The sequence below is a fragment of the Caballeronia temeraria genome (assembly GCF_001544795.2).
Taxonomy (GTDB): Bacteria; Pseudomonadota; Gammaproteobacteria; order Burkholderiales; family Burkholderiaceae; genus Caballeronia; species Caballeronia temeraria.
In genome coordinates, this window is sequence record NZ_FCOI02000005.1 from 113,487 (window position 1) to 169,746 (window position 56,260).

The 56,260-nt window shown below is 62.6% G+C and carries 54 protein-coding genes and 2 pseudogenes (1 of these 56 running past the window's edge); 26 read left to right on the forward strand and 30 right to left on the reverse strand.

What is annotated here, in order from left to right; genetic code table 11:
• Positions 1–291: 291 nt before the first annotated feature.
• Positions 292–714 (reverse strand): hypothetical protein, encoded by a 423-nt coding sequence (locus tag AWB76_RS09800; RefSeq protein WP_061159957.1) that lies wholly within the window; start codon positions 712–714, stop codon positions 292–294.
• Between the two features lie 302 nt (positions 715–1,016).
• Here AWB76_RS09800 and AWB76_RS09805 point away from each other — a divergent pair, with 302 nt between their 5' ends.
• Positions 1,017–2,237 carry an EAL domain-containing protein gene (locus tag AWB76_RS09805; RefSeq protein WP_244173292.1) on the forward strand — a complete coding sequence of 407 codons (1,221 nt, stop codon included), beginning with the start codon at positions 1,017–1,019 and terminating at the stop codon, positions 2,235–2,237.
• Between the two features lie 13 nt (positions 2,238–2,250).
• Here AWB76_RS09805 and pip read toward each other — a convergent pair whose 3' ends face one another.
• Positions 2,251–3,240, reverse strand: a complete 990-nt coding sequence (gene pip, locus AWB76_RS09810; protein WP_061159958.1) for a prolyl aminopeptidase — start codon at positions 3,238–3,240, stop codon at positions 2,251–2,253.
• A gap of 156 nt (positions 3,241–3,396) precedes the next feature.
• Between pip and AWB76_RS09815 the strand changes: the two genes are divergently transcribed.
• On the forward strand, positions 3,397–4,110 hold the full coding sequence (locus AWB76_RS09815; RefSeq protein ID WP_061160168.1) for a lysophospholipid acyltransferase family protein: 714 nt from the start codon (positions 3,397–3,399) through the stop codon (positions 4,108–4,110).
• Positions 4,111–4,117: 7 nt separating this feature from the next.
• Here AWB76_RS09815 and AWB76_RS09820 read toward each other — a convergent pair whose 3' ends face one another.
• Positions 4,118–4,585, reverse strand: a complete 468-nt coding sequence (locus AWB76_RS09820) for a response regulator transcription factor (RefSeq protein ID WP_061159959.1) — start codon at positions 4,583–4,585, stop codon at positions 4,118–4,120.
• 115 nt (positions 4,586–4,700) lie between these two features.
• Positions 4,701–5,639 (reverse strand): pca operon transcription factor PcaQ, encoded by a 939-nt coding sequence (gene pcaQ, locus AWB76_RS09825; RefSeq protein ID WP_061159960.1) that lies wholly within the window; start codon positions 5,637–5,639, stop codon positions 4,701–4,703.
• 115 nt (positions 5,640–5,754) lie between these two features.
• Here pcaQ and pcaH point away from each other — a divergent pair, with 115 nt between their 5' ends.
• The 3 genes from pcaH (at position 5,755) to AWB76_RS09840 (ending at position 7,463) form a co-directional block, all read left to right on the forward strand.
• Positions 5,755–6,456, forward strand: coding sequence for a protocatechuate 3,4-dioxygenase subunit beta (gene pcaH, locus AWB76_RS09830; protein WP_061159961.1), 702 nt, complete (start codon positions 5,755–5,757; stop codon positions 6,454–6,456).
• Positions 6,457–6,463: 7 nt separating this feature from the next.
• Positions 6,464–7,072 (forward strand): protocatechuate 3,4-dioxygenase subunit alpha, encoded by a 609-nt coding sequence (gene pcaG, locus AWB76_RS09835; RefSeq protein ID WP_061159962.1) that lies wholly within the window; start codon positions 6,464–6,466, stop codon positions 7,070–7,072.
• A gap of 85 nt (positions 7,073–7,157) precedes the next feature.
• Positions 7,158–7,463, forward strand: coding sequence for a DUF2288 domain-containing protein (locus tag AWB76_RS09840; RefSeq protein WP_061159963.1), 306 nt, complete (start codon positions 7,158–7,160; stop codon positions 7,461–7,463).
• A 10-nt stretch (positions 7,464–7,473) separates the two neighbouring features.
• Here the strand turns inward: AWB76_RS09840 and AWB76_RS09845 are convergent, their stop codons facing one another.
• Positions 7,474–8,562, reverse strand: coding sequence for an AI-2E family transporter (locus AWB76_RS09845; protein ID WP_061160169.1), 1,089 nt, complete (start codon positions 8,560–8,562; stop codon positions 7,474–7,476).
• Between the two features lie 176 nt (positions 8,563–8,738).
• Here AWB76_RS09845 and AWB76_RS09850 point away from each other — a divergent pair, with 176 nt between their 5' ends.
• On the forward strand, positions 8,739–9,266 hold the full coding sequence (locus AWB76_RS09850) for an OmpA family protein (RefSeq protein WP_061159964.1): 528 nt from the start codon (positions 8,739–8,741) through the stop codon (positions 9,264–9,266).
• Here the strand turns inward: AWB76_RS09850 and AWB76_RS09855 are convergent.
• Genes AWB76_RS09855 through AWB76_RS09865 form a run of 3 tightly spaced genes read right to left on the reverse strand, consistent with a single transcriptional unit; the run spans position 9,256 to position 14,076 of the window.
• On the reverse strand, positions 9,256–11,259 hold the full coding sequence (locus tag AWB76_RS09855) for an acetyl/propionyl/methylcrotonyl-CoA carboxylase subunit alpha (RefSeq protein WP_061159965.1): 2,004 nt from the start codon (positions 11,257–11,259) through the stop codon (positions 9,256–9,258). The genes AWB76_RS09850 and AWB76_RS09855 overlap by 11 nt on opposite strands.
• A gap of 17 nt (positions 11,260–11,276) precedes the next feature.
• Positions 11,277–12,884 carry a carboxyl transferase domain-containing protein gene (locus AWB76_RS09860; protein WP_061159966.1) on the reverse strand — a complete coding sequence of 536 codons (1,608 nt, stop codon included), beginning with the start codon at positions 12,882–12,884 and terminating at the stop codon, positions 11,277–11,279.
• Positions 12,885–12,894: 10 nt separating this feature from the next.
• Positions 12,895–14,076, reverse strand: coding sequence for an isovaleryl-CoA dehydrogenase (locus AWB76_RS09865; RefSeq protein WP_061159967.1), 1,182 nt, complete (start codon positions 14,074–14,076; stop codon positions 12,895–12,897).
• Between the two features lie 162 nt (positions 14,077–14,238).
• Between AWB76_RS09865 and AWB76_RS09870 the strand changes: the two genes are divergently transcribed.
• Complete coding sequence (locus tag AWB76_RS09870; protein ID WP_061159968.1) at positions 14,239–14,973, forward strand: TetR/AcrR family transcriptional regulator; 735 nt, start codon at positions 14,239–14,241, stop codon at positions 14,971–14,973.
• Here AWB76_RS09870 and AWB76_RS09875 read toward each other — a convergent pair.
• From AWB76_RS09875 to AWB76_RS09885, 3 genes are all read right to left on the reverse strand, one after another.
• Complete coding sequence (locus AWB76_RS09875) at positions 14,963–15,859, reverse strand: ferritin-like domain-containing protein (RefSeq protein ID WP_061159969.1); 897 nt, start codon at positions 15,857–15,859, stop codon at positions 14,963–14,965. The two genes, AWB76_RS09870 and AWB76_RS09875, sit on opposite strands and share 11 nt — an antisense overlap.
• 86 nt (positions 15,860–15,945) lie before the next feature.
• Positions 15,946–17,358, reverse strand: coding sequence for an MFS transporter (locus AWB76_RS09880; protein ID WP_061159970.1), 1,413 nt, complete (start codon positions 17,356–17,358; stop codon positions 15,946–15,948).
• A gap of 112 nt (positions 17,359–17,470) precedes the next feature.
• Positions 17,471–18,157, reverse strand: a complete 687-nt coding sequence (locus tag AWB76_RS09885) for a TetR/AcrR family transcriptional regulator (protein WP_061159971.1) — start codon at positions 18,155–18,157, stop codon at positions 17,471–17,473.
• A 144-nt stretch (positions 18,158–18,301) separates the two neighbouring features.
• On the opposite strand from AWB76_RS09885, the gene AWB76_RS09890 reads away from it, so the two are divergent.
• The 3 genes from AWB76_RS09890 (at position 18,302) to AWB76_RS09900 (ending at position 22,122) form a co-directional block, all read left to right on the forward strand.
• Positions 18,302–19,801, forward strand: a complete 1,500-nt coding sequence (locus AWB76_RS09890; protein WP_096031273.1) for an MDR family MFS transporter — start codon at positions 18,302–18,304, stop codon at positions 19,799–19,801.
• Positions 19,802–19,995: 194 nt separating this feature from the next.
• On the forward strand, positions 19,996–20,790 hold the full coding sequence (locus tag AWB76_RS09895) for an ABC transporter substrate-binding protein (protein WP_061159973.1): 795 nt from the start codon (positions 19,996–19,998) through the stop codon (positions 20,788–20,790).
• Positions 20,791–21,006: 216 nt separating this feature from the next.
• Positions 21,007–22,122, forward strand: coding sequence for a succinylglutamate desuccinylase/aspartoacylase family protein (locus AWB76_RS09900; protein WP_061159974.1), 1,116 nt, complete (start codon positions 21,007–21,009; stop codon positions 22,120–22,122).
• A 16-nt stretch (positions 22,123–22,138) separates the two neighbouring features.
• Here the strand turns inward: AWB76_RS09900 and AWB76_RS09905 are convergent, their stop codons facing one another.
• Positions 22,139–22,507 carry a nuclear transport factor 2 family protein gene (locus tag AWB76_RS09905; RefSeq protein ID WP_061159975.1) on the reverse strand — a complete coding sequence of 123 codons (369 nt, stop codon included), beginning with the start codon at positions 22,505–22,507 and terminating at the stop codon, positions 22,139–22,141.
• Positions 22,508–22,746: 239 nt separating this feature from the next.
• Here AWB76_RS09905 and AWB76_RS09910 point away from each other — a divergent pair, with 239 nt between their 5' ends.
• The gene (locus tag AWB76_RS09910) at positions 22,747–23,943 is read left to right on the forward strand and encodes a porin (RefSeq protein ID WP_061160170.1); all 1,197 of its coding nucleotides are present in this window, start codon (positions 22,747–22,749) and stop codon (positions 23,941–23,943) included.
• A gap of 69 nt (positions 23,944–24,012) precedes the next feature.
• Here AWB76_RS09910 and AWB76_RS09915 read toward each other — a convergent pair whose 3' ends face one another.
• From AWB76_RS09915 to AWB76_RS09930, 4 genes are all read right to left on the reverse strand, one after another.
• Positions 24,013–25,662: a bifunctional aspartate transaminase/aspartate 4-decarboxylase gene (locus tag AWB76_RS09915; RefSeq protein WP_061159976.1), complete on the reverse strand. Its 1,650-nt coding sequence runs from the start codon at positions 25,660–25,662 to the stop codon at positions 24,013–24,015.
• 49 nt (positions 25,663–25,711) lie between these two features.
• Positions 25,712–27,403 (reverse strand): aspartate-alanine antiporter, encoded by a 1,692-nt coding sequence (gene aspT / locus AWB76_RS09920; RefSeq protein WP_061159977.1) that lies wholly within the window; start codon positions 27,401–27,403, stop codon positions 25,712–25,714.
• Positions 27,404–27,580: 177 nt separating this feature from the next.
• Positions 27,581–28,642, reverse strand: a complete 1,062-nt coding sequence (locus AWB76_RS09925) for an alkene reductase (protein WP_061159978.1) — start codon at positions 28,640–28,642, stop codon at positions 27,581–27,583.
• Positions 28,643–28,696: 54 nt separating this feature from the next.
• Positions 28,697–29,002, reverse strand: coding sequence for an ArsR/SmtB family transcription factor (locus AWB76_RS09930; RefSeq protein ID WP_208606554.1), 306 nt, complete (start codon positions 29,000–29,002; stop codon positions 28,697–28,699).
• Between the two features lie 174 nt (positions 29,003–29,176).
• Between AWB76_RS09930 and AWB76_RS09935 the strand changes: the two genes are divergently transcribed.
• Both AWB76_RS09935 and AWB76_RS09940 read left to right on the forward strand, forming a co-directional pair.
• Positions 29,177–29,584, forward strand: a complete 408-nt coding sequence (locus AWB76_RS09935; RefSeq protein WP_061159979.1) for a DUF6232 family protein — start codon at positions 29,177–29,179, stop codon at positions 29,582–29,584.
• Between the two features lie 110 nt (positions 29,585–29,694).
• Positions 29,695–30,012 carry a hypothetical protein gene (locus AWB76_RS09940; RefSeq protein ID WP_061159980.1) on the forward strand — a complete coding sequence of 106 codons (318 nt, stop codon included), beginning with the start codon at positions 29,695–29,697 and terminating at the stop codon, positions 30,010–30,012.
• Positions 30,013–30,029: 17 nt separating this feature from the next.
• Here AWB76_RS09940 and AWB76_RS09945 read toward each other — a convergent pair whose 3' ends face one another.
• From AWB76_RS09945 to AWB76_RS40795, 6 genes are all read right to left on the reverse strand, one after another.
• Positions 30,030–32,483 (reverse strand): glycogen/starch/alpha-glucan phosphorylase, encoded by a 2,454-nt coding sequence (locus AWB76_RS09945; RefSeq protein ID WP_061160172.1) that lies wholly within the window; start codon positions 32,481–32,483, stop codon positions 30,030–30,032.
• Positions 32,484–32,728: 245 nt separating this feature from the next.
• Positions 32,729–33,547, reverse strand: coding sequence for a 2-aminoethylphosphonate ABC transport system, membrane component PhnV (phnV, locus tag AWB76_RS09950; protein WP_061159981.1), 819 nt, complete (start codon positions 33,545–33,547; stop codon positions 32,729–32,731).
• Between the two features lies 1 nt (position 33,548).
• Positions 33,549–34,478 (reverse strand): 2-aminoethylphosphonate ABC transporter permease subunit, encoded by a 930-nt coding sequence (locus AWB76_RS09955; protein WP_061159982.1) that lies wholly within the window; start codon positions 34,476–34,478, stop codon positions 33,549–33,551.
• Complete coding sequence (gene phnT / locus AWB76_RS09960) at positions 34,456–35,517, reverse strand: 2-aminoethylphosphonate ABC transport system ATP-binding subunit PhnT (protein WP_061159983.1); 1,062 nt, start codon at positions 35,515–35,517, stop codon at positions 34,456–34,458. Before phnT ends, AWB76_RS09955 begins: the two co-directional genes overlap by 23 nt.
• On the reverse strand, positions 35,517–36,590 hold the full coding sequence (gene phnS, locus AWB76_RS09965; protein WP_061159984.1) for a 2-aminoethylphosphonate ABC transporter substrate-binding protein: 1,074 nt from the start codon (positions 36,588–36,590) through the stop codon (positions 35,517–35,519). Before phnS ends, phnT begins: the two co-directional genes overlap by 1 nt.
• Positions 36,591–37,034: 444 nt before the next feature.
• Positions 37,035–37,703, reverse strand: a complete 669-nt coding sequence (locus AWB76_RS40795) for a hypothetical protein (RefSeq protein WP_157696088.1) — start codon at positions 37,701–37,703, stop codon at positions 37,035–37,037.
• Between the two features lie 554 nt (positions 37,704–38,257).
• Between AWB76_RS40795 and AWB76_RS39005 the strand changes: the two genes are divergently transcribed.
• The gene (locus tag AWB76_RS39005; protein WP_244173302.1) at positions 38,258–38,338 is read left to right on the forward strand and encodes a SymE family type I addiction module toxin; all 81 of its coding nucleotides are present in this window, start codon (positions 38,258–38,260) and stop codon (positions 38,336–38,338) included.
• 229 nt (positions 38,339–38,567) lie between these two features.
• Here AWB76_RS39005 and AWB76_RS43020 read toward each other — a convergent pair.
• The 6 genes and pseudogenes from AWB76_RS43020 to AWB76_RS09985 all read right to left on the reverse strand — a co-directional run.
• Positions 38,568–38,711: pseudogene (locus tag AWB76_RS43020) on the reverse strand (RHS repeat-associated core domain-containing protein); the annotation flags it as partial.
• Positions 38,712–39,026: a hypothetical protein gene (locus AWB76_RS42075; protein WP_096031274.1), complete on the reverse strand. Its 315-nt coding sequence runs from the start codon at positions 39,024–39,026 to the stop codon at positions 38,712–38,714.
• On the reverse strand, positions 39,013–39,255 hold the full coding sequence (locus AWB76_RS41550; protein WP_167357743.1) for a hypothetical protein: 243 nt from the start codon (positions 39,253–39,255) through the stop codon (positions 39,013–39,015). The genes AWB76_RS42075 and AWB76_RS41550 overlap by 14 nt, the downstream gene beginning before the upstream one ends.
• A 228-nt stretch (positions 39,256–39,483) precedes the next feature.
• Positions 39,484–39,837, reverse strand: coding sequence for a hypothetical protein (locus tag AWB76_RS09975; protein WP_061159986.1), 354 nt, complete (start codon positions 39,835–39,837; stop codon positions 39,484–39,486).
• Positions 39,834–40,772 carry an RHS repeat-associated core domain-containing protein gene (locus AWB76_RS42665; protein ID WP_061159987.1) on the reverse strand — a complete coding sequence of 313 codons (939 nt, stop codon included), beginning with the start codon at positions 40,770–40,772 and terminating at the stop codon, positions 39,834–39,836. Before AWB76_RS42665 ends, AWB76_RS09975 begins: the two co-directional genes overlap by 4 nt.
• Entirely contained in the window at positions 40,769–41,233 is a 465-nt protein-coding gene (locus tag AWB76_RS09985) for a TagK domain-containing protein (protein ID WP_096031281.1), read from the reverse strand. Before AWB76_RS09985 ends, AWB76_RS42665 begins: the two co-directional genes overlap by 4 nt.
• On the opposite strand from AWB76_RS09985, the pseudogene AWB76_RS09990 reads away from it, so the two are divergent.
• The 10 genes and pseudogenes from AWB76_RS09990 to tssM all read left to right on the forward strand — a co-directional run.
• A pseudogene (locus AWB76_RS09990) lies at positions 41,184–42,212 on the forward strand (AAA family ATPase); the annotation flags it as partial. The gene AWB76_RS09985 and the pseudogene AWB76_RS09990 sit on opposite strands and share 50 nt — an antisense overlap.
• A 25-nt stretch (positions 42,213–42,237) precedes the next feature.
• Complete coding sequence (gene tssB, locus AWB76_RS09995) at positions 42,238–42,792, forward strand: type VI secretion system contractile sheath small subunit (RefSeq protein ID WP_061159989.1); 555 nt, start codon at positions 42,238–42,240, stop codon at positions 42,790–42,792.
• Between the two features lie 65 nt (positions 42,793–42,857).
• Positions 42,858–44,360: a type VI secretion system contractile sheath large subunit gene (tssC, locus tag AWB76_RS10000; RefSeq protein WP_061159990.1), complete on the forward strand. Its 1,503-nt coding sequence runs from the start codon at positions 42,858–42,860 to the stop codon at positions 44,358–44,360.
• A 78-nt stretch (positions 44,361–44,438) separates the two neighbouring features.
• On the forward strand, positions 44,439–44,939 hold the full coding sequence (locus tag AWB76_RS10005; RefSeq protein WP_061159991.1) for a tlde1 domain-containing protein: 501 nt from the start codon (positions 44,439–44,441) through the stop codon (positions 44,937–44,939).
• A 31-nt stretch (positions 44,940–44,970) separates the two neighbouring features.
• Positions 44,971–45,300 carry a DUF2195 family protein gene (locus AWB76_RS10010; protein ID WP_157696089.1) on the forward strand — a complete coding sequence of 110 codons (330 nt, stop codon included), beginning with the start codon at positions 44,971–44,973 and terminating at the stop codon, positions 45,298–45,300.
• 85 nt (positions 45,301–45,385) lie between these two features.
• Positions 45,386–45,868 carry an Hcp family type VI secretion system effector gene (locus AWB76_RS10015; RefSeq protein WP_061159993.1) on the forward strand — a complete coding sequence of 161 codons (483 nt, stop codon included), beginning with the start codon at positions 45,386–45,388 and terminating at the stop codon, positions 45,866–45,868.
• 79 nt (positions 45,869–45,947) lie between these two features.
• Positions 45,948–46,463 carry a type VI secretion system lipoprotein TssJ gene (gene tssJ, locus AWB76_RS10020; RefSeq protein ID WP_061159994.1) on the forward strand — a complete coding sequence of 172 codons (516 nt, stop codon included), beginning with the start codon at positions 45,948–45,950 and terminating at the stop codon, positions 46,461–46,463.
• Positions 46,464–46,474: 11 nt separating this feature from the next.
• Positions 46,475–47,821, forward strand: coding sequence for a type VI secretion system baseplate subunit TssK (gene tssK / locus AWB76_RS10025; RefSeq protein ID WP_061159995.1), 1,347 nt, complete (start codon positions 46,475–46,477; stop codon positions 47,819–47,821).
• 79 nt (positions 47,822–47,900) lie between these two features.
• Positions 47,901–49,205 carry a type VI secretion system protein TssL, long form gene (gene tssL, locus AWB76_RS10030; protein WP_082864410.1) on the forward strand — a complete coding sequence of 435 codons (1,305 nt, stop codon included), beginning with the start codon at positions 47,901–47,903 and terminating at the stop codon, positions 49,203–49,205.
• Between the two features lie 33 nt (positions 49,206–49,238).
• Positions 49,239–53,264, forward strand: coding sequence for a type VI secretion system membrane subunit TssM (tssM, locus tag AWB76_RS10035; protein WP_061159996.1), 4,026 nt, complete (start codon positions 49,239–49,241; stop codon positions 53,262–53,264).
• A gap of 84 nt (positions 53,265–53,348) precedes the next feature.
• On the opposite strand, the gene AWB76_RS10040 is transcribed toward tssM, so the two are convergent.
• Positions 53,349–54,104, reverse strand: a complete 756-nt coding sequence (locus AWB76_RS10040) for a DeoR/GlpR family DNA-binding transcription regulator (protein WP_061159997.1) — start codon at positions 54,102–54,104, stop codon at positions 53,349–53,351.
• Positions 54,105–54,295: 191 nt separating this feature from the next.
• Between AWB76_RS10040 and AWB76_RS10045 the strand changes: the two genes are divergently transcribed.
• Both AWB76_RS10045 and AWB76_RS10050 read left to right on the forward strand, forming a co-directional pair.
• Positions 54,296–54,481: a hypothetical protein gene (locus tag AWB76_RS10045; protein ID WP_061159998.1), complete on the forward strand. Its 186-nt coding sequence runs from the start codon at positions 54,296–54,298 to the stop codon at positions 54,479–54,481.
• Positions 54,482–54,556: 75 nt separating this feature from the next.
• Positions 54,557–55,441, forward strand: a complete 885-nt coding sequence (locus AWB76_RS10050; RefSeq protein ID WP_061159999.1) for a DMT family transporter — start codon at positions 54,557–54,559, stop codon at positions 55,439–55,441.
• Between the two features lie 15 nt (positions 55,442–55,456).
• Here the strand turns inward: AWB76_RS10050 and AWB76_RS10055 are convergent, their stop codons facing one another.
• Positions 55,457–56,260: the 3' portion of a L,D-transpeptidase gene (locus AWB76_RS10055; protein ID WP_061160000.1), read on the reverse strand. Its footprint extends 375 nt past the window's final position; only the last 804 of its 1,179 coding nucleotides appear in the window; its start codon lies beyond the right edge, outside the window — the gene reads right to left on this strand; the stop codon is at positions 55,457–55,459.

Here is a 56,260-nt window from a genome sequence, read left to right on the forward strand (position 1 = left end):
ACGAGGGTAAGCAGCCACCGGTCGACAGGAGAGGCAATCAGGAGAATAGCGTTCGCGGAACCGTCGCGGAGCATCGCGTAAACGCTGGAAAACACTTTAAAAAGGGGCTCGGTAACGTTTGCTTACACTTTTTCTTCGCAGATTGTGCGAAGCGCCAAAAGCGCAAAGTTTGGGACGGGAAATAGCGGAAAGAAGCCGAATAAAAAAGCGGGCGACCTTCTTAAAGGACGCCCGCTCTATCACGACATAATCATGTCGACAGTATGAAACTCAACTGAACGAATTAAAAAATCAGTCGTCTTCGTCGAGCCAGGGAATATCGACATCGGTAATGAACGCGACCATCGCTAGTGGACGGCCTTCCTGCCGCCCGATATTGCCGTCGGCACGTTGCCATTCGCAGCGGAAAATGGTCGCCGGGGTATCGGCGAGCAGCATGATGGTGCGGATCTCGTCCGGATCGTTGTCCTCGACCGGGCCGTCGAGCGAAACGAGCAACTGCTGCGGCCACACGCCGTCGGCGGGATCGTAGATCTTGTCACCGTCGTGAATGACGACGTGCGCCTCGACGCCGATCGTCGCCGAGGCCTCGACGATCATCTTTCCGAGGGCGCGCAGCACCGCGGTGGCGCGGCCCGAGTTGGCCTGGCGGATCGCGAGATCGCCGCGCGTCAGCGCCTGCTCGAGTTTGGGATTGGTTTTTTGTTGCGCCATCTATCTCTCTCTAGGGGTTCGTTGCAACTTTCGACGAGCGCGGCCCGGTTTAAGTTGCAGGCGGATCGTAGCATCGCACCAACAAAGATAGGTCGCGCAAGCCCCGTCGGCAAACCGCGGACCGACAAAAGCCTGCTCGACGGATCGCTGAGCTCGCGCTCAAGTTTGCGTACGACCGGCCGATATTGCGTGCATCCCCACCGAAACGCGTGACCGCCGTGCCGTTCATCGACCTGACTGTCTCCTTGTGCGTTCGTCCGCCGGCGCCCGCTTTCCGTACGCCTTCGCCGGGCGCCTGAAACGTGCTCACCGGACACCCCGAAATCGTCGACGGCATCACGCTGCGCACGCATCTGCAACCGATCTACAGCCTGCCGCATCAGCGCGAGGTGGGCTACGAGGCGTTGCTGCGCGGCGAGGCGGAAGGCGGCGCGCTCGTCGGGCCGTTCGATCTCTTCGGGCGCGCGATCGTCGCGGGCACGCTCACCGAACTCGACCGGATGAGCCATCTCACGCATCTGCGCAATGCGGCGCCGATGCTGCCCGCCGCGCAGTGGCTCTTCATCAATATCAATCCGGCCACGTTCACCGATCCCGGTTACGCGGCGCGGCTCGCCTCGGCGACGCGCGAATCCGGTCTCGCACCCGAGCAACTCGTGATCGAAGTGCTCGAATCCGGCGGCACGGACGTCGCGGACATCGCGCGGGCGACGCATGCGTTTCGCGCGCAGGGCTTTCTCGTCGCCGTCGATGATTTCGGCGCGGGGCATTCCAACATCGACCGGCTGCTGACGCTGCGGCCGGATATCGTCAAGCTGGATCGCAGTCTCGTGCGCACGAAGAGCGCCCATATGCGCGATGCGCTGCTGCCGAAGCTCGTCGATCTGCTGCACGAATCGGGCATGTTCGTGGTCGCCGAAGGCATCGAGACGGGCGAGGATCTGATGCTCGCCGCGCGCTCGAACGTCGATTTCGTGCAGGGTTTTCTGCTCGGCATGCCGTCGGCGCAGCTTGCCGAGCGCGGCGCGGTCACGCCGCTCTTCGAAAACGTGTTCGACACGCTCGCGCAGATGCGCCGCACCGAGCGCCTCGCGGGCGATCTGCTGCTGCTGTCCTATCGCGCGGGACTCACGCAGGCGGCGCGGCGCTTCGCGTCGGGCGCGACGGCGGAAGCCTCCTGCGCCGATCTCCTCGCGCAGCCGTGCACGCTCAGTTGCTTCTTTCTCGATCAGGGCGGCCGCGAGTTCATGCCGGGTCTCGCGGGCGCGGCTGCGAAAGCGCCGACCGAGCGGTTCGCGCCGATCGCCGATCCGTCGACCGGGCGCTGGGACAATCGCGCCTATTTCGTCGATGCCAACGCGAAGCCGCAGCAAGTGGTCACGAGCGCGCCGTATCTCTCGGTGACGGGCACGTCCTTGTGCGTGACGCTGACGATCGCGACGCAGCGCGCCGCGAAGCCGGTCGTGATCGGCGCCGATCTCGACTGGCGCCGCCTGACCGAAGCGGCGTCCGCAATTTTCTGATTTTTTTCGCGCGTCAGGCGGTGGCGCTCCTCGATTGCGCGATCGCGCTCGCGAGCGCCGACGCGCCCGCGCGCAACGCTGCGAAATTGGCCGCCTCGAACGTCCAGTGCCCCGATGCATCCGTTACCGCGAGTTCCGCGCCCGGCCAGCGCGCCGCGAGATCGATCGCCTGATCGGCCGGGCACACCATGTCGAAGCGGCCGTGCACGATCCGGCAAGGCAAATGCGCGATGCGCGCGACGAGCGGCAAGAGCGGGATCGGCGGCAGTTCGTTCGCCATGTAGTGACGTTCGAGCAGCGCCATCGAAATAGCTGCCGCGTTCGCTTCCGCGGTCGGGCGCTTCTCCTCCTCGGCCGGCTGCTTCTCCGGCTTATTGACGACGGAAAGCGTCGTCTCGTACTGCGTCCACGCGCGAGCGAGCCGCGTGCCGGCATCGTCGAAACGCGCGAGCGGCGCCTCGGTCATTCGGAGGATGTCCTGCGCATTCGCGGGGCGCTTGCCGCACGCCGCCTCGATCGCATCGAGAAACGCGCGATGCGCTTCCGGGAACACACGCCGCACGTCCCACAGGAACCAGTCGATGTCCTCGCGCCGCGCAAGAAAAATCCCGCGCAGCAGGAAGCCCGTGCAGCGCTCCGGATGCGCGACGCCATACGCGAGCCCGAGCGTCGTGCCCCACGAGCCGCCGAAGATCGCCCATTGCTCGATCTGCAGCGCGACGCGCAGCGTTTCCATGTCGCCGACGAGCGCATCGATGCCGTTCGCCTCCAGCTTGCCGAACGGCGTGGACTTGCCGCAGCCGCGCTGATCGAAGAACACGACGCGCCATGCGTCCGGTTCCAGCACCTCGGCCCATTTCAGGTTCATCGCGCCGCCGGGGCCGCCGTGCACGACGAGCATCACGGGTGCGTCGCGCGGGCCTTGCGCGCGCCAGTAGATTGAATGACCGTCGCCTACGTCGAGCATGCCTTCGTCGAACTGCTCCGGCGATTGATTGTCCATTGCGATTTTTCCTTGCTGTGTGTTTCACCGGCGTCCATTGTTGCATCCGTTCGATGACGCCGCACGACGCGAAACGCCGGTCCGGCGCGTTTCGCCCGATACGCTATGCTTGCGGATTCCGCCTTCCGTCATCTACCCGTCATCTTCCGAATTCCGATGCGACGCACCCTCGTCAAGTGGCTCTTTGCGACCTATCTGCTCGGCAGCGGCACGCTCTGGTCGATTGTGATCCTGCCGCTCTTTCCGTTCGTCGGCCGCGACGGGCGCTACCGGCTCGCGAAGCTCTGGTGCCGCGCGATGGTCACGATGATGCGCGTCATCACCGGCGTCACGTGCTCGATCGAAGGACTCGAGCATCTGCCCGAGGGGCCGTGCATCATCCTGTCGCGTCACGAGTCGACGTGGGAAACGCTCTCGTTCATGGCGCTCTTTCCCCGCCGCATCAGCTTCGTGTTCAAGCACGAACTGATGAACATTCCGTTTTTCGGTTGGGTGCTGCGCGGCCTCGACATGGTGAGCCTCGATCGCGGCTCGATCCGTCAGGCGCACACCGCGGTCACGCGCGAATGCGCCGTGCGGCTCAAAAAAGGCGATTCGGTCGTGATTTTCCCGGAAGGCACGCGCGTCGCGCACGATGCGCCGCTCAAGCTCGCATCCGGCGGCGTGCGTCTCGCGTGCGCGACGAAGGTGCCGGTCGTGCCCGTCGTCCACGACGCGGGCAAGGTCTGGCCGGCGAAGGGCTGGCCGGATCGCGGGGGGCACATCCGCGTGATCGTCACACCGTGCCTGCCGCTCGATTGTCAGATTCCGCAGGAACTGAACCGCCTCGCGCAGTCGCAGATGGACGAAGCGCTGGCGGTGTTGCGCTAACCGGCGATCAATACAGAGGCCGCTTTTTGGCGGCGCACAGCCGGTTGACCGCGGCGATCAGCGTGCCCATGTCGACGGGCTTGCGCAAATAGCCGTCGTAGCTGACGAACGCGGGCGGATTCGGATGCCCCGAAATCATCAGGAAAGGAATGTGCGCGAGGGCGGCGTCGTTCTTCATCGTCTGGCAGAGCAGCGCGCCGCCCAGACCCGGCATCATCCAGTCCGATACGACGATGTCCACCCTCTGCTCGCTCAGTATCGTGAGCGCTCCGTTGCCGTCGAACGCGCATAAGACGTTGCAATCCTCACCTTGCATGCAGAGGGTCCAGGCTTCGATGGTGGCGGGGTCGTCGTCGACGAGCAGTACAGTCTTCATCTTGCGAACATGTTCGAGAGCGGCGCGTGCGTGCGGCGGGACGTCTAAGACAAAGGCTGCGCAAAGGCTGCGGATAACCCCGGATGTGACTGCGACCATCGGCGTTGGTTGCAGTCGCCTCGTACACAAAGCCTTTTGTCATAGTATTTCTTTCGCGCCAAATCTGCGCGGTAAATGCTGCTTCAGCAACTTGCGCGCCGCCGGGCGGCACCGGTCATTTGCTCCTGGCGCGGGAGCGGCCCGCTTCGCGCAGCGCGTCGACGAGCGTCTCCTCCACCGGCGTGCGCGCGGAGTCGTTGCGGCGGATCAGGCCGATGGGCTCGTCGGTGCCCGCGAACGGCATCGGCAGCGCGGCGAGCAGCCCGAGCCCGATGTCCTGCTCGACCGCGCCGGCCGGCACGAACCACACGGCGTCGTTGTTCATCGCGAGCGAGCGCCCGAGCGACACCGACAACGTCTCGACGAGCGCCGTCAGCGCGTGCGCGCCGAACGCGGTCAGCACGCTTTCCGCCGACTGCCGGATCAGCGTGCCGAACGGCGGCACGACGATCACGAAGCGCGCGAGCAGCGCGGGCGTGAGCGGCGTTTCGAGCGTGAGCGGATGCTCGCGGCGCACGACCACCGCAAGCGGCTCCCGATAAATCTGCTCGAACGACAGCCCGTGCATCGCTTCCGGCTCGGACAGCCGTCCTACGACGAGATCGACATCGCCCGCCTTCAGCTTTTCCAGCAGGAGCGCGTTGGAATCCGTCCAGACGGACAGCGACACCGCCGGCCACTGCTGCCGGAACGCGATCAGCGCGGGCGAAAGCAGCACCGGCGCGACCGTCGGCAGAATGCCCAGCGCCACTGATCCCGGCACGTCGCCGCGCTCGCGCAACAGCATGTCGACGCCCTCGCGCAAGGACGCCACGCACGCGCTCGCATGCGGCGCGAAGAGCCGCCCCTCGCGCGTGGGCACCGCGCCGCGCCGCCCGCGCTCGAAGAGCCGCACGCCTAGAATGGATTCGAGCTCGCCGATTGTTTTGGAAACCGCGGGCTGCGTGATCGACAGACTGTCGGCGGCGCGCTGCACGCTGCCGAGCTGCGTGACGGCCAGAAAACACTGCAGATGCCGGAACTTGACGCGGGTGTTGGTGAAGTCGGTATCCATGACGATCCGTTATGCAAGATGGCACAAAACATCATTTTCCATAACTTGCGTCGTTATATAAAGTAGCCGTCAGAAACATCCTATTCAACTTCCACAAATACAGGAGACAGTCGACATGACCTCCCCCATCCTCACGCCGCGTGACTGGGAATCCCATCCCGCGTATCTGTCGCCGGGCTACCGGTCGTCGATCCTGCGCAGCCCGGGCCTGCCGCTCATTCCTTTAAAGGAAAATCTGCGCAACCGGCGCGTGCCGGTCTACGGTGCTGAAGATCTGGGCGTGCTCGACAACGACCTGACCCGCAACGCCGCGAAAAACGGCGAGCCGCTCGGCGAGCGCATCATCGTGACGGGCCGCGTGCTCGACGAAGGCGGCCGTCCGGTGCGCAACACGCTCGTGGAAGTGTGGCAGGCGAACGCCGCCGGCCGCTACGTGCACAAGGCCGACCAGCACGACGCGCCGCTCGATCCGAACTTCCTCGGCGCGGGCCGCTGCCTGACCGACGACGAAGGCCGCTATCGCTTCATGACGATCAAGCCGGGCGCGTATCCGTGGGGCAATCACCCGAACGCGTGGCGTCCGCAGCACATCCACTTCTCGCTCTTCGGCGAATACTTCGGATCGCGCCTCGTCACGCAGATGTATTTCCCCGGCGATCCGCTGCTCGATCTCGATCCGATCTATCAAGGCATTCCCGAGCACGCGCGCAAGCGTCTCGTCTCGGCCTTCTCGATCGACACGACGCAGGAAAACTACGCGCTCGGCTACGAATTCGACATCGTGCTGCGCGGCCCGGACCAAACGCCGACGGAGTAAGACGAACATGACCACGCTCAAACAAACCCCTTCGCAGACCGTCGGACCGTACTTCGCTTACGGCCTGGTGCCCGAGCAATACAACTTCGATCTGAAGAGCCTCTTCACCGCATCGGCGGCGGATCGTGAAGTGCCGGGCGAGCATATCGCCGTCGTCGGCAACGTGTTCGACGCCGAAGGCAAGCCCGTCAACGACGCGCTCATCGAAATCGCCCAGGCCGATGCGAACGGCCGCTACGTGCAGACCTCGCAGGAAGCGCGCGAGTCGGGCTTTCGCGGCTTTGCGCGCTGCGGCACCGGCACGGACCCGAAGCTGCGCTTCATCTTCGATACGGTGAAGCCGGGCGCAACCGCCGACGATTCCGCGCCGCACCTCGACGTCATCGTGCTGATGCGCGGCATGCTGCTGCATACGTACACGCGCATCTACTTCGAAGACGAAACCGAAGCCAACGCGAAGGACACCGTGCTGCAAAGCGTGCCGGCCGAGCGCCGTCACACGCTGATCGCGAAGCGCGAGGCGGACGCGTCGGCCAAGCCGGGTTCGGCGGGCACGATCTATCGCTTCGACGTGCATCTGCGCGGCCCGAACGAGACGGTTTTCTTCGACCTGTAACGTTTCTCGCAGCTGTTGTTTGAAACGAAGGCGTCCGGCACTGCGCTATAGTGTCGGTCGCCTTTCGTTTTTTCCGCTTTCTCTCATGTCCGACGCCCCCACGCCCAGCCCGCTCTACGTCAAGCTCCTCAGCGAAACCGCCCAGATCGGCTGGTCCGAACTGGAACGCTTCTTCGCGCAAGGCAAGCTCATCTGGGTGAAGGGCGATCTCGATCTCGTGAGCGCCGCCGAAGCCATCGCCAACGACGACAAGCAGCAGGTCGCGCAATGGCTTTCAGCGGGTCTCATCGAACGCATGCAGGCCGAGACCGCCGCCGATCTCGCCGCGCGCGATCCGCAATTGTGGGCGGTCGTGCTGTCGCCGTGGGTGTGCGTGCAGGAACGCGCCTGAGCGAACTGCTCTACTTCCGCTCGACGACGTAATCCGTCCACAGCACGACGAGAATCGTCATCAGCGCCGGGCCGATGAACAGCCCGATCAGCCCGAACGTCTCCGCGCCGCCGAGAATGCCGAACAGCACGAGCAGGAACGGCAGCCGCGCCGATCCGCCGATCAGCACCGGCCGCACGAAGTGCTCCGCCACGAACACCACGATCAGCCCGAACACGGCGACGCACGCCGCCGCGATCATCGAGCCTTGCGCGAGCAGCCAGAGCGCCGAGCCGAGAAAGACGATCGGCGCGCAGAACGGCAGCATCGCCGCGACGGCGGTCAGCATGCCGAGCAAGGTGGCGTGCGGCACGCCCGTCACCGCATAAGCGATGCCGAGCAGCGCGCCCTCGCCCAGTCCGACGACGACGAGCCCGACCACCGTGCTGCGCACCGAATCGGCCATGCGGCGCACGATCGCGGCGCCGTCCGGGCCGAACGCCCGGCGCGAGCCCGCGAGCAATTGCTCGCCGAGCTTCGAGCCCGCCAGAAACACGAAGAAGAGCGTCATCAGCATGAAGCCGAAGATGACGATGCCGTGCACGACGCGTCCGCCGAAGTGCCGCGTCATCGCGACGACCGTCGCGCTGTGCAGATTCTTCACCGCGGGCGATGCCTCCAGCGGCGTCGACAGATTCTGCTGCCACCAGCGCGCGACCTGCTGCGCGCCCATCGGCAGATGTTCGACGAATGCGGGCATCGGAATGCCGGTGCGCAGCACCTCGTGGAACCAGTGAAGCATGTCGTGCGCTTCGTTCGCCGTCTGCGCCGCGACGATGAAAAACGGCACCACGAACAGCAGCCCGATCGCCGCCGTCAGCGCGACCGCCAGCAGAGTGTGATGCCGCTTGAACATCGGCCGGCGTTCGAGCCAGCCGAACGCCGGCCAGAGCGCAATGGCGATCACGCTCGCCCATACGACCGCCGGAATGAAGGCGCGCGCCGTATAGAGCGCGACCAGCACGAGCACCGTGTAGAGCGCAGCGGAAGCCGTGCGCTGCATCTTGTGCGTGCGCTCGGATGAGTCCGATGTCGGGTCGTTGCGCGGCTGGATCGGCATGAATGATTCGTCCTTCGTTGTGATATCGATGATCGGCAAAACATAAAACGTTCGCCAGCATTGTAATCACGCACGAATCATTCCACTCGATGCGAGCCATCAAGCAAGCTTATTTACAGAATGCACGTTTCGCGCTCCCTATAATCGAGACTCGATATAGACGCAGGGATCGTGCAATGCAGGAGAAAGTCACACGGGCAACGGCAGCCGCATGCATGTCGCTCGCGCTGCTCGCCGGATGTTCCACCGGTCTCGATCGGGTGAAGGAAGATCAGCTGAACGCGCAATACGGCATCACCGTGTTGCAGGTCAAGGGCGGCGTGGAGATGCGTCTGCCCGAAACGCCGCTCTTCAATAGCGACGAATCGGCCCTTCGCGACAGCCATTCGCCGATGCTCGATCGCGCGGCGCAAGTGCTGAAGCGCAGCATGCGGCCGGTGCTGATCGAAGGCCATACCGATAACGAAGGCTCGCTCGCCTATAACCGCGCGCTGTCCGAAGCGCGCGCCGACGCCGTCGCGCAAGCGTTGATCGCGCGCGGCGTGCCGGCCGAGCGCATCACGACGAAGGGCATGGCGTATCTGCGGCCGATCGCGACCAACAATACGCGCGAAGGGCGCTCGTTGAACCGGCGCGTGGAAATTCTCGTGCGCGCCGAGAGCGAAGAGACGCTGCTCGGCGCGCCCGCCAAAGTCAGGCGCTAGCCGCCTGCTCGACTTCGAGCACGAGCAATTGCGAGCCGTCGGCGACCTGATCTCCGACCTCGAACAGAATCTCGCCGATCTTGCCCGTCGCCGGCGCCACGATCGTGTGCTCCATCTTCATCGCTTCCATCACCATGAGCGGCGCGCCCTTCGCAACCGTCGCGCCCGTCTCCACGAGCACCGCGATCACCTTGCCGGGCATCGGCGCGGTGAGACGGCCTTCGTGCTCGGCATCGCCCGCGTGCGCCATCAGGTTCTGCCATTCGAACTGGAACGCCGCGCCTTCGTGGAAAACGTGGAAGACGTCGCCGTCGGTGAAGACGTGGCCTTTGATCAACGCGTCATCGAGTTGGACCGCGAACGACGTCGCGCCGCTATGCGACCAGTCGAAGCGCGCGCTGGCATCGTCGAGACGCAGGCGCTTCTCGCCGTTCTTCGTGAACACGACCTTCAGCGTTTCGTCCGTATCGAGCGCGCGCCAGTTCAGATCCTGGCTGTAACCGCCCGCCATGCGCCAGTGCGACAGCGCATCCCACGGCGAATGGCCGTGCGCCTCGCCGCCTTCGCGCGTGAGCAGCGCCGCGCACGCGAGCGCGAGCCCCTTCTTGCGCGAGACGTGTGTGGGCGCGAAGAGCGCGTCGTGATGTCGCTCGATCAGGCCGGTGTCGAGATCGCCCGACGAGAACGGCTCGCTCTTGACGATGCGCTGCAGGAACTCGACGTTCGTCGACAATCCGACGATCTCGCATTCCGCCAGCGCGCGCGCCATGCGGGCGAGCGCATCGCGCCGGTCGCGGCCATGCACGATCAGCTTCGCGATCATCGGATCGTAGAACGGCGTGATCGCATCGCCCTGACGCACGCCGCTGTCCACGCGCACGTCGCCATCGATCGAAAACTCGACCGCGTGCGGCATGCGCACGTGCTTGAGCGTGCCCGTCGACGGCAGAAAGCCGCGCGACGGATTTTCAGCGTAAATGCGCGCCTCGATCGCGTGGCCGTGCACCTTCAGCTCGTCCTGCTTCAACGGCAGCGGCTCGCCCGCCGCCACGCGCAGTTGCCATTCGACGAGATCGAGCCCGGTCACCATCTCCGTCACAGGATGCTCGACCTGCAGGCGCGTGTTCATCTCCATGAAATAGAACTGGCCGTCCTGCGTCATGATGAACTCGACCGTGCCCGCGCCGACGTAATTCACCGCGCGCGCCGCCGCGACCGCGGCTTCGCCCATCGCGCGACGGGTTTCGTCGTCGAGGCCCGGCGCGGGCGCTTCTTCCAGCACCTTCTGATGGCGCCGCTGCACGGAACAATCGCGATCGAACAGATAGACCGCGTTGCCGTGCTTGTCGGCGAATACCTGCACTTCGACGTGACGCGGACGCAGCAGATACTTTTCGATCAGCACGCGATCGTTGCCGAAGCTCGACGCCGCCTCGCGCTTGCACGAGGCGAGCGCTTGCGCGAAATCCTCGCTTTTCTCGACGACGCGCATGCCCTTGCCGCCGCCGCCCGCGCTCGCTTTCAGCAGCACCGGATAGCCGATGCGGTCCGCTTCCCGCTGGAGCAGCGACGGATCCTGATCGTCGCCGTGATAGCCGGGCACGAGCGGCACCGACGCGGATTGCATCAGCGCTTTCGCGGCGGCTTTGGAGCCCATCGCGCTGATCGCCTCGACGGGCGGGCCGATGAACACGAGCCCAGCCTTCTCGCACGCGTTGGCAAATGCTTCGTTTTCCGAAAGAAATCCGTAGCCCGGGTGAATGGCTTGCGCGCCGGTCTTTCTCGCGGCATCGACGATGCGCTCGATACGCAGATAACTCTCCGACGCCGCCGATCCGCCGACATGAACGGCTTCATCGCAGACATCGACGTGTTTGGCCTTGGCATCCGCGTCCGAATACACGGCGACGCTGCCGACGTTCAGGCGCTTCGCCGTCGCCGCGACGCGGCACGCGATCTCGCCGCGGTTCGCAATCAATATTTTGTTGAACATGGCATTACATCCGTGGGTCACATGCGGAACACGCCGAAACGCGTGTCTTCGATAGGTGCGTTCATCGTCGCGGCCAGGCCGAGGCCCAGCACGTCGCGGGTCTGCGCGGGATCGATCACGCCGTCGTCCCACAGACGCGCGCTCGCGTAGTACGGATGCCCTTGCGCCTCGTACTGATCGCGGATCGGCGCCTTGAATGCTTCTTCCTCTTCCTTCGACCAAGAGCCGCCCTTCTTCTCGATGCCGTCGCGCCGCACCGTCGCGAGCACGGACGCGGCCTGTTCGCCGCCCATCACCGAGATGCGCGCGTTCGGCCACATCCACAGGAAACGCGGCGAATACGCGCGGCCGCACATGCCGTAATTGCCTGCACCGAACGATCCGCCGATGATCACCGTGAACTTCGGCACCTTGGCGGTTGCGACCGCCGTCACCATCTTCGCGCCGTTGCGCGCAATGCCTTCGTTCTCGTACTTGCGCCCGACCATGAAGCCCGTGATGTTCTGCAGGAACACGAGCGGAATCTTGCGTTGCGCGCACAACTCGATGAAATGCGCGCCCTTCAATGCGGACTCCGAAAACAGAATGCCGTTGTTCGCGACGATGCCGACCGGATGCCCCCAGATATGCGCGAAGCCGCAGACGAGCGTCGTGCCATAGCGCGCCTTGAACTCGTCGAAGGCGGAATCGTCGACGATGCGCGCGATCACTTCGCGCACGTCGAAGGGCTTGCGCGTATCGACGGGAATCACGCCGTAGACGCTTCGCGGATCATGACGCGGCGGCAGCGGTTCTTTGAGCGCGAGCGTCGGCGTCTTCACGCGATTCAGATTGCCGACGATGCTGCGCGCGATGCCGAGCGCATGCGCATCGTTCTGCGCGAGATGATCGGCGACGCCGGAGAGACGCGTATGCACGTCGCCGCCGCCGAGATCTTCGGCGCTGACTTCTTCGCCGGTTGCGGCCTTCACCAAAGGCGGGCCGCCCAGAAAGATCGTGCCCTGGTTCTTCACGATGATCGATTCGTCGCTCATCGCGGGCACATACGCACCGCCCGCGGTGCACGAACCCATCACCACGGCGATCTGCGCGATGCCTTGCGCCGACATGTTCGCCTGGTTGTAGAAGATGCGGCCGAAGTGATCGCGGTCGGGAAACACATCGTCCTGATTGGGCAGATTCGCGCCGCCCGAATCGACGAGATACACGCACGGCAGGCGATTCTGCTCGGCGATTTCCTGCGCGCGCAAATGCTTCTTCACGGTGACGGGATAGTACGTGCCGCCTTTCACGGTCGCGTCATTGCACACGACCACGCATTCCTGCCCCGCAATACGCCCGATGCCCGTGATGATGCCTGCGCCCGGTGCGTCGTCGTTGTACATGCCGTACGCGGCGAGTTGCGAGAGTTCGAGAAACGGCGTGCCCGGATCGAGCAGTTGCGCGATGCGATCGCGCGGCAGCAGCTTGTTGCGCGACACGTGCTTGTCGCGCGCGGCCTCGCCGCCGCCTTCCGCGATCTTCGCGATCTTCTCTTTGAGATCCGCGACGAGCGCTTCGAGCGCGGCCGCGTTCGTGCGGAATTCCTCGCCGCGGGGATTCAGTTTCGATTCGATGATCGTCATGTCGCGCGCCTCAAGCCGTCTCGGCGAACAGTTCGCGGCCGATCAGCATGCGGCGGATCTCGCTCGTGCCCGCGCCGATTTCATAGAGCTTCGCATCGCGCCACAGGCGGCCCACCGGATATTCGTTGATGTAGCCATTGCCGCCGAGCACCTGAATCGCTTCGCCGGCCATCCACGTCGCCTTTTCGGCGGTGTAGAGAATCACGCCCGCGCAGTCCTTGCGCACCTGACGCAAGTGCCCCGAACCGAGCGTGTCGAGCTGACGTCCCACTGCGTAGAGATACGCGCGGCACGCCTGCAGGGTCGAATACATGTCGGCGACCTTGCCCTGGATGAGCTGAAATTCCCCGATCGACTGACCGAACTGCTTGCGATCGTGGATATACGGCACGACCGCGTCCATGCACGCGAGCATGATGCCGGTCGGGCCGCCCGCGAGCACGGCGCGCTCGTAGTCGAGTCCGCTCATCAGCACCTTCGTGCCGCCATTCAGCTGACCGAGGATGTTTTCCTTCGGCACTTCCACGTTCTCGAACACGAGCTCGCCGGTATGCGAGCCGCGCATGCCGAGCTTGTCGAGCTTCTGCGCGACGGAAAAGCCCTTCATGCCCTTCTCGACGATGAACGCCGTGATGCCGCGCGGACCGGCTTCAATATCCGTCTTCGCATAGACGACGAGCGTGTCGCAGTCAGGGCCGTTGGTGATCCACATCTTCGTGCCGTTGAGCACGTAGTGGTCGCCCTTTTCGTCGGCGCGCAGCTTCATGCTGACGACGTCCGAGCCGGCGTTGGGCTCGCTCATCGCGAGTGCGCCGATATGTTCGCCCGACACGAGCTTCGGCAGATACTTGCGCTTTTGCGCCTCCGTGCCGTTGCGATGAATCTGGTTCACGCACAGATTCGAATGCGCACCGTACGACAGCCCGACCGATGCCGACGCGCGCGAAATCTCTTCCATCGCGACCATATGCGCCGTGTAGCCCATGTTCGCGCCGCCGTATTCCTCGGAGACGGTCATGCCGAGCACGCCGAGATCGCCGAACTTTTTCCAGAGGTCCATCGGAAACTGGTCGCTGTGGTCGATTTCGCCCGCGCGCGGCGCGATTTCCTTCGCCGCGAAATGGGCAAGCGAGTCGCGCAGCATGTCGATGTCTTCGCCCAACGCGAAGTTCAGGCCGGGTACGTTGCTCATGGGTCGTCTCCTCCAGATTCGATGTTTTCGGTGCGCCCTGAAATTTGAGTTTCACTCACACAGGGCCGCAAACCACGGGATGTGGGAATTTCACGCCGAAATCGCCTAGCCGTCAATAGATTTTTGAGCTACGCTCACATTTATTTCCCACGTTTCCCGCCAATGTCCACGCAAACTACCGCCACCGGCCGTCGCGCGCCCGCCGGAGTCAAATCGCAGCAGCGCGTGAAGGACATCTTGCAGGCGGGCCGTGACGTCTTCGCGGAAAAAGGCTACGACGCCGCGACGAGCGCCGAGATCGCGCAGCGCGCGGGCATCTCGGAAGCGACCGTGTTCAGCTATTTCAGCGGCAAGCGCGAGTTGTGCGCGCGCGTGATCGCCGATTGGTACGACGAAATCATCGATGCATTCGAGACCGGCCTGCCACGCGACGGCACGGTGCGCCAGCAGTTCGCGTTCATCGTCAGAACGCACATGCGGCTGATGCTGATGAACGGCACGGGACTTTGCGCGCTGGTGCTGTCGGAAGGCCGCACGAAGCAGCACGACCTGTCGGATACGTTGACGGAACTGCAACGCCGCTACACCGCGCCGCTGATGGACGTGCTCGCGCGCGGCCAGGCGCTCGGCCACGTGCGCGCCGACATGCCGTTGCGCCTGCTGCGCTCGCTCGTTTTCGGACCGATGGAGCACGTGCTGTGGGACGCGACGCTCGCGAAGCGGCGCCTGAGTCAGACTCAGATCGAGACGACGGCGAACGAACTGGTGGAAGTATTGTGGGCCGCGCTGCAGCCGCCGAATGCGCAACTGGCGGCGCTGGCGCAGTTCCGGCAGGAGGTCGAGGAAGCGTCGCGGCGCTTCGAAACGAGCGCCGCGCGCGAGAAACCTACTTCCTGATGAAGCGCAGCGCGAGCCGCGCGAGCTTCGGCACGGTGACCGGACGCAGCAGGCGCGCGTCATAACCGCCCATGCGGCGATCGTTTTCGGTGAGACACAGCTCGATCAGCGAGCGGACCGATACATCGCCCGCAACGGAATCGCCGACATTCGCCGGAAAGTTCGCATCCTGCGCCGCACCTGACGTGTCGAAGCCGCGCGCGAGCGAAATGCGGTCGCGAATCAGCGAGAACCAGACGCTCGCGGTCTTCGCGAGGAACCACGGCTTGCGGTACCACGGCAGACTGTGCCGATACCACGCGACCCAGTTTGCGAAGAACAGAATGTGCCGCGCCTCTTCCTGAATGACCGGCTCGAAAGTCTCGACGAGTTCTTCAGGGAAATATCCCGATTGGCGCGCCGCCTCGAACAACCCGAACGCGAAGAAACTGTCGATGCATTCGCTGTAGCCCGTCAGCATCCACGCGCGCAGGGCGTCGTCGGGCGCGGGATACGGCGGCTCGGGCGCGAGCTCGATGCCATACGCCTCGACCAGCTTCGAGAGCACGAGCTTGTGCCGCGCTTCCTCGCCGCCGTTCATGCGCAGGGCTTCGCGCAATTGCGGATCGTCGACGGTGCCCGCGTAGGTCGCCACGCGAATCGACGCACGGCCTTCCGTCTGCACGGCGATATCCCAGATAGGCAGCGAGGTCACGCGCTTCAACGCGGCCGGGTCGAGCTTCGGCCAGTCGATGACGGCCGGCTTGTACGGATTGTGCGTCGTCAGGAGCATCTCGCAGAACATGCGCTTGTGCAGGTCCGAACCGATCGGAATTTTCCCCGTCGACCGGTACGTCCAGTTGCGCATCGCATGATCTGCATCCACCGGGTTGAGCGTGTCGGACATATTCGAATATTCGCCGCCGATTAGGTAGGTCCTGCGGATTCTGGCATACGAAACGCTGACTCGCAGCATCGCGCGCTTATTTTCGCTCAATGCGAGATTTTCTCCAGCGCGAGATCCCGCGTTCGCGGACCCATGAGACCGATCGCGGCCATCACGACCAGCATCGCCGATGCGATGAACACGAACACGCCCGTCGTCCCGAAGCCCTTCAGCACGCCCGCGATGATGAACGACGTGAAAATCGCCGAGAAGCGGCTCCACGAATACACGAAACCGACGGCGCGCGCGCGGATGCTCGTCGGAAACAGTTCTGCCTGATAGGCGTGATAGCTGTAGGACATGATGTTCGCGGAGAGCGTGAGGCCGACGCCCATCGCGATGAGAAACGCCGCGTCGCCCGACTGGCTGAACGCGAGCCCGCAGACGATGTTGAGCGCCGCCATCGCGACGATGGCCGTCTTGCGCTCGATCCTGTCGGCGATGGCGAGCCCGATCATCGGTCCGATGGGCGCCGCGATCGCGATGATGCTCGAATACATCAGGCTCGACGTCACTGTGATGCCCTGCTTCACGAGCAGCGTCGGCACCCAGTTCGCGAAGCCGTAGAAACCGACGGTCTGGAACACGTTGAAGATGATCATCATCGTGGCGCGCTTGCCGTAGGGCGGCTTCCACATGTCGGCGAAAGCGCCGCGTGTGCCGGCGGTCTCGACGGCGGGCTCGGGCGGCGGAAGCGGCTTGCCATACTCGCGCGCGACCTGTTCTTCGAGTGCGCGCATCACGCGATCGGCTTCGTCGAGCCGTCCTTTTTGCGCGAGCCAGCGCGGGCTTTCCGGTAACGTGCGGCGAATCCACCAGACGAAGAGCGCACCGTGCGCCCCGATGATGACGACCCAGCGCCAGCCGTCGATGCCGAGAGGCGCGCGCGGCACGAGCAGATACGCGAGAAACGCGACCACGGGCACCGCCAGGAAGCCGACCGCCTGCTCGCACGCGAAGGCGCGGCCGCGAATGTGCTTTGGCGCCAGCTCGGAGATATACGTGCCGATGGTCACCAGTTCCACGCCGATGCCCACGCCCGCGACGAAACGCCAGATGTTGAGGCCGGTCGCCGTGTCCTGAAACGCCATGATGAGATTCGCGCCGGTGTACCACAGCAGCGAATACGTGAAGATCGCGCGCCGGCCGAAGCGATCGGCGAGAAATCCGCAGGCGATCGTGCCGATGAACAGCCCCGCGAACAGCGACGCGATGAAGCTCGCGACGCCCGTCATACCGAAGAGACCGGTGGTCGTCGGCGTCAGGATGCCGCTTTTGACGAGACCGGGCGCAACGTAGCCGGAATACAGCAGGTCGTACAGCTCGAAGAAGAAACCGAGGCTCAACAGGACGATGAGCGTCCAGACCGTTCGCGTGGCCGGAAGGCGATCGAGCCGCGCGGATATGCTGCCGGCGGTGACGGGAAGCGCTTGTGGGTGCGCGTTGCCGGGTGTTGCCATCGGGTTGTCTCCTCTTGAGGCGGGTTGCACCGCGCGGCTCTCACTTCGGCGCGGGCGAACGAGGGACAGATTTTAACCGGGTGGGTAATTCTGTCGATCACCCCCGCGCGCCTCAAGGCTGAATCCCGTTCATCAGCAACGCCACGACGTGCCGCGCGAGCTGCTCCGCGCTGACGGCCCGATCGCCTTCCCCGCGCCAGCGCGCGGTCGCGAGCGGAAACACCGTCAGCCCGAACAGCGACGCGAACACGAGCGATGGCTCCAGCGCCGCATTCAGCTTGCCCTCCTTCTGCCACCCCGCGATGCGCTCGATCGCGCGCTCCTGGTGCGCGTCGCCGAACCGGTCGGCCATGCGCTGGCGCAGCAGCCCGCCCTCGCTGATGATCTCGCGCACCCATAGCGACGCGAACCACGGATATTTGTCGACGGTCGCGACGAGCGTCTCCACGAACGCGCGCAGTGTGTCGACGGGCTCCGAATGCGGATCGTTGAAGACGCGCGCGAGTTCAGCGCGCAACGGCACGAAACGCTCGTCGATCAACATGTCGAGCAACTGATCGCGCGTTTTGAAGTAATAGTGCACCATCGCCGGCGTCACGCCCGCCTCGCGCGCGATCGCGCCGAGCGTCGTTTCGCCGATTCCCTGCCGCGCGAACAGTTCGAGCGCGATATCCAGTAACTGCGCGCGCGCCTGCTCGCCATGCGCGCCGCTCGGCCGGCCGGGCCGGCGGCCCGGTTTCTTCGCTGGCGCGAGGCTTTCGGATGCATCCGCGCTGGTGTTCAAGACTTCGTTTGCCATAAGAATTTGACGAGAACTTCCCCGTCGACTATATTAATCTTCGTGTTAATTAAATACAGCCCGCCTGAATCGCCGGGATCTCGGCCGGCCGCGGATTCGTACAGCCCGATCATCAAAATGACATCTTTGCATCAAACCGCTCCAATGGGCGCTCAAGCGTCCGACGAAACCGGCGCCGCCTCGAAGCCGCCCATCTGGCTGCTGTTCACCGCGCTCATGCTCGTGATGCTGCTCGGCGCGCTCGATCAGACGATCGTGTCGACGGCACTGCCGACCATCGTCGGCGATCTGGGCGGGCTCGAAAACCTGTCTTGGGTCGTCACGTCCTATCTGCTCAGTTCGACGATCGTCGTGCCGCTCTACGGCAAATTCGGCGATCAGTTCGGCCGCAAGGTCGTGCTTCAGGCGTCGATCCTGATCTTTCTCGTCGGCTCGATTCTCTGCGGCGTCGCGCAGAACATGACGCAGCTGATCGCCCTGCGCGCGCTGCAGGGTCTGGGCGGCGGCGGCCTCATGGTCATCACGATGGCCGCGATCGCCGACGTCATCCCGCCCGCCGATCGCGGCCGCTTTCAAGGGCTCTTCGGCGGCGTGTACGGTCTCGCGACGGTCGTCGGCCCGCTGCTCGGCGGCTTTATCGTCGAGCATCTATCGTGGCACTGGATCTTCTACATCAACCTGCCGCTCGGCCTCATCGCGCTCGCCGTGATCCAGCTCGTGTTCAAGCCGCACACCGCGCACGTGAATCATCGCGTGGACTACATGGGCGCGGGCTTTCTCGCGGCGGCGCTCACCTGCATCATCCTGTTCACGAGCGAAGGCGGCACGCTCTTTCCGTGGACCTCGCCGCAGCTCTGGTGCACGCTGTTGCTGGGACTCGTGTGTATCGGCGGTTTCATCTATGAAGAACGACTCGCCGCCGAGCCGATCATGCCGCTCTCGCTCTTCAAGGAGCGCACCTTCGTGCTCGCGGGGCTGATCGGCTTCATCGTCGGTTGCGCGATGTTCGGCGCGGTCACGTTCCTGCCGCTCTATCTGCAGGTTGTGAAGGGCTCGACGCCGTCGCAGGCCGGCCTGCAGATCACGCCGATGATGGGCGGCGTGCTGCTGTCGTCGATTCTGAGCGGGCGCATCATCAGCAAGATCGGCAAGTATCGATTCTTTCCGATCATGGGCACGGCGCTCGTCGCCACCGCGATGCTGCTGCTCTCGACGCTCGATCTCGACACGCCGCTCGCGATCATGAACCTCTACATGGCGCTGCTCGGCCTCGGGCTCGGCATGGTAATGCAGGTGCTCGTGCTCGCGGTGCAGAACGTCGTCGAATTCCGGCTGATGGGCGTGGCGACCTCCAGCGCGACCCTCTTTCGCTCCATCGGCGGCTCGGTCGGCGTGGCGGCGTTCGGCGCGATCTTTTCAAACGGCTTGCGATCGCGCCTCGAAGCGCTCGTTCCGCCCGGCACCGAACTGCCGCTGTCGCTCGGTCCGCAGACGGTCGCGCATCTGCCGAGCGCGCTGCGCGACGATTATCTGCACGCGTTCGCAGGTTCGATGCACACGGTCTATCTCGTTGCGGCGTGCGTCGCGTGCGTCGCGTTCGGGCTGTCGTGGTTCCTGCAAGACCATCCGCTCAGGAAGCACTAAAAAACGAGGAGATGCTCTAACGCCCCGGCTATCGGGGCTTTTACTAGCTCCCGAACTATTTTGGCTTGGTAACCTTCTGCCGATTCTGAGCGGACACGATCCGCGGGATATCATGCTCCGGCGCCCAACGACGCGCCGGACGTCCGGCTACGAGACCTGCCGGGCTGAACCGACCACCTTCTGGAGTTAAAACAGTGAAGAAACTGCTCGCGGCACTGACGATGTCCCTCCTCGCCGCCACGTCGCTCACCGCCGTCACGCCGGCGCTTGCGAAGGACTATTCGACGATCCGTTTCGGCGTCGACGCAAGCTATCCCCCGTTCGAATCGAAGGGTTCCGACGGCAAGCTGGTCGGTTTCGACATCGATCTCGGCAACGAGATCTGCGCCCGCCTGAAGGCGAAGTGCGTGTGGGTGGAAAACGACTTCGACGGCATGATCCCCGCGCTCAAGGCGAAGAAGTTCGACGGCGTGCTCTCGTCGATGTCCATGACGCCGCAACGCGCCGAACAGATCGCTTTCTCGAGCAAGCTCTTCAACACGCCGACGCGCCTCGTCGCGAAAAAGGGCAGCAACATCCTGCCGACGGCTGACAGCCTGAAGGGCAAGAACGTGGGCGTCGAGCAAGGCACCATCCAGGAAACCTACGCCAAGACGTACTGGGCGCCGAAGGGCGTCACGGTCACGCCGTACCAGAACCAGGATCAGGTCTATGCCGATCTGACCTCGGGCCGTCTGGATGCAGCGCTGCAAGACGCGGTGCAGGCCGAAATCGGCTTCCTGAAGACGCCGCGCGGCGCGGGCTATGACTTCGCGGGTCAGAACATCGACGATCCGAAGACGCTCGGCAACGGCGCGGGCATCGGTCTGCGCAAGGAAGACACGGATCTGAAGGCGAAGATCGACAAGGCGATCGCCGACATCATCAAGGACGGCACCTACAAGAAGATCGAGAAGAAGTATTTTGACTTCGACGTGTACGGCGGCTAAGCCGTTCGCGCCAGCCTCACCGGCTGACAAAACGGGCTCCGCGCCTCGAGCGCGGAGCCCGTTTGCTTTTCGGACGCGCAGCGCAGAGGCATTCGGGTTGCCGCCGCGCCGATTTCGGCTAAGATCGAACGTCCGGTAGGACGCGCGCGGACGGAGACACCGCGGCGCCCGGCACTTTCCAGAGGCAAGACCCGCGCATCCAGGCGCGCGACCACTATGCAAACCAGAACTCACTCGCTCATCTCGCCGACGCTCGGCACCTCCCGCAACATCACGAGCTTTCACTACGGCCCCGGCGGCGGCCAGAAGATCTACATCCAGTCCTCGCTGCACGCGGACGAACTGCCCGGCATGCTCGTCGCGTGGCGTCTGCGCCGCCAGCTCGCCGAATTCGAAGCCGCGGGCAAGCTGCGCGGCGAAGTGGTGATCGTGCCGGTGCCGAACCCGATCGGCCTGTCGCAGCATCTGCACGGCACGCTGATGGGCCGCTTCGAAACCAACAGCGGCCACAACTTCAACCGCAATTTCTACGATCTCGCCGCGCTGATCGCGCCGCGCATCGAGGCGCGCCTCGGCCAGGACGCCGACGCGAACAAGCTCGCCGTGCGCGCCGCGATGAAAGAAGCGCTCGGCGAGCAGACGCCGCACACCGAGCTCGAATCGCTGCGCCTCGCGCTGCAAAAGCTGTCCTTCGACGCCGATGTCGTGCTCGATCTGCATTGCGATCTCGACGCCGCGCTGCATCTCTACACGAATCCGGACATCTGGGACGAAGTCGAGCCGCTCGCGCGCTATCTCGATGCGAAGGCGTCGCTGCTCGCGCTGAATTCGGTCGGCAATCCGTTCGACGAGATTCACAGCTTCTGCTGGTCGGATCTGCGCCAGCGTTACGGCGAGCGTTTCCCGATCGCGAACGGCGGCATTTCGGTGACGGTCGAGTTGCGCAGCCAGCACGACGTGTCCTACGAACTCGCGGACAAGGACGCGCAGGCGATCGTCAACTACCTGATCCATCGCGGCGTGATCGATGCGCCCGTGCCGGAGCTGCCGCCGCTCGAACATCCTGCGACGCCGCTCGCGGGCGCCGAGCCGATCGTCGCGCCGGCGTCGGGCGTCCTCGTGTTCCGCGCGGAAGTGGGCGCGTTCATCGAAGCGGGTGCGCCGATCGCCGATATCGTCGATCCGCTCACCGATGTCGTCACCACGCTCAAATGCACGACCGCCGGCGTGATGTACGCGCGGCACATCACGCGCTTCGCGACGGCCGGGCTGGAAGTGGCGCGCATCGCGGGCGCGAAGGCTTATCGCACGGGATCGCTGCTGTCGGCGTAAGCGCTACGCGTGAAGGTCAGAACGGCGCGAGGCAGCACTGCGCCGCGACGATCTTCCACGCGCCGCCGATATCGCCCCACGTTCGCGTGTAGCGCAAGCTGCCCGCGAACGGGGCGCCCGCGAACGTCCCTGAAATCGCAACGCGTGTCACCGTGACGGCGAAGCTGCCGTACACCCGCACGCTCTGATCCTCCACGTCCAGCTTCTCGATGCGCTGCATGCCGTAGCGATGTCCATTGAGATCGTCGGCCTTCGTCCAGACCTTGCCGGTGGCATCGACGAAACTCAGGTCGTCGGCCAATAGCGTGTCCAGCGCGTCCACGTCCGACGCCAGCATCGCCTTCTTCAGGCGCTCCTCCAGTTCGCGGATTCGCTGCTCGTCCATGTTTTCGCTCGCGGTGACAGAACCGTGAGCATCGCATCGGACGTGGCGGATACACAAGCGCCGATATTTCGCCAGCCCTGTTGCTCCCGCGACACACCGCAAGGTGATTGAAAGCACTGTCACATTTCTTTCTTTAGCGCCCGCTACATTTGCGCCCGTCGCTGCCACGCGCCGTCAGAGCGCGACGCACCGCAGACACCGTCAACAACCACACCGCGAACCAACTCACGGAGCTTGTTTTGAAGAAGAATCTCTTGGCGACCGCCGCGCTCGCCACCTTCGCCGCCCTCGCCGCCACCTCCGCGCAAGCACAAAGCAGCGTCACCCTGTACGGCATCATCGACGCCGGTATCAGCTATGTGAACAACAGCACGCAGACCGCCACCCGCGCCGGCGACAAGCTGTTCAAGTACGACGACGGCGTCGCGCAAGGCAGCCGTTGGGGCCTGAAAGGTTCGGAAGACCTCGGCGGCGGCCTGAAGGCGATCTTCACGTTGGAGAACGGCTTCAACAGCGGCACCGGCACGCTCGGTCAAGGCGGCGCGATGTTCGGCCGTCAGGCATACGTCGGTATCGCGAAGAACGACGTCGGCTCGCTGACTTTCGGCCGTCAATACTCGTTCTCGACCGATTACCTCGGCAGCAACTATTCGATCGGCGGCCAAACGCTCGCGGGCAACTACGCGTACCACATGAACGACGTCGACCAGTTGACGTCGAGCCGCATCAACAACGCGGTCAAGTTCAGCAGCGCGAGCTTCTACGGCGTGACGTTCGGTGCGATGTACGGCTTCTCGAACCAGGCAGGCGCGTTCGCTGGCACGCCGAACACGACCGCCGGCACGACGACGACGGCAGGTTCCTCGCGCGCATACAGCTTCGGCCTGAACTACAAGGCAGGTCCGTTCGGCCTCGGCGCGGCGTACACCGACATCCGCTATCCGGCAGCGGCATCGCCCGCATTCAGCACGGCCGTCGCGAACATCCAGACGATGGGCACCGCGAACGCCGGCAAGGATCTGCGCACGTTCGGCGTCGGCGCGAACTACGCGTTCGGCTCGGCGACCGTGTTCGGCCTTTGGACCAACACGCTGTTCGAGCCGATCAACGGCGCGAGCTCCAAGCTCAACGCGTTCGATATCGGTGGCAAGTACGCGTTCACGTCGGCGCTGTCGGCTGGCCTCGGCTACTCGTACCTGAACATGACGGGCAACTCGAGCGGCCACTGGAACCAGATCGACGCGAGCGTCGACTACGCGCTCTCGAAGCGCACCGACGTGTACGCGCTCGGCATCTACCAGAAGGCATCGGGCTCGAATCGCGGCGTCGAGAATCAGGCTTCGATCGGCTCGTCGTCGTCGAGCTACTTCGGCACCTCGGGCCTCGGCGAAAACGACCAGCTCGCGTTCCGCGTCGGCATCCGCCACAAGTTCTGAGCTTCGCGTCCGAACTGAAATGACATCGGGCCGCGTCGAGCGGCCCGATTTTTTTGCGTCGCGCGTTGCCTATTTCGCCTTGTCGGCCTTCTTGCCGGCGGCCTTGTTATAGCGCTCGATGTACCCGTCCATCAGCTTGCGGATCGCGCGGCCGATCTGCGTGTAGTCGCTTTCGTTCAGATTCGCGAGCGACACGCGCCCCGACGGATGCTGCGTGCCGAAGCCGCGCCCCGGCAACAGCACCACGCGCGCGTCCTTCGCGAGCCTGAACAGAAGCTCGGAAGGCTCGGTGTTCTTGATGATCCAGTCCACCGCTTCCCGGCCGTGCCTGCGCTCGCCGAGATATTCGATGTCGAGGATCGTATAGTAATCGACCTGGTTGACGTCCTCTTTTTCGGGCGCGATGCCGATCTCGCGATACAGCGCCTGCTTGCGGCTGCGGATCAGGCGCTTGAGCGCGTTCTTGTACGCGTCGGGCGTGTCCATCAGCGAGAAGAGCGAGAACAGCACCATCTGCACCTGCTGCGGCGTCGAGAGGCCCGCCGTGTGATTCAGCGCGACGGTGCGGCTGTCCGCGACCAGACGATCGATAAACTTGAGCTTGTCGGGCTCCGTCGTGATCGATTCGTAACGCTCGTGGAGTTGCGCCCGCTTGTCTTTCGACAGCGCGGCGAGTTGCTTGTCGAGCACATTGTCGCGATGCGTCGCGATCGCGCCGAGCCGCCAGCCGGTCGCGCCGAAGTACTTCGAATACGAATAGACGAGGATCGTGTTCTTCGGACACAGCGCGAAGAGCGACACGAAATCGTCGGCGAAGGTGCCGTAGACATCGTCGGTGAGCAGAATCAGATCGGGCCGCTCCTTCACGATGCCCGCGATATATTCGAGGCTTTCGTCATCCATCTTCACCGAGGGCGGATTGCTCGGGTTCACGAGGAAGAACGCTTTGACCTTCGGATCGCGCAGCTTGTCGAGTTCGGCCTTCGAGTATTGCCAGCCTTTCGCGACATCTGCCTCCAGATTCACGACCTTCAGCTTGTAATCGTTCAGGCGCGGAATCTCGATATACGGCGTGAAGATCGGCGTGCCGAGCGCGATGGTATCGCCCGGTTCGATCAGGAAGTTCTCGCGCATCGTGTTGAAGATGTAGGTCATCGCGGCCGTGCCGCCTTCGACCGCGAAGACATCGAATTCGCCGACGAACGGATGCTTGCCGATCATCTCGCGTCGCAGATATTGCGCGACGATCTGCTCCGACAGCTTCAGCATGCGGTCTGGCACCGGATAGTTCGAGCCGAGAATGCCTTCGCACATCTCGTACAGAAAGTCGCCGGCGTTCAGGCCGAGCTGATCGCGCACATAGGACACCACGCCCGCGAGAAACGCGATGCCCGGCGTGCCCTTGTTTTCGCGCGCGAAAATCTCGAAGCGCTCTTCCAGCCCTTCGCGCTTCGGAAAACCGCCCACGCCCTCCGGCATGTACGCGAACGAGCGCTCCGACTCGCGCATCGCAAAGAGGCCGAGTTGCCAGAAGCCATGACGCGGAATCGTCGCGAGAAAATTCGGATTGCCGCGCCCCGCGTTGAGCATCGAGAGATTGGCCGGGCGTTCGACCGCCCCGCCGCCCGCCGCCTTGATGAGCTCGTCCTTCAGCTCGAACGGGCTGAGCGCCGCCATGCCGGCGCGGTCGCCGGAACCTGATTTATCGGACTTTGCCATCCAACACCTCCGGAATTGATGATGGAAACGATGCGACAGCGGAACCGCGTCACGTGAGCAGCATCACGATGACCATCCCCCAGATCGTGAGCAGCGTATTGCCGACCGCGTAGGTCACCGTGTAGCCGAGTCCGGGCACCTGACTTTTCGCGGCGTCGCAGATCATGCCGAGCGCGGCGGTCGTCGTGCGCGCGCCCGCGCAGATGCCGAGCAGGATCGCGGGGTGAAACTTGAACACGTACTTCGCGACATACATGCCGATGATGAGCGGCACCGACGACGCGAAGATGCCCCACAGAAAGAGACTGACGCCAAGCTTCTGCAGCCCCGCGACGAAGCCCGGCCCCGCCGAAATGCCGACCACCGCGATGAACACGTTCAGGCCAACGGAGTTCATGAACCAGATGGTCGGCGACGGAATGCGGCCGAAGGTCGGGTGAATCGCGCGCAGCCAGCCGAACACGATGCCCGCGATGAGCGCGCCGCCCGCCGTCGACAACGTGATCGGAATCGCGCCGACACGCAGCACGAGTGCGCCGATCAACGCGCCGAGCGTGATCGCGAGGCCGACGAACGCCATGTCGGCGGCATCGGTCGGACGGTCGAGCACGCCGAGGAACTTCGCCGCAGCCGACGTATCCTGCGTGCGTCCGAGGAGCGTGAGCGTATCGCCGCGATACAGCTTCGTGCTCGGCAGAATGGGAATCTGCGTTTCGGTCGCGCCGCGCTTGATCTTGCGCAGAAACACGCCGCGCGCGGTCGGCGACTGCGAGAGTTCCAGCAGCGTCTTGCCGTCGACGGCCTTGTTCGTCACATAGACGTCGACGCCTTCGATCGGCACAGCGAGCAGTTCGGCATCGTCGACTTCGGTGGCCACGCCGCCGAGCAGCTCGACGAGCAACTCGCGCCGGCCGGCTATCGCGACGACATCGCCCGGTTGCAAGACATCGTCAATCCTGGCTTCCTGGATGGTTCCGCCGCGCCTGATCCGCTCGATGAAAAGCCGCGCGCCTTCCGGCTCCAGCGCCTCGGCCTGCGCGACCGACATGCCCGCCGCGCGTCCGTGCTCCGCGACGCGATAGGCACGCAGCTCGAACTTGTGCCACGCCTGGCCCGCGCCGCCGAGTTCGCCCCCGCCGCCAAGCGTCGCCTCGTACTCCTTGCAGGCCGCGACGAGATCGATGTTGAGCAGCTTCGGACCGAGCATCGCGAGGATCAGCGCGGAGCCGATCGTCCCGAAGATATAGGTCACGGCGTAGGCGGTCGGCATCGCGTCGAGCAGCGACTTCGCCTGATCGGGCGGCAGGCCGAGACGGTTGATGGCGTCGGTGGCGAGGCCCATCGATGCGGATATCGTCTGCGAACCGGCGAATAAACCGGCCGCCGAACCGATGTCGTAGCCCGCGATCTTCGCGGCCGCATAAGGCGCCGCGAGACACAGCACGCACTGGATAACGGAGAAGAGCGCCTGCGGCAAGCCGTCCTTTGCGATGCCGCGCACGAACTGCGGTCCGACGCCGTAACCGACGGCGAACAGGAACATCAGAAAGAAGACCGATTTGACGTTCGATGAAATCGTAATGCCCAGTTGCCCGATGGCAATGGCCGCGAGCAGTGTCGCCGTCACCGCGCCTAGGCTGAAGCCGCGGAAGCTCTTGCCGCCCACCCAGTAGCCGACGCCGAGCGAAAGAAAAATGGCGATTTCCGGATAACTGCGCAGTGTTGCTGTAAGCCAGGACATAGGCACTCCTTTCTGGCGGGAACCGCTCGCACATCAGCGATGAAGGGAATGAATGACTCAAAGGCCAGCAATACACTATTTGGCGCAGCGTTGAAACAAGAGTTGAGCAACGCGCCGCACAAATAAAAACAGCGGCCGAAGCCGCTGTTTTCTAATCAAGAAGCGAATTGCGACGTCTTATTCAGCCGTTTCGAGCAACGGATAGTCCGTATAGCCCTCGGCGCCCGGCGCGTAAAAAGTCGCGCTGTCCCAATCGTTGAGACCGGCGTCGACTTCGAAGCGGCGCACGAGATCCGCATTCGCGATAAAGGGCTTGCCCCACGCGACGGCATCGGCGTCGCCGCGCGCGATGATCGCTTCGGCGCTCGCCTTCGAGAAGCCTTCATTGGCGATATACACGCCGCCGAATGCCTTCTTCAGTTGCGGTCCGAGGCTGTCGGCGGCTTCATGCTCGCGCGCCGCGATAAACGCGATCTTGCGGCGGCCGAGCTCACGCGCGACATAGCCGAAGGTCGCGGCGCGATCGCTGTCGCCCATTGTGTGCGAATCGGCGCGCGGCGCGAGATGCACGCCGACACGATCCGCGCCCCACACATCGATCGCCTGATCGACGACTTCGAGCAGCAGACGCGCGCGATTTTCGACCGAGCCGCCGTATACGTCAGTACGCTTGTTGGTGCTGTCCTGCAGGAACTGGTCGAGCAGATAACCGTTCGCGCCGTGCACTTCAACGCCGTCGAAGCCCGCGCGCTTCGCGTTTTCCGCGCCCTTGCGGAACGCCGCGACGACACCGGCGATTTCATCGAGCTCGAGCGCGCGCGGCGTCACGAACGGACGCTGCGGACGCACGAGGCTCACGTGCCCACCCGCCGCGATCGCGCTCGGCGCCACCGGCAGCTCGCCGTTCAGGAACACCGGATCCGAGATGCGGCCGACGTGCCAGAGTTGCAGGAAGATCTTGCCGCCTGCGTCGTGCACGGCCTTCGTCACGAGCTTCCAGCCTTCCACCTGCTCGTCGGACCAGATGCCCGGCGTGTCGGCATAACCGACGCCTTGCGGCGTCACCGACGTCGCTTCGCTCAGAATGAGCCCGGCCGATGCGCGGTCCGCGTAGTACTGCGCCATCAGTGCGTTGGGGACGCGTTCGACGCCCGCGCGCTGACGCGTGAGCGGCGCCATGATGATGCGATTCTTGAGCGTGAGTGCGCCTACTTTGAGCGGATCGAAAAGAGTCGACATGAATTGGAGTCCTAATGAGATTGAAAGCGAACTTTCACCGTGCGGAAAGCAGGCTCAGAGATTCCCGAGGGAATCGCGAAATGCCTGAATGACCGCTTCGTCGCGCTTGAAGAACACCCATTGTCCAACGCGCTTCGTGGTGACGAGTCCGGCTTTATGCAAAGTCGCGAGATGCGCCGAAACGGTGGACTGCGATATGCCGCAGCGCCCATCGATCTGACCCGCGCAGACGCCATGCGACAGCGGCAGTTCCTGACTCGGAAAATGCCGCTCCGGCTCCTTCAGCCATTCGAGAATCTCACGGCGAAGGGGGTTGGCGAGGGCCTTGTGAATTGCGTCGATATCCATTTCGTTGCTCATGCGTCTGACGGACGGAATTCACAGCCTTTCCGAATCGTCTTGAGGCGAAGTATATATCGTAATTTTCCGATATGCAACCCGTCGCGGATGCGGCAACCTGAGGCATGCCGTCGCGCCCCGCTGTCTGGTACGCTCCCCGGTTTCATCGCCTGCAGGAAAGACTACGAAACGCTTATGGATACTCCTTTCAACGAACGCGGCGTGACGCTTTCGCGCGCCGGACTCTCGGCATCAGGTCAGATGATTCCGCTGCGCGATCTGCGCGCCGCGCGCGTCGTCATGATTCCGCGCCAGAAGCCGTTGCCCGTCATCATCGCGCTGATTGGGCTCGTCGTGCTCGGCGCGGGCATTTTCAGCGGTTCGGGCGCCGCGCTCGTGCTCGGCGTGATGATCGCCGTGGTCGGCTACCTGACGTGGATCACGCAGGACGTCATCTATCAGTTGATGGTCGCGACACCCGACGGCGAGCGCGAAGTGCTCATCACGAAAGATCAGGAATTCGCGGACAAGGTGGCGGCGCTCGTCGGCGAGGCAGTCGCGAAACATGCGGCGAGCGCGGCGGCGAAACCGTCACAAGCCTGATTTTGATGCGCCGTTTATGCGGCGGCGCGTCTCTTTACTCCGGCCTTTAGGCGCGCGGCGCTAGAGTACAAGCATCGCCACTACGAGCCGTCATCGGACGGCTTACATCGATGTACATCCGCACATCCGATTCGTCCGCCCTTTCCCATGCGCTCAACGGCGGATCGCCGCGCCCCCGCGAAACGCGTCATTGCATCGCGTTCGATCTGACCGTTCCGGGGCTCGACTCGTCTGGCGCCCGCGAAGTGCTCGCGTATGCGTTCGGCGCGGGCACGCAGGCGTATATCGCGGAGACGAGCCGCCTCCACGATTGCACCACGCTCTATGTCGAGACCGATAGCGATGACATCAACAACGTCATCGCGACACTCACCGCGCACTTTCCCAACGCGACGCTCGGCCGCGTGACGCGTGTCACGCGGCACTGAGGGCATCGTCAGACGATCTAGGTGATCTGCAACGGCTCGACGTGCCAGATGTCGCGCGCGTACTCCGCGATCGTGCGATCCGACGAGAAGATGCCCATGCCCGCGACATTCTCGATCGCACTCCTCGTCCACGCGTCCCGGTCGCGGTACTTGAGATCGACTTCGGTCTGCGTCTTGTCGAAGCTGTCGAAGTCGGCGAGCACCATGTAGTGATCGCCCCAGTCCACGAGCGTGTGGAAGATATCGTAGAAGCGATGCGGCTCTTCCGGCGAGAAATGCCCGAGGCGAATCTGGTCGAGCGCGAGCTTCAGCTCCGGGTTCTCCTCGTAGATCTGCCGCGGCCGATACCCCGCCGCGCGCAGCGATTCGATCTCGTCCGTCGTATTGCCGAAGATGAAGATGTTCTCGCGCCCCACGGCATCGCAGATTTCGATGTTCGCGCCATCGAGCGTGCCGATGGTCAGCGCGCCGTTCAACGCGAGCTTCATGTTGCCGGTGCCGGAAGCTTCGGTACCGGCCATCGAGATTTGCTCCGACAGATCCGCCGCCGGAATGATGAGTTCTGCGACAGAAACGCCGTAGTTCGGAATGAAGCCGACCTTCAGCCGGTCGCCGATGAGCGGGTCCGCGTTGATCTTGCGCGACACATCGTTGATGAGCTTGATGATGTTCTTCGCCATCTTGTAGGCCGAAGCCGCCTTGCCGGCGAACATCACCACGCGCGGCGTCCAGTCCAGTTCCGGATTCTCGCGAATCCGGTTGTAGCGCACGATCACATACAGAATGTTGAGCAGTTGCCGCTTGTATTCGTGGATGCGCTTCACCTGCAAATCGAACAGCGCTTCGGGATTGATGATCGCGTTGGCATCGCGTTTCGCGCGCTCCACGAGCCGCAGCTTGTTGGCGAATTTCGCTTCGTGGAAGGCCTTGCAGAACTCCGGATCGTCGCGCCATTCGCGCAGCCGGCCGAGCTCGAAGAGATCGGTGCGCCAGCGCGGGCCAAGCCGCTTGTCGATCAACGCGGACAACGACGGACTCGCCTGCGCGAGCCATCGGCGCGGCGTGATGCCGTTCGTCACATTGGTGAAGCGCTCCGGATACATGCGCGCGAAGTCGGAGAAGATGTTCTGCACCATCAGTTGCGAGTGCAGTTTCGATACGCCATTCACCGTGTGACTCGCGACGATCGCGAGATGCGCCATGCGCACGCGCCGCTGGCCGTATTCATCGACGAGCGAAATGCGGCGAATCAGTTCGACATCGCGGCCGAACTTCTCGGTGACCTGCTTGAGGAACTGCGCGTTGATCTCGAAGATGATCTCAAGATGACGCGGCAACAGGCGCGCGAGCATCTCGACGTCCCACGTTTCGAGCGCTTCGGGCATCAACGTGTGGTTCGTGTAGGAGAACATCTGCTGCACGAGCTTCCACGCCTTGTCCCACGGCAGATGATGCCGGTCGACGAGAAGGCGCATCAGTTCCGGAATCGCCAGCACCGGATGCGTGTCGTTCAGATGCACCGCGACCTTTTCCGCGAGCCGCCCAAAGTGCGTATGCGTGCGCTGATAGCGGCGGATCAGATCCTGCATCGTCGCGGAGACGAAGAAGTATTCCTGACGCAGGCGCAGCTCGCGCCCGGCTTGCGTCGAATCGTCCGGATAGAGCAGGCGCGATACATGTTCCGAGGTGTTCTTCGCCTCGACCGCGCGCCGGTAATCGCCCTGATTGAACGCGGAGAGATCGAACTCGTCGGTCGCGCGCGCGGACCACAGGCGCAGCGTGTTCGTCGCCGTCGTCGCGAAGCCGGGGATGACCGTGTCGTAGGCCATCGCGTTCACGTGTTCGGTGTCGATCCAGTCGGTGCGGTCTTCATGCTGCACGGTACGGCCGCCGAAATGCACGGTGTACACGACCTCCGGACGCGGAAACTCCCACGGATTGCCCGCGCGCAGCCAGTAATCCGGCATCTCGACCTGATTGCCGTCGACGATCGTCTGCCGGAACATCCCGTATTCGTAACGGATGCCGTAGCCGAAGCCGGGCACGCCGACAGTCGCCATCGAATCGAGAAAGCAGGCCGCGAGGCGCCCGAGACCGCCGTTGCCGAGCGCGGCGTCCGGCTCCAGATCTTCGAGCGCGGCGAGGTCGACGCCGAGGCCGGCGAGCGCGTCGCGCACTTCGTCGTAGATGCCGAGTGCAAGCAGCGCGTTAGAAAAGGTTCTGCCGATGAGAAACTCCATCGACAAGTAATAGACGCGTTTCACGTCCTGTTCGTATTGGAGCCGCGTGGTGCGCATCCAGCGTGCGACGAGACGGTCGCGCACGGCCAGTTCTGCGGCATGGAGCCAGTCGCGCGGCTGCGCGGTGACCGCGTCCTTGCCGACGCCGTACATCAGGCGATTCGAGATGGAGCGCCTGAGCGCATCGACAGTGCTATTGAGCTGGTCGAATTCCAGGTCGACGGATGTCATCGAAACCTCCGGTTTTTGCAACATATGCAATGACCGCGAAAGCCTGACGGGAGTTCACATCGGACGCACCGAAATGGCGCCCTGCCCCGGTCGGGCGGGTGCGGACGTGCCTGAACGTGCAGGTTACGCCAGTTTTATTTTTTTTGGTATGACGTGGAGGCAACAGGCGAGGCCCGCGAATTGCTCGTGGAAGATCCGCGGGCTCATGGCGACATGGCTAATTTACTTCGGCTTCCGTATTATTATCACGCAACGGAACGGCGTGGCGCGCGGGCGGCGATCAACAAAAGCGCCGCAAGCGATACGGCCAGCAGGATCAGCGAGAGCGCCGAAGCCGGCAGATAGTAGCCGCGATTGACCTGACCGACGACGACGATCGGCACCGTCGCGAAGCCGGGCGGATACACGGTGAGCGTCGCGCCCAGTTCGCCGAGCGAGAGCGCGAAACCGAGCGCGAGGCTCGCGCGGATCGCGGGCACGAGTTGCGGCAGCACCACACGCGCGAGCACCATGCGCGGCGGCGCGCCGAGACTCGCGGCGGCTTCGCGCAGAATCGTCAGTTCGGGGCGCAGCGCGGCGGCGGCGCATCGATAACAGAACGGCAGCACGAGCGCGAGTTGCACGAGCACGACGATCGCGGCCGATCCCGACAGATCGAGCGGACGCTTGTGATACGCGATCAACACCGCGAGCCCGAGCACGACGCTCGGCACGCCGCTGCCCATCATCGCGACGGCATCGACGAGCGCGCCGAGACCACACCGGTCGCGGCCTTCCAGCGCGAGCGCGAGCCAAAGACCGAGCGCGGTGCCGAGACACGCGACGCCCAGGCCGACTTCGAGACTCGTCGTGAGCGCATCGAGATCGCTCGATGAAAGCCGCGCGAACCAGCGCGTGCTGAAGCCATCGGGCAGGATCGTGCCCGACCAGTGCGACGCGACGCTCGACAGCGCGACGACAACCACCGGCAGCACGAAGAGCCAGAAGCACAACAGCGCGAACAGGCCCGTGAACGCATGACGCAGCAGCGCCCGAGGTCTGAAAGCAGCAGCGACGAGTTGCATGTCAGCGGCCTCCCGAGCGGCGATTGATGCGTCGGTACAACGCATAGAGCGACAGCGACATCAGCAGCATCACGACCGATCCCGCGGCCGCGGTGGCCAGATCCAGATCGACGGTTGCGGCGCTGTAGATCGCGATCGGCAGTGTGATCAGATGGGCGCTGCCGAGCACGAGCAGGATGCCGAACTCGTTCAGCGTGAGCAGGAAGCACAGGATCGTGCCCGCCGCGATGCCCGGCCACGCGAGCGGCAACACGACCTTCGTCGCGACCATCCAGCCATCGGCGCCGAGACTCTTCGCGGCTTCGACGAGCCGCATGTCGAGCGTCGCATACGATGCGAGCGTCGGGCGCACGACGAAGGGCGCGTAAAACACGACTTCCGCGAGAATCACGCCGCCGATGCCGAAGAGGAAATCGAGCGGCGGCGCATCGAGCGACAAGAGCCGTTGCAGTCCGATGCTCACCGAACCTTGCGAGCCGTACAGAAAAATCAGCGTGAACGCGACCAGAAACGAAGGAAACGCGACGAACAATTCCAGAAAGCGCGTGAGCAGACGTGCGCCCGCGAACGGCCTGAAGAACAGCATCGACGCGAGCGCGACGCCGAGCACCGAAGCGATGCTCGCGCTCGCGAAGAGAATGCCGAGCGTCGTGCCGATCATCCCGCGCGTCTCGGGATTGCCGAAGAATGCGCTGTATGCATGCAGCGACACGCCGCTCGGTCCGGTCACGCTCAACGTGACGAGCCGCACGAGCGGGTACACGACGAGCGGCCCGAGCACGAACACGAGGATGAAGAACAGATGCCACTGCCCTTTGCGCTCGCGGCGTCGCGCTTGCGCGGCATGCACGGCGAATTGCGCGTCGAGTTCCGCGTCGCTGATGCTCGCTTCGTCGCGCGCGACGCTGTCAGGGACGAACAAGGACGACATCGTCAGCCTCGAAACGAAGTGAAACGCGCGCGCCTTTGTCCGGCACGCGCGTGTGGCCGCGCTGCGTCGTCACAAGCACGGGCTCGCCGGGCATCGCATCGAGCGCGACGGAAATGGAAAGCGCCGCGCCATACCATTCGACGGACGCGATCGTGCCATGCAGCGGACCTTCGCCGAGCGGCACGATGACAAAGCGCTCCGGACGGATGCACGCGAGACGCTCGCGCTCGTCGTGCCGCGCATCGCCGACGGGATAGACCACGCGCGGCGGCAGCAGATTCGCCGCGCCGAGATAACGCGCGACGAAGGCATCGTTGGGCGCGTCATACAGCTCGCGCGGCGCGCCGAGTTGCGCGATGCGGCCATCGCGCATCAGGAGCGTGCGGTCGGAGAGCACGAGCGCATCGTCCTGATCGTGCGTCACGCACACGATCGTCAGATTCGGCAGACGCTCATGCAACGCCTTCAGCTCGCTGCGCACGGACGCGCGCAGATTGGCATCGAGCGCGGAGAGCGGCTCGTCGAGCAGCAGCACATCCGGTTCGATGACGAGCGCACGCGCCAGCGCCACACGTTGCTGCATGCCGCCGGATAGCTGCGCGGGCATGACATGACCGGCATCGGAAAGCTGCACGAGCTTGAGCGCATCGGCGACGCGCCGTGCGATCTCGCCCGTCTTGAGCTTGCGCGCACGCAGGCCGAACGCGACGTTATCGAACACGGACAGATGCGGGAAGAGCGCATAGCTCTGGAACAGCAGCCCGAGATTGCGCTGATGCGGCGGCACGTGCGTGAGATCGTGGCCCGCGACGGAGAGCGTGCCCGCGAGCGCATCGGCCTTCACGAAGCCCGCGATGAAGCGCAGCAGCGTGGTCTTGCCGCAACCGCTTCGGCCGAGCACGGTGAGGAACTCGCCGCGTTCGATCCGAAGCGAGAGATCGTCGAGCACGGTGCGCGTGCCGAAGCGCACCGTCAGACGATCGATATGCACGCCCGGCTTCTGATCGACGCCGAGCGCTTCCTTGGGAATTGCGTTCATCAGGACTTCGGCTTGACGACGTCGGTTTGTTTGCCCGTGTTGCCGATGACTTCGGTCTTCCAGCGCTCGGTCCAGCCCGCTTTCTTCTGCATGACTTCGTTCCAGTTGACCGGAATCAGCTTCACGCCCGAGATCGCCTGCTTGACGGCGTCGCCGTTCTTGCCTGCGAGCGGCACGTCGGTGCGGCCCGGAATGCCATAGATATCCGGCACCTTCGATTGCACTTCCGACGACATCAGATAGTCGATCAGCTTCTTGCCCGCCGCCTGATTCGGTCCGCTTTTGATGAGACCGATCGCATACGGAAGCTGGAACGTGGTCGGCGCTTCGCCCGCCTTGTGCGACAGGAAGAGCGGCTTGATCGAGAGACCGCCGTTCGCGGCATCGTCGAGGTCCATTTGCAGGTCGCCGTTCGCGAACGCGATTTCGTTACGCGAGAGCAGCACATCGAGATAGCCCGTGCCTTTCGTATGGAACTTGGCGTGTTGCTCGAGATCCTTCAGGTATTTGAACGCCTGGTCCTCGCCCATCAGCGCGGAAGTCAGGATGATGACGGCCATGCCGTCGCCCGCCGTTGCCGGATTCGAATAGGCGATCTTGCCCGCGTAGTTCGGATGCAGGAGATCGGCGAAGGTCTTCGGCGCGGCCTTCGTGACTTCGGGATTGATCGCGAACGAGAAATAGTTGTTCACGAACGTGGCCCATGCGCCGTCCTTTTCCTTCGCGATCGCGGGGACGTTCTTGTAGTTCACGCTCTGATACGGCTGAAGCAAGCCGCCTTGCTGCGCCTGCTGAATGAACGGCGGCAGCGTGACGAGGACGTCGGCCTTGGGCGAGTCCTTCTCGACGGTCGCGCGGTTCACCACTTCGCCGCTGCCCGCCGTGACGATATTGACCTTGACGCCTTCCTTCTTCTCGAATGCGGGAAGCACGTCCTTGTACAGATTTTCGAGGCCATCGGCGGTGTAGAGGACGACGGCGTCGGCGGCGTGAGCGGGCATCGCGGCAAGCAGGGTGAAAGCGGCGGCGAGCGCCGGCAGCACGTTGCGCGCGAAGCGGAAATCGCGGGTCATGGTGGTCTCTCGTGTCGGGAATTGATGAAGGTCGGTCGCGACCTTCGCCCCGAAATATTGCAGAGATCTGTGACATCGACGTGAACGCGCCACGGTTCGCCAAGCATCTGCACAATTCGCCAAGGAGGTGAGTTTTAGCTGAGATCTCGGCTTCCGGCGAGTCGCGTATGGCTCGACCAAAGGAACGAAGAACGATGTTCGAGATACCGGACCCTCCGCATCAACGTAGGCCGACACCCGCCCGAGCGCGTCGCGCTCCCACCGCTCCGTCTGGCCGGCCGGACTCACATGACTGATGAGGTCGCCCAGCGCGTTGTATTCGTAGCGCTCCGTCTGCAAGTCGGGCGTATCACCGCCTTGGGCAGACCGGCCGTCCTTGCGGGCCTGGATAAACCAGCGCTTCTGCCGATCGATGCAGCAATATTCCCGATCCAGCCTTATGGTCTAGTTATTTTTATCTACCATCAAGGCCATTAAAGTCCTCTCTGTTTCAGCGAAATCATCCTGAATGCCATTCATTTTTATCGCGCCCAATAGTCTTTCGTGATTCCTGAACAGTTCTCGCATTTCGCTTAATGTTGCGCCCGCACAATATGCGATGACTGGCCCGCGAAGGACTCGATTCGCGCCGCTTAAAACAAGCGGAACAAGTTTGTCAAATGGCGGGCAATTGAAAACCTCGCTCATGCTTAAATATGAATCAAATTTACTCCAAAACGGCACGCCGATGTCTTCAAACATTCGAAACCACTCTCCACAGAAAATCTCGGCGCTGTCACTCGGCAAAAGAATTTTCTCAGCGCCGACCCCAGGTAGTTCGTAACCCAGAGCGTCACTGATAGCGAGAACATTCCCTCCGAGCAGAACGTCCGGACAGACAACATTACGGCAGATTTTCTTAGATATCGAAACAACTTTTCTATTCGACAAAAAAAACTTGGTCTCAAACGCGACGTGACCAGATCTAACAATTGAATTCAGTGCGCACTCCCAAACCCAATCTCCGCTCCCCTTACGAAACGTCGATTTCGTCTTAAAGAAGATCCAACCTTGAGCTTCGAGCATTGAACTTAATTTAGTTAAGACCAGGCTTCTTTTTTTTGAAAGTTCCACGCTTTCTCCTAACACGAAGTCCTCACTTCTCTTACCGAAAAACCTGCGCCGCCATTTTTTGCATTAACCAGATCGAGGATTTCTCCGCTTTTTCTGTCTATAACCAAAATCGGGTTTGGCATGCTTCCCTCTCCACCCTCGCAAAAAATTCGTGGCCCGCGCGAATTTTCTTCGGTTGCGGAAGGATATTGAGCGGATAAGAAAAATAGCATCCAAAAATACCAACTTTCGTGCAACGAGAATCCAAAGTCGAATATATACTTAAGAAAACCGACGATGAGATCAGTTTTGCGTGTTTTTGCCTTGATTTCCGTGGTTATTTGTTAACACCATAGTATTAACCCCCCTACCACCCGACATACCGGAAAAATCTCGAGCATATCGTTAATTCCGAGATCATGATCGTCTATTGAACCCGTTTTTATTGGTCCAGTTCGTCCGCCGGTTGCTAATCTAAGCAGCTCAGTTCGACTGTATAGGACCGCTCGAACAAACCGTACCAGCGGCGACCCGAGCCGCTGCTTTATCCGTGGCTCAAACTCGCCGGACGATGGATCGAGAACGCAGGCTTCACAGCAGGGCAGCGCGTGAGAATCAACGTTGAGCACCGGCGGCTGACCATTACCGTCGAGTAGACGAACGAAGGGCCGCGTCTGTGGCCCTAGCTTGACCCTGCTTCCTTGCCTGCTTCCATATGACTTCAAATTCTTCAGCCGACATTTCAATTTTATTTCCTCATTTGACGGCATCTTCATAGGTCTCGGCAAACCATTTCGCCTCCATGGTGCCCTGTCCAGCTTTCCACATGCCATCGGTCATCAAGTCTCCGTACTCTGACAGACTCATGCCACGGTAGAGAACCATCAACCCCCACGGATCGATCCACCGAATCGGATTAGGCGCATATTGATACAGATTCAACCCACCCGCCAATCCAATCGGATCCTGACTGATGAACCTCCCTGCATGCGGATCATAGTACCGGAACGTGTTGTAGTGCAGCCCGCTTTAGCTTGAGAAACTTCTTTCGTATTTATCCATGTATTCGATATCACAGAATAATTTACAACACCATTTATATGGCTTCATTGGATAAGGATTTTTTATGACCACTCCCTCAGCGAAAACATAGTCGCCACCACCACAATCCATAAATAAGTATAGGTAATCACCTTCCGCTATTGATATGTGGCTTCCATAAAAATCAATAACTTGATCCGTTTTTGTAAGCCCAACAATGTTCTCATCAAAAGGACGCTCGTTGTCAATATCCGCAAACACTCGCTCCTCTTTCGGTTTGTATTTTCTCTCAGCAAAGTCCACTTGTATTGCCTCTTTGTCCCTTCGGAACCGGATTCTGTTTTGTTGGTTGGAACAATTTTTCCGCCTCTTCCGCAGTTAGATTATCAACCGTGGCATGATTCGCAAGGGAGGTGCCATTAGATGAATTTAGCTTTCCATCCAATGTGACTTTTCCGCCGGCGGCTTCAATCTCCGCTACGGTGGCTACACCCACCTGATTATGTTTAAACGGCGTAGCCAGCGTTTCCAAGGAAGCTCCCGGTTTTGCTTGGGTCGATATCCCAGACAGCTTTCCGCCTTCGCCAGCCGTCACTCCGTTTCCGCCCGTGAAGCTATCCGCTCCGCATGCTCCTGCCCGACAAACCAAGTCGCCGGGTGCAAGAACATCATGTAACCCCAGCGGATCAATGCACGGCCACTATTACCGCTGAATGAGATGAGAGAAGGGGCCACACATGTGTCCCCTCGATAAATAAGACTAGACTGGGTGACGGCCTGTCAAACGAAACGGATACATCCAAGCTTCATAAGTGTTTTTCTTTAAATCATCACTCCAATTTTTGCTATCGGAAGCCTCTATCTGGTTAATTTTTAAAAGCACGTACCTCTCATTACCCTCATTCCCTTTTTCGTAGATCTCAACCTCCAATTTCCCCAGACTCTCTGCATCTAAAAGCTCCTTGAGTGCGCTGTTGATGAACGGGCTTGATGCAAAAATATTCGCCTCTATGTCGCTACAGGCAAATTTCAAATACATTATGGCCTTCTTTAGAGCATTAATTTCACTTGCTCTTAAAGAAATGGCTCGTTGCGGTTCGTCTTTGTCAATCATGGACAACCACCTCCTCTAGCATTTATTTGACGATGCGTCATGCCTAATCGTTCTTCATATGACATGCCAGATAAGCCGGCGTACGGATTCTGGCCTGCATGCAACACTTCGCCAATATTCATTTTTCCTTCGTGGATATACTCAAGTAACGAAGATTGCCTTATATTTGCCATCTGCTCATCTGTCGCCTTGAATATAACCGCGTAATCACCTCTCCCGGCATACCTTTCGTTTCCGATAAATATATCTCGCTCAACATCTCCAGGTGTCATCAATATATCTGTCAAATAGACTTTTCCAGATGAATTCGGATTAATGGCGCCCGTTTTTAATATGTTGTTTAAGCCGGCTTGGTCGGTGTAGTGAATGAATACCCCTTCTTCAGTGAGCCCAAGCGGATCAATCCATCCAAACGGATTGGGCGCATACGCATACAGATTCAACCCACCAGCCAATCCAATCGGATCCTGACTGATAAACTGCCCCGCATGCGGATCATAGTACCGGAACGTGTTGTAGTGCAGCCCGCTTTCCTCGTCCCAGTACTGCCCCGGCATGCGCAACGCCTGTACGAATGACTCGCCCTGCGCCAAATTCGCCTGCACCGCGCCCCACGCCGTATAACGCCCGCTCCACACGAGCCGCCCCTGCGCGTCCGTCACATCGCGAACCGTACCCGCCGCGTCCGTGTGATAGTAGTGGGTCACCCCCTTCGCATGGCTGGCCGAACGGTCCACTCGCGCCAGCGGCGCATACGCCCGCTTCGGGTCATACACGTAAGTGCGGCTGCCTGCCTCTCCCTCCCGCTCCTGCACCAGCCGCAAGCCTTCCCACACGAACTGCGTGTGCCGCTCCAGTTGCCGAACCGGGTCAGATAGCGGAGCATGCGACAGCGGTGCGGAAAGAGCAGCGACATTGATGTGTTCACTTGTCATTTTTTGGTCCCGTCGAGATGAAACAGGCTGGCGTTGAATTCGGGCAACGGACTGTCTATCGCAAGCGCGTGATGTTCGCGGCGCGCAAGCCCGGACGGCACGAAGCGCCGGCGCAAGGCCGCGTCGGCCTGATATTCCGGGGGCGCGAAGAGCGCCAGGATTTCGGGCGCCGCGCCCACGTTCATGTCGTCCCTGCCGAGTTCGTCCTGGGGGCCAAGCAGACCGATCGCCTCCTCCAGCCGTTGCGGCTCGGCGAACAGGCCGCTGATCGAAACCTCAGCGTGGGCGATTGCATCGTCATCGGGCGGCGCACCGGGCGTCGCAATGGCCGGCATTGTTATTGGCGAACTCCCCCAGGAGCCGGACAACATGGAGTAAGACGAGTCAAGCGCTGCGCAGTAATGCGCGTGCATCGTCGCTGCAATCGTGTCGGACTGGACCGGTATTCCCGCCGGCCGCATGCTTACCGACGAGATCGCCGCCGTGAGAACGCTGTCCTCCACGCTCGCGAAACGCGTGATCGGCCAGCACGACGCGCTGCAGCAGATCAGCGAGCGCGTGCAGACCGCGCGCGCTGGCCTTTCCGATCCGAAGAAGCCGCTCGGTATCTTCCTGCTCGCCGGGCCTTCGGGCATCGGCAAGACAGAGACCGCGCTCGCGCTCGCCGAAGCGCTCTATGGCGGCGAGCAGAACCTCATCACCATCAACATGAGTGAGTATCAGGAGGCGCACACCGTTTCCGGACTCAAAGGTGCGCCGCCCGGCTATATCGGCTACGGCGAAGGCGGCGTGCTGACCGAGGCAGTCCGACGCCGCCCTTACTCCGTGGTATTGCTCGACGAGATCGAGAAGGCACATCGCGACGTGCACGAAGTGTTCTTCCAGGTCTTCGACAAGGGCTACATGGAAGACGGCGATGGCCGCTACATCGATTTCCGTAACACGACGATCCTGCTGACCACGAACGCAGCAGCGGAACTTACGGCGGGCCTGTGCGCCGACGCCACACTCGCGCCCGATCAGGACGCACTGCGCGCCGCGCTCGCGCCGGAGTTGCTCAAGACCTTTCCGGCGGCGTTTCTTGGCCGCATGACGGTCGTTCCCTACCGCCCACTTGCTCACGATTCGCTTGCGAGCATCGTGCGCCTGCATCTGAATCGCGTCGTGCGCCGAATGGACGATGCGCACGGCATCACGCTCGGATTCAGCGAGCGTCTCGTCGACTACATCATCGGCCGGTGTCTCGTGCAGGAAACCGGCGCGCGCGTGCTGATCGGTTTCATCGATCAGTATGTGCTGCCGCGTCTGTCCGCACTCTGGCTCGATGCGTTCTCCGGCAAACGTTCGATCGCGCGCATCGACATCGGCATCGGGGATGCCGAGGCCGCGCCATCGAGCGCCATCGTCATCACGTCGGCCGAAACGCACGCGGCCTCTTAATGCTTCCTCATTCAAGGAGACATGCATGTCCCGAAGCAACAGCAGTAACAGCAACAGTTCACAGAAGTTCATCGCGCGCAATCGTGCGCCACGCGTGCAGATCGAATACGACGTCGAGGTCTATGGTTCCGAAAAGAAGGTGGAACTGCCATTCGTGATGGGCGTCCTCGCCGATCTGTCCGGCAAGCCTGTGGAGCCGCTCCCGCCCGTGGCAGACCGGCGCTTTCTCGACATCGACATCGACAATTTCGACGAGCGCATGAAGGCCATCAAGCCGCGCGTCGCCTTTTCCGTGCCGAATACGCTCACAGGCGATGGCCAGTTGATGGTCGACATGACCTTCGAGAGCATCGAAGACTTTTCGCCTGCAGCCGTCGCGAGGAAGGTCGATTCGCTGAACCAGTTGCTGCAGGCGCGCACCCAGCTCGCGAACCTGCAGACCTATATGGACGGCAAATCAGGAGCGGAAGCGCTCGTCACCAAGCTGCTTGCGGACCCGGCGTTGCTCAAATCGCTTGCCGCCGCACCCAAGCCTGCAGCCGCCGGCGACAGCGGCGAGACACCGCCCACGCTGAACTAGAGCGCGCGGGCATCGCGGCCCTGAGAGATTCACAAATCGAACCGAACGAACACAAAAGGACATTCATGGCAGCCCATCCGGCACAGGCAAGCGCCGCCACCGCCAAGGCACATGCGCAACACAGCGACTTCACGCAACTGCTGGAACAGGAATTCCGGCCCAAGACGGATCAGGCGCGTGAATCCGTCGAACTGGCCGTGCAGACGCTCGCGGAACACGCACTGCATCAGTCGATCATCGTCAGTGATGATGCGTACAAGAGCATCGAAGCCATCATTGCTCAGATCGATCATAAGCTATCCGAACAGATCAATCTGATCCTGCATCACGCCGACTTTCAGAAGCTCGAATCGGCGTGGCGCGGCCTGCATCATCTGGTGTCGAACACGGAGACCGATGAGCGCCTGAAGATTCGTTTCATGGATGTCGCGAAAGACGAGTTGCGTCGCACGATGAAGCGCTACAAGGGCATTGCGTGGGATCAGAGCCCGCTCTTCAAGCAAATCTACGAAGAAGAGTACGGGCAACTGGGCGGCGAACCGTATGGTTGTCTCGTGGCCGACTATTACTTCGACCACACGCCGCCCGACGTCGATCTGCTCGGCTCGATCGCCAAGGTCGCAGCAGCAGCGCACACGCCCTTCATCTCCGGTGCATCGCCGTCCGTGCTGCAGATGGAATCGTGGCAAGAACTCGCCAATCCGCGCGACCTGACCAAGATCTTCGCGCAGAACCTCGAATACGCGCCGTGGAACTCCCTGCGCAGCACCGAAGACGCGCGTTATATCGGTCTCGCGATGCCCCGCTTTCTCTCGCGCCTGCCCTATGGCGCGACCACCAATCCGGTCGATGAGTTCGACTTCGAGGAACAGACCGAGGGCGCCGATCACCGCAATTATGCGTGGGCCAACGCCGCGTATGCGATGGGTGTGAACATCAACCGCTCATTCAAGCAATATGGCTGGTGCTCGCTGATCCGCGGCGTGGAATCCGGCGGCACGGTGGAAAACCTGCCCTGCCACACGTTCCCGACCGACGACGGCGGCATCGACATGAAGTGCCCGACGGAGATCGCGATTTCGGATCGACGTGAAGCGGAATTGTCGAAGAACGGCTTCATTCCGCTGATTCATCGCAAGAACACGGATCACGCGACGTTCATCGGCGCGCAGTCGCTGCAACGTCCTGCGGAGTACTACGACGCCGATGCGACGGCCAACGCGAATTTGTCGGCGCGTCTGCCGTATCTGTTCGCCTGCTCGCGTTTTGCGCACTATCTGAAGTGCATCGTGCGCGACAAGATTGGCAGCTTCCGCGAGCGCGAAGAGATGCAGCAGTGGTTGAACGGCTGGATCATGAATTACGTCGATGCAGACCCGGCAAACTCATCGCAGGACACCAAGGCGAGCCGGCCGCTGGCCGCGGCGGAAGTGGTGGTCGAAGAGATCGAGGGCAATCCTGGCTACTACTCGGCGAAGTTCTTCCTGCGTCCGCATTTCCAGCTCGAAGGGTTGACGGTGTCGCTGCGACTCGTGGCTCGTCTTCCGTCGGTCAAGGATGTGGCCTGAGGAATCGTAGTTGGTTTGGCGGCTCGTCTAGCGCCGACACGCCATCACCTCCATTTCCCATAAGCAGGAGCGCAAACAATGCACGACATGGTGTACGACGGACAAGTCCTCGAATGGAATAAAACGCGTTACAAGGCAACGAGCGGCCTTCCGGGCCATCAATTGCCGGCGAATCAGCGGGAACCGGATAGCGGTCCGATTCCCGAGGGTCACTATAAGGTCTTTTGCAATGACATCGGCATGTCGGGCATCGCGGACCGAAACGCCTGCGCGCTGGCGCCCGGATGGGGCGTGGAAACCATCCCGCGCGGCCCCGCCGCCGGATCCTGCGAGCCCTACTGGGCAAATTGGGGCAACCATCGCGCCCGTCTGGAACCGGTGAAAGGAACAAAAACGTTCGGACGCAAGGGCTTTTATATCCATGACTCGACGAAGGGTTTCTCGCATGGATGCATCGAGGTTCAGCCTTCCTTCTTCGCTGCATTGAAGAGCTTCGTACAGACGACGCGACGCACGTCCCTGATTGTGAAAGTGGAGTATGTACCGGGACGCACGACCAATGGAGGAACGCGTGTCTAGCCGAGGAACTCTGTGGTGCGCGGCCGCGGTCTTGCTCGCGCCCATGCTGTGCCGCGCGGCCCCCGCCATCGACATGGACAACTCGGTTTCTCAATGCGTTGATGTGAAGCTCGATTCGCCGGTGCAGAAGAAGGGCAAGCTCGTGACCCACGCCCAAATCTCGATGAACCGTGAGCTTTCCGAATGCGGGTGCACGTCCCGCCAGATGGCGTATCACGTCGTCGACGCGAAAGGAAGTCTCGTGACGCACGGACATTTCACGCTGCTCGGCGACACCAGGCGGCAATTGATTTTGGGCCGGAAGGATCGTGCAAGCGCTCCCGCTTCCTTGAAACTCTGGTTGGGGTGCGCGGGCGCGTAATCAGTTCTCTGAAAGCGGGAAGTCGCATACAGACGGCGTCCTGCCTATTTGTTAAACCTGTGAAGAACTAAAAGGAGTGCAAAACATGACAATGGATATCTTTCTGAAGATCAACGGCATCGACGGTGAATCGCAAGATGCATCCCACAAGGGTGAAATCGAGGTGACTCACTGGGGCTGGAACATGTCGCAGACTTCGTCGATGCATTCCGGCAGCGGCGGCGGTGCGGGTAAAGCCTCGGTCGATGACCTCGCTTTCGAGCACTTCATGGACCGTGCGAGCCCGAACCTGATGAAGTACTGCCTTACCGGCAAGCACATCGATCAGGCGGTCCTCACCGTGCGCAAGGCAGGCGGCAGCCCGCTCGAATACGTGAAGATCACCATGAGCGATGTGGTCGTCACGCGCGTGCAGCCTTCGGGAAGCAATAGCGACTCGGGCTTGCGCGAACAAGTGCAACTCTCGTTCTCCAAGGTCAAGCAGGAATACATCGTGCAAAACGCTCAAGGCGGCAGCGGTGGCGCCGTGACCGCGGCGTTCGACATCAAGGGCAACAAGGAAGCATAAGTCCCGGTCTGTGATTCGATGCCTTTGAATTGCCGCACCCGGCGAATGCTTCGCCGGGTGCGGCGCTCGTCCTGATTCCATGCGCCTTCCGTTCGCCTACCTCTTCTACTGCGTCGTTGCCTTGATGCTGGCGGCCTGCACGAGCAACGGCCCGCTCCCGCCGGCCGAGCCGCTCAAGCTCACGCTTACCATCAATGCCTCCTCGAGCGTCAATCCCGACGATCAAAAGCGCCCCGCGCCGATTCTCGTGCGCGTGTACGAACTGAAAAACGCGGACACCTTCAACCAGGCCGACTTCTACTCGCTGCAGGACAAGGACAAGACCGTGCTCGGCGACGACCTCGCCGCACGCGACCAGTTCCTGTTGCGCCCGGGCGAAAGCAAGACCCTCGTGCGCAATGCCAACGAGGCGAGCACGACGCTTGGCGTCATCGCCGCCTATCGCGACTTGCCCAATGCTGTCTGGCGCGCCACCTGGCCGCTGCCTGCCAGACCCACGGCCGCATGGTATCGACGCACGCCGAAACTGAAACTCACCGTCGACGCCGGTTCGAGTTCGATCACCATCAGCGACGCCGAGTCGCGGAACAAATAAAGACTATTTCTATGAGCTGGCATAACAAGGTCACCTGGAGCGAGGGGCTCTTCCTGCGCCCGCAATTGTTCCAGCAACAAGAGCGCTATCTCGAACATTTCGCGCACAAGCGCGCAGCGCCCCTGTCACCGTTTTTTTTCGGCTTCTCGCACTATGAGATCGATGACGAGGCGCTCGCGCTGGGCAAGGTCATCGTCAGATCGGCAAGCGGCGTGTTTGCAGATGGCACGCCCTTCGATACGCCGGGCAGCACGCCACCGCCCGCACCGCTCACGATCCGTCACGAGCACCTCGAACAGATCATCTATCTGGCCGTGCCGATTCGCGTCCCCAATGGCGAGGAGACCAGCTTCGAGAACGCGCCCGGTTCCCTCGCGCGCTATGCCGTCTTCGACACCGAAGTTCGCGACGCCAATTCCGTCGGTCAGGGTTTCAAGACCGTGCAATTGTCGAACCTGCGGCTGCGTCTGTTGCCCAAGAAAGAACTGACCGATGCATGGATCGGCCTGCCGCTCACGAAGATCAACGCATTGCGCGCCGATGGCAGCATCGAACTCGATAAGGCGCTGGTGCCGCCCGTATCGGGCTATGGCGCGAGCCAGCTGCTGACCACATGGCTCAGCGATATTCACGACCTCGCCCGCATGCGCGCCAACCGGCTCGCGGAACGCCTCACGGGCAGCGATGGCCAGGCAGGCTCGGTGGCCGAAGTGTCGGACTACCTGCTCTTGCAGACGCTCAACCGCTATGAGCCGCTGCTGCAGCATTTGCGCCGTATTCCGAGCACGTCGCCCGCGGAACTCTATGCGCTGCTTTTGAGCATGTCAGGAGAACTGTCGACCTATGTGCGTCCCAGCACGCGCCGGCCGCTCGACTCTCATCCGCCGTATCAGCATAACGAGCCGCATGTTTGCCTGAGGCCGCTGGTCGACGACACGCAATGGCTGCTCAATGCGGTGCTGGTGCGCAGCGCGCAAAGCATCGCGCTCAAGGATGTGGGGTACGGCATGCGCAACGCATCGATCGACCCGGCAGAAATGCGCGGCTTCTCTGCGCTCGTGCTCGCCGTCTCCGCCCAAATGCCGCCCGATGCGCTCGCACAGCAGTTCGCAACGCAGGCCAAGATCGGGCCGTCGGAGCGGCTGCCAGACCTGGTGCGTGCGCATCTGCCTGGGATGGCCATGCAATCGATGCCGGTTCCCCCGCGTCAGATTCCATTCAACGCGGGCTACGTGTATTACCAGATCGAGCAAAGCGGTCCGTTATGGGAGATGGTCGTGAAGCACGGTGGCATTGCGTTGCACGTCGCGGGCGAATTTCCGTCGCTCCAGTTGCAGCTTTGGGGTGTGCGTGGTTGATCACGTTCAGAAACGAGTGCGGGAAGCATCGGTATCGTGCGCACAACGCGCGCGTCGATAAGGCATATCAAGGATGAACATGGATGACGCGCACCTGGCATTGAAGCCGAACTGGCCCGGGGAGCAAAGTCCCTACGGGGAACAGCCGAAATCGACGGCCGATGCAGGACTCGATGAGTCCGCTGCCGTGGAATACATCAAGCGCATTCCGCCTGGCGAGCCGGCAGCCGCGCGGTTGCGCGCCATCGAGGAGGCGCACAATCCGCTGCTGGAAGCGAGCCGTCCGCTTTTGCGCGCGCTTGCCGAGATCCCGGATACGCTGACGAGCGTCCAGATCAACGCCCTGCACGCGCTGCTCAAGGAAGAAGTGCGCAGCTTTCAGCGCCTGTGTGAACAGGCCAACGTTCGACGCGAACATCTGCTCGGTGCTCGCTACTGCCTGTGCACGGCGCTCGATGAAGCGGCCATGCAGACCACCTGGGGCAAGCGCGAATCGGGCGTGGCGTGGATCAAGGACGGTCTCGCCACCGAGTTCCACGAAGACCGTCAGGGGGGCGTCAAGATCTATCTGCTGATCGGCCGCCTACTCAGTCAGCCGCACGAGCACCACGATCTGCTCGAGGTGATCTTTCGCATTCTGAGTCTTGGATTCATGGGCCGCTTCGCCCATGAGGCCGATGGCGCGCGCAAACATGATGCGATTCGCCAGCGGCTCTATCACGAAATTCAGGCGCGCACGAAGCCGGTTGCGGCCGTTTTGTCGCCGCATGCAGCATCCGATGCTCGCGGCAAGCGTCTGTCGGTCTACGACTTCCCTGTGTGGATCAGCTTCGCGCTGCTGGGTCTCGTTCTGCTCGGGCTTTTCGGATGGTTCAAATATCACTTGCTCACCGGCGGCGCGTCGGTCGAAAAGCTGGTCGTCGATATTGGCAAGATGACGCCGCCGCCCGCGCCACGTCTTCCTCACCTGCGCGAGCTGCTGAAGGATGAGATCGCCGCGGGCACAGTCAGCGTCGATGAAGATACGCGTCACAGCGCGGTGACCTTCCGCGGGGATGCGATGTTCGCGCCGGGCGGCATCACGGTGCATACGTCGATGGCTCCGTTGATCGCGAAGATCGCACGCGAAGTGGCCAAAGTGCCTGGCAAGGTCACCATAACGGGTTATACCGACAGTGTGCCGGTCAAGAGCCGCCAGTTCGCTTCCAACGATGCACTCTCGCTGGAGCGCGCCACGCAGGTCCTGCAGGTGCTGCAGGCATCGGGTATACCGGCAAGCCGTCTGGAGGCCGTCGGCCGAGGCGACGCCGATCCTGTCGGCGACAACGCCACCGTGCAGGGCCGGGCGCTGAATCGGCGCGTCGCGATCAACGTCACGCCATAGCGCGTCCCCGCCGCTTCAACGGATATTCAAAGAATGAAGAAGTTACTATCGTTTCTGAGCTCGCGTGGGTTCGTGGCATCGGTTGTGCTGGTACTGCTCGCGCTCGGCGTCTGGTTTCTTGGACCATACGTCGCATTCGGCGGCCTGAAGCCGCTGGAAAGCATCGCACTGCGGGTGCTGATCATCGTGCTGCTGGCGTGTGCGGTGCTGCTCTGGGTCAAACGCTGGTCGATGGCCGCCGTGCTCGTCGCGCTGCTTTGCCTGCTCATCTGGTATGCCGCGCCGCTGTTGAGCTTCAGCGAAACGAAGCCCTTCGAGCCGGTCGAAGCGCGCGTCATCGCAATCGCAGTCGTCATCGCGCTTTTTGCGATGTGGTGCCTCTATCGGCTCTGGCAACGAATGCGCCGCGATCCGCACTTCCTGCGCAAGACGCTCGCGGTCGATCACGACAAGGGCCCGTCTGCAGCCGCCGCACGGCTGCGGGAAATCGAGGCGCGCATGAGTGTGGCGCTCGATCGCCTGAGGACAATGCGCACGGGCGCGCACGGCATCGCACGGCTCTTCCAGGGCACGCGTCATCTTTATCAGTTGCCCTGGTTCATCGCGCTGGGTTCGGATCAGTCAGGCAAGACCCGCGTCATTTCCAATGCGGGGCTGGCGCTGCCCGCGGGGAGCGCACCGTCGCGCGCAAGCTCGACGCGATCGTCGTCGGAAGCATTGGTGGACTGGTGGCTGACCAACGACGCCGTATTCATCGACACTGCCGGGCACTTCGTGCATTTCGGCAGCTCCAGGCATTCGCTGCCGCCTCCCGTGGCGCCGAAGCAGAATGTCGACGACACGATCACCCAAAGGCTGTCCGGCGTGCAGCCATCGTCGGAGAAACACACGGCCGACCTCGATCAGACGGGTTATCGCCGCTGGGCCGACACCGACGAATGGTTCGGCTTTTTGCGCATGCTGCGCCGCCGCCGCCCGCGCGCGCCGATCAACGGCGCACTGCTCACGATCAAGCTCGACCTGCTCACCCATCCCGACGCGTCGCTGCGCGAACTCGAAGCCCAAGCATTGCGCGCACGTCTCACGGATCTGCGCGCAACACTCGGCATCCGCTTTCCGGTATATCTGATCGTCACGCAGATGGACCGCCTGCCGGGATTTGACGATTATTTCGCATCACTAACCGAAGAAACCCGCGCGCAAATTTGGGGCTTCACATTACCCCTCGACGATGCGTCGTTTCAGACGCGCTATGCGGATGAACTCGCGGCACTGTCCCAGCGCCTGAGCGCGGGCATCAACACACGCCTCGAAGACGAATACGACATCAAGCGACGCCGCCGCCTGGCCGCCCTGCCGGAAGCGTTTGCCGCGATCATTGCGCCGCTTTCGGACCTGCTCGCGCAAATGTTCCTCGACTCTCGTTACGACAACACGCAGCATCACTCGATGCTGCGCGGCGTGTACTTCTCGAGCGCGACTCAGGGCGGCGTTCCGGAGCAGCCCGAGCCGCTGACCATCATGCGGCGCCTCGCTTCGGCGTTCGATACGCCGCTGCTGAAAGGCAGCACCCCGTCCACAAGCACGCACAGCTATTTCCTGCGCGATCTCTTTGCCAGGGTGATCCTTCCCGAGGCGCATCTGGTACGGCCCAACCTGCGCTGGGAATATCGCTCACGTGCGCTGCGTTTGCTGGGGCACGCCGCGGCGGTGCTGCTCTTCGTGTGGCTGGCCCTTGCACTGCGGGTCAGTTTTGGCAACAACAGCGAATATCTGCACGTCATCGCGCGAAAGGCGCAGACGCTCGCGACCAAAGTCACAGAACTCTATCGCGATCCCAAGCCGGCGCTCATTCCCGACACGCTGACCGAAGCACGCTATCTGCCCACGTGGACCGGCCTCGATCTGGCCAATCCGGACATCGGCTTTCGCTACGGCTTGTATGCCGCGCCCAGTATCGTCGACGTGAGCGAGCAAACCTACCGTGCGCTCGAAGACAATCTCCTGCTGCCGCAGATCGTGCGCCGGATGGAGGCGGTCATCGCCGAGGGCATCGACGGCAAAGATGCGCGTACCACATATGCGGCGCTACGCGTCTATCTGATGCTGCACGATCGCTCGAAATACAACGCCGACGAGATCAAGACATGGGTGTTCGACGACTGGTCCCGTACGGACAGCGCATCGATTTTCGGCGGGCGCGCGTCGATGCTCGGCCACGTGGAGCAGCTCTTCTCGGGCGAGCGCATCGTCCAGTCGCCGCTCATTCGCAACGACGCGTTGATTGAGCGCGCGCGCGCCTTTCTCGATACGAGCAACGGCATGCAACGGCTCTACGAGCGCGCCAAAGCCGCCATGCAGCAAGATGCGCCCGATGATTTCACGCTCTTGCGCGCGGTCGGTCCACAGGCTGGGACGGTGTTCACGCGCGCGAGCGGCGATCCGCTCTCGCGCGGCGTGCCCGGACTTTTTACGTTCGACGGCTATCGCGACGTGTTCGACAAGCGCCTGACTGAATTCGTGCAAGTCGCTCGTGACGACGACGCATGGGTCATGGGCCGCGCCTATCTGTCGACGTGGTCAGCGAGCGGGGCCGATACGGCTCAAAAAAAAACGCTTGAAATCGCGCGTGCGGCGACAAACGCAGACGATGCTTTGACCGATGCCATCCGCCGGCTATATCTGACCGAATACGCGCAGAAGTGGGACACTTTTCTGACGGACATCCGGCCGGTCACGGGATCGAGCCTTGCGTTCAATCTTCAAATCCTGCGCCAATTCGCGGCGCCCGATTCGCCGCTGGCGCGTCTTGCGCGTGCCGCTGCGCGCGAGACCACGCTGACGCAGAAAATCGCGAGCGCGGACGGCACGCTCATCGATAAGGCGGCGAGCAAGCTCGACGAGAAAGCCAAGCTGCTCGGTATCCGTGCGCAAGAGCGCGTCGAACGTGAACTCGTGGATAACCGCTTCGCGCCGCTGCGCGAAATGGTCACGGGCAGCACGCAGGCTACGCAGGATGCCCAGACCACCGCTTCGACCGCCGGCAAGACCGGCCTCGATGGCTTAACGACGCTGCTCAACGAGACGTATACGGCGCTCACCATCGCCGACAACGCACTCGTCAATAATGGCCTGCCGCCACCAAGCGATGCCTCGGCAAAGCTGAAAATGGCCGCAGCGACGATGCCCGCGCCTTTTCGCGAGGTCCTGCTGAGACTTGCCGCGCAAGGTTCGCGTGACGTAAATGGTGGAGTCGGTCAATTGCTCTCGCGTCAGACGCAAGCGGTGGTCGGCGACGCGTGCCGCCTCGCGGTAGAAGGCAATTATCCGTTTGCGCCCGATAGCAACCGCGACATCAGCATCGAGGACTTCACGCGCGTGTTCGCGCAAGGCGGGCTGATCGATGATTTTTTCACGAAGAATCTGGCCCCCTTCGTCGATACGTCCGCTCAACCTTGGCGCTACAAGACCTTGCCCGGTTCAACCGAGCCGGTGCAGGGACCGAATCTTGAACCGTTCCAGCACGCGCAGGCCATTCGCCAGGTTTTTTTCGGCGAACAGGGCAAGCAGCTCGCGTGGAAGGCCGAAGTGCGCGTCCCGGAACTCGATCCGACGATACTCGGCCTGCTCATCGACATCGACGGACAGAGCACGCAGTATCAGCATGGTCCGGTGACGCCGCTGAAGTTCTCTTGGCCCGGACCGCGCGGCGGCGTGCATGTCGAGCTGACGGCAAATCCGCGGATTCGCGCGGACACATCGACAATCGCGACCGATGGCCCGTGGGCACTCATGCGCTTGTTGCGCCGTGGGCAGATCGTGCAGACTGCCACGCTCGGCCGCACGCGCGCGGTATTCGATTTCGACGGCCGCAAGGCGGCGCTCGATATCGCCAGTGCGGGCAGCGTGGCGAATCCACTAACCAGCGACGTGCTCACCGGATTTCACTGCCCGAGCGCTTTGCCGATGTTCAATCTCGCGGATAGCGGTCCGCCGCCGGGGTTGCCTCCGGCCTCCACGTCGCCAGGAACCGCGGCCTCGACAGGTCAGACACGATAAGGGACGGACTGAACCCGGATTCGGCGGTGGTGACCGCCGGTGCCTTCGTGAACGCGTCGAATCCGGGACCCGGCAACCAAAACCCTAACCCACAACCACCTCAATCCCCCACCCACCCAAAGCCCTCCGCAACCCGAGCTCCGGCAGAGCCTCACAAACCAGAAACCGCACCGCCTCGAACCCGGCGATTCGCACCGGCGTAACCAGCCCGAACTTCGAGCAATCGGCCACCACAACCGGACAGGCAGCAGACGAAATCATCCGCCCGCGCACTTCGGCGGCAAGCCGCGAATAATCGGTCAGATGCCCTTCATTAGTAATGCCACCCGCCCCGACGAAAGCAAAATCCGCGTGATACTGCGCAAGTTGCTGAATCGTATCGAGCCCGAACGTCGCGTCCTCGAGATCGGCAATCTCGCCGCCAAGCAAGGTCACGCGATTGCCGTTGCGCCGCGCAAGCAACATCGCGATACGCCAATCGTTCGTATAAACCGTCAGCCGATGCCGCTCCGCGAGCGCCCGCGCCACCCCCTGCGTCGTGCTGCCCGAATCGATCACCACCGACGCCCCGTCCGGCACAAACGCCGCCGCGCGCAAACCGATCGCATGCTTGGCCGCCGCGTTCTCCGCCTCGCGCACATCGACATGCGGCTCGGACCGATCCACCGATAACGCGCCGCCATGCGTCGTCGTCACGAGACCGCGTTCGGCCAGCGTGTTGAGATCGCGCCGCACGGTTTCGCGCGACACGGACAGCGCGCGCACGAGATCCGCCACCGCGAGCGCGCCATGCTTGTGCAATTCGGAGAGGATGTACTGATGACGTTGTTCGGCGAGCATCGGTCGATGGACGAGGGCAAAAGGAAGCGAGGCAGCGTGTGGAGTCTAGCGGCCTTATGTGGCATTTCCTTGGCAATCGGCGATTCGTCAAGCCGCGACGCGCAATGCATTCTTTCCGCCGGGTGCGCAATCCGCGCGCACGCCTCCGCTAGACTTCGTGCCTGACGCACGAGCATTGACGAGGCATTCCGATGTACAAGAAAGGCGTGGTGATCGAAATCCAGTTTCCTCCGGAACGTCTGAACGATGCAGCGGGCGATCCCTTCTGGATCGATCTCACGCTCGACGAAGCCAGGCGCCTGCACGCGCAACTGTCGCGGCGCTTCGAAAGCGAGGCGCGCGCCAACCAGCCGCTCGACACCTTCACGATCGAATGACAGTGCAGAGTTAGACAAGACCGGCGCGCGCAATCAGCCAATACTGCGGCATCTCTTCCAGCCGCATTGCCTCACATGATTTCGTATCTCGCCGCGCCTGTCTTCGTGTTTCTCTGGTCGACGGGCTTCATCGTCGCGCGGGCAATCACGCCTTACGTCGATCCGAATATGTATCTGCTTGCGCGCTTCGCCGGAACGACGCTGCTGTTTCTCGCGATCGCCGGCATCACGCGCGCGCCGTGGCCGAAGGGCCGCGACATCGGCCGGCATCTGTTCGCCGGCGCGCTGCTGCAAGGCGTCTATCTCGGCGCGGGTTACTGGGCCGTCGCGCAAGGCATGAGCGTGGGCATCATGGCGCTGCTCGGCGCGCTGCAACCGCTTCTGACGGCCGCCATCGCGGCGCGGCTCTTCGGCGAACGGCTCTCGATGCGCGCATGGAGCGGGCTCGTGCTCGGCCTCGCCGGTGTCGCGCTCGTGCTCGCGCCGAAGATCATGGCGAGCGGCGCGCACGTCGCTCAGGCATCGTCGGGACATGCGCCGCAATGGCTCGTCGTGACGATCGCGGTACTTGCCGTCGTCGCGATCACGGCGGGCACGCTGTACCAGAAGACATCGCTCGCTCGCGCCGATATCCGCAGCGCCAGCGCAGTGCAGAACGCGGGCGCGGCGGTCGTCGCGCTCGTGCTCGTGCTGGCGCTCGGGGAGCATCGCTTCATTGCATCGACGACGACGTGGCTCTCGCTCGCATGGGGCGTCGTGATGCTCTCGGGCGTCGCGACGACCCTGCTCGTGTGGATGGTCCGGCGTGGCGACGCATCGCGCGCGACCGCCCTGCTCTTTCTCGCGCCGCCGCTCGCCGCGCTCGAAAGCTATCTCGCGTTCGGCGAGACGCTCGACGCCATGCAGCTCGCGGGCTTCGGCGTGGCGCTCGCGGGCGTGTTGCTCGCGCGTTCGAAATAGCGCTGCGGACGCGGCTCAATCGACCGTATCCGCGCCCGCCGGAATGTGCGCGCGCACCGCCTTGCCCGGACCCGGCGCCCATGCGGGCCGCGTTTTCCTGCCCGTATCGACGACGACGAGATAGTGCCCCGCCCACGGCGTCGTCTTGCGCGCGGCCTTCAGGACCCACATCGACTCGCCTTCGGATGCGCGCGCTTCGTATTGCGCGTCGAGAATGCCGTGATGGTCGAAGAACGTATTGAGCGTCGATGGAATGCGCACGCAGCCCTTCGAATGCCGCATGCCGAGCAGCGGTTCGAGCTTCTCGGGATCGGTGGCGTGCATCTGGAAGCGCATCGGCGACTTGCCGCCCTTGCCCCAGCCGCGCTCGCCATCGGCCCAGCCGAAATCGTAGATGCGCATGTCGCGCGCACCGTAGCCGCGAATCTTGAACTCGTTCAGCGTGCCCTCGGCGCGGAAGTCCATATTGCCCGGCACGTGCTGGAATACGCCGAGCGGCGTGACGAAGTGATCGTACGTGCCGGGACGCCCCGTCGAGACCGGCGACGCGCCGATCATCGACCATGCGTCGCCCGCCTTCGCGCGGAAGTAGACCAAGACCGCCTGCACGTTCGCGCTGCGATCGACCAGCACGACGAATTCGTTGGCGAGATCGCCGTGGCCGTCTTCATCGAGGGTACGTTGCAATAGACGGCCGTAGCCCTGCTGATCCGCGACGGGCACGTTGAGCCGCCGGTCGACTTCCTTCGCGAAGGTCTCGCGCATCGCGTATGCGCCCGTTGGCGGCATGCCGGTGCGCTGCGCGAGATTCGGCTCGGG

Excerpts from the sequence above, each read along its gene's own strand:
- AWB76_RS09800 (WP_061159957.1), bottom strand. The coding sequence starts at position 714 with ATGGCGCAACAAAAAACCAATCCCAAACTCGAGCAGGCGCTGACGCGC.
- pip (WP_061159958.1), bottom strand. The coding sequence starts at position 3,240 with ATGGACAATCAATCGCCGGAGCAGTTCGACGAAGGCATGCTCGACGTA.
- AWB76_RS09815 (WP_061160168.1), top strand. The coding sequence starts at position 3,397 with ATGCGACGCACCCTCGTCAAGTGGCTCTTTGCGACCTATCTGCTCGGC.
- AWB76_RS09820 (WP_061159959.1), bottom strand. The coding sequence starts at position 4,585 with ATGGTCGCAGTCACATCCGGGGTTATCCGCAGCCTTTGCGCAGCCTTT.
- pcaQ (WP_061159960.1), bottom strand. The coding sequence starts at position 5,639 with ATGGATACCGACTTCACCAACACCCGCGTCAAGTTCCGGCATCTGCAG.
- pcaH (WP_061159961.1), top strand. The coding sequence starts at position 5,755 with ATGACCTCCCCCATCCTCACGCCGCGTGACTGGGAATCCCATCCCGCG.
- pcaG (WP_061159962.1), top strand. The coding sequence starts at position 6,464 with ATGACCACGCTCAAACAAACCCCTTCGCAGACCGTCGGACCGTACTTC.
- AWB76_RS09840 (WP_061159963.1), top strand. The coding sequence starts at position 7,158 with ATGTCCGACGCCCCCACGCCCAGCCCGCTCTACGTCAAGCTCCTCAGC.
- AWB76_RS09845 (WP_061160169.1), bottom strand. The coding sequence starts at position 8,562 with ATGCCGATCCAGCCGCGCAACGACCCGACATCGGACTCATCCGAGCGC.
- AWB76_RS09850 (WP_061159964.1), top strand. The coding sequence starts at position 8,739 with ATGCAGGAGAAAGTCACACGGGCAACGGCAGCCGCATGCATGTCGCTC.
- AWB76_RS09855 (WP_061159965.1), bottom strand. The coding sequence starts at position 11,259 with ATGTTCAACAAAATATTGATTGCGAACCGCGGCGAGATCGCGTGCCGC.
- AWB76_RS09860 (WP_061159966.1), bottom strand. The coding sequence starts at position 12,884 with ATGACGATCATCGAATCGAAACTGAATCCCCGCGGCGAGGAATTCCGC.
- AWB76_RS09865 (WP_061159967.1), bottom strand. The coding sequence starts at position 14,076 with ATGAGCAACGTACCCGGCCTGAACTTCGCGTTGGGCGAAGACATCGAC.
- AWB76_RS09870 (WP_061159968.1), top strand. The coding sequence starts at position 14,239 with ATGTCCACGCAAACTACCGCCACCGGCCGTCGCGCGCCCGCCGGAGTC.
- AWB76_RS09875 (WP_061159969.1), bottom strand. The coding sequence starts at position 15,859 with ATGTCCGACACGCTCAACCCGGTGGATGCAGATCATGCGATGCGCAAC.
- AWB76_RS09880 (WP_061159970.1), bottom strand. The coding sequence starts at position 17,358 with ATGGCAACACCCGGCAACGCGCACCCACAAGCGCTTCCCGTCACCGCC.
- AWB76_RS09885 (WP_061159971.1), bottom strand. The coding sequence starts at position 18,157 with ATGGCAAACGAAGTCTTGAACACCAGCGCGGATGCATCCGAAAGCCTC.
- AWB76_RS09890 (WP_096031273.1), top strand. The coding sequence starts at position 18,302 with ATGGGCGCTCAAGCGTCCGACGAAACCGGCGCCGCCTCGAAGCCGCCC.
- AWB76_RS09900 (WP_061159974.1), top strand. The coding sequence starts at position 21,007 with ATGCAAACCAGAACTCACTCGCTCATCTCGCCGACGCTCGGCACCTCC.
- AWB76_RS09905 (WP_061159975.1), bottom strand. The coding sequence starts at position 22,507 with ATGGACGAGCAGCGAATCCGCGAACTGGAGGAGCGCCTGAAGAAGGCG.
- AWB76_RS09915 (WP_061159976.1), bottom strand. The coding sequence starts at position 25,662 with ATGGCAAAGTCCGATAAATCAGGTTCCGGCGACCGCGCCGGCATGGCG.
- aspT (WP_061159977.1), bottom strand. The coding sequence starts at position 27,403 with ATGTCCTGGCTTACAGCAACACTGCGCAGTTATCCGGAAATCGCCATT.
- AWB76_RS09925 (WP_061159978.1), bottom strand. The coding sequence starts at position 28,642 with ATGTCGACTCTTTTCGATCCGCTCAAAGTAGGCGCACTCACGCTCAAG.
- AWB76_RS09930 (WP_208606554.1), bottom strand. The coding sequence starts at position 29,002 with ATGAGCAACGAAATGGATATCGACGCAATTCACAAGGCCCTCGCCAAC.
- AWB76_RS09935 (WP_061159979.1), top strand. The coding sequence starts at position 29,177 with ATGGATACTCCTTTCAACGAACGCGGCGTGACGCTTTCGCGCGCCGGA.
- AWB76_RS09940 (WP_061159980.1), top strand. The coding sequence starts at position 29,695 with ATGTACATCCGCACATCCGATTCGTCCGCCCTTTCCCATGCGCTCAAC.
- AWB76_RS09945 (WP_061160172.1), bottom strand. The coding sequence starts at position 32,483 with ATGACATCCGTCGACCTGGAATTCGACCAGCTCAATAGCACTGTCGAT.
- phnV (WP_061159981.1), bottom strand. The coding sequence starts at position 33,547 with ATGCAACTCGTCGCTGCTGCTTTCAGACCTCGGGCGCTGCTGCGTCAT.
- AWB76_RS09955 (WP_061159982.1), bottom strand. The coding sequence starts at position 34,478 with ATGTCGTCCTTGTTCGTCCCTGACAGCGTCGCGCGCGACGAAGCGAGC.
- phnT (WP_061159983.1), bottom strand. The coding sequence starts at position 35,517 with ATGAACGCAATTCCCAAGGAAGCGCTCGGCGTCGATCAGAAGCCGGGC.
- phnS (WP_061159984.1), bottom strand. The coding sequence starts at position 36,590 with ATGACCCGCGATTTCCGCTTCGCGCGCAACGTGCTGCCGGCGCTCGCC.
- AWB76_RS09975 (WP_061159986.1), bottom strand. The coding sequence starts at position 39,837 with ATGATTGACAAAGACGAACCGCAACGAGCCATTTCTTTAAGAGCAAGT.
- AWB76_RS42665 (WP_061159987.1), bottom strand. The coding sequence starts at position 40,772 with ATGACAAGTGAACACATCAATGTCGCTGCTCTTTCCGCACCGCTGTCG.
- AWB76_RS09985 (WP_096031281.1), bottom strand. The coding sequence starts at position 41,233 with ATGCGGCCGGCGGGAATACCGGTCCAGTCCGACACGATTGCAGCGACG.
- tssB (WP_061159989.1), top strand. The coding sequence starts at position 42,238 with ATGTCCCGAAGCAACAGCAGTAACAGCAACAGTTCACAGAAGTTCATC.
- tssC (WP_061159990.1), top strand. The coding sequence starts at position 42,858 with ATGGCAGCCCATCCGGCACAGGCAAGCGCCGCCACCGCCAAGGCACAT.
- AWB76_RS10005 (WP_061159991.1), top strand. The coding sequence starts at position 44,439 with ATGCACGACATGGTGTACGACGGACAAGTCCTCGAATGGAATAAAACG.
- AWB76_RS10015 (WP_061159993.1), top strand. The coding sequence starts at position 45,386 with ATGACAATGGATATCTTTCTGAAGATCAACGGCATCGACGGTGAATCG.
- tssJ (WP_061159994.1), top strand. The coding sequence starts at position 45,948 with ATGCGCCTTCCGTTCGCCTACCTCTTCTACTGCGTCGTTGCCTTGATG.
- tssK (WP_061159995.1), top strand. The coding sequence starts at position 46,475 with ATGAGCTGGCATAACAAGGTCACCTGGAGCGAGGGGCTCTTCCTGCGC.
- tssL (WP_082864410.1), top strand. The coding sequence starts at position 47,901 with ATGGATGACGCGCACCTGGCATTGAAGCCGAACTGGCCCGGGGAGCAA.
- tssM (WP_061159996.1), top strand. The coding sequence starts at position 49,239 with ATGAAGAAGTTACTATCGTTTCTGAGCTCGCGTGGGTTCGTGGCATCG.
- AWB76_RS10040 (WP_061159997.1), bottom strand. The coding sequence starts at position 54,104 with ATGCTCGCCGAACAACGTCATCAGTACATCCTCTCCGAATTGCACAAG.
- AWB76_RS10045 (WP_061159998.1), top strand. The coding sequence starts at position 54,296 with ATGTACAAGAAAGGCGTGGTGATCGAAATCCAGTTTCCTCCGGAACGT.
- AWB76_RS10050 (WP_061159999.1), top strand. The coding sequence starts at position 54,557 with ATGATTTCGTATCTCGCCGCGCCTGTCTTCGTGTTTCTCTGGTCGACG.